General features: G+C 63.3%; 53 protein-coding genes, 2 tRNA genes and 1 riboswitch (2 of these 56 only partly in view). Of the genes, 26 read left to right on the forward strand and 29 right to left on the reverse strand.

The features are described from left to right. On the forward strand, positions 1-191 hold the end of the coding sequence (locus BC363_RS12170; RefSeq protein ID WP_065781351.1) for a quinone-dependent dihydroorotate dehydrogenase. It extends 898 nt beyond the left edge of the window; only the last 191 of its 1,089 coding nucleotides appear in the window; its start codon lies beyond the left edge, outside the window; the stop codon is at positions 189-191. Here the strand turns inward: BC363_RS12170 and BC363_RS12175 are convergent. From BC363_RS12175 to BC363_RS12185, 3 genes are all read right to left on the reverse strand, one after another. Further along, positions 167-1,525 carry an MATE family efflux transporter gene (locus BC363_RS12175; RefSeq protein WP_065781352.1) on the reverse strand — a complete coding sequence of 453 codons (1,359 nt, stop codon included), beginning with the start codon at positions 1,523-1,525 and terminating at the stop codon, positions 167-169. The genes BC363_RS12170 and BC363_RS12175 overlap by 25 nt on opposite strands. A gap of 327 nt (positions 1,526-1,852) precedes the next feature. After that, positions 1,853-2,356 carry a CAP domain-containing protein gene (locus tag BC363_RS12180; RefSeq protein WP_065781353.1) on the reverse strand — a complete coding sequence of 168 codons (504 nt, stop codon included), beginning with the start codon at positions 2,354-2,356 and terminating at the stop codon, positions 1,853-1,855. Positions 2,357-2,358: 2 nt separating this feature from the next. After that, entirely contained in the window at positions 2,359-2,625 is a 267-nt protein-coding gene (locus BC363_RS12185) for a DUF6460 domain-containing protein (protein WP_065781354.1), read from the reverse strand. Between the two features lie 153 nt (positions 2,626-2,778). Here BC363_RS12185 and BC363_RS12190 point away from each other — a divergent pair, with 153 nt between their 5' ends. Continuing rightward, positions 2,779-3,717: a methyltransferase gene (locus BC363_RS12190; protein ID WP_065781355.1), complete on the forward strand. Its 939-nt coding sequence runs from the start codon at positions 2,779-2,781 to the stop codon at positions 3,715-3,717. 107 nt (positions 3,718-3,824) lie between these two features. Then, entirely contained in the window at positions 3,825-4,460 is a 636-nt protein-coding gene (locus BC363_RS12195; protein WP_065781356.1) for a YitT family protein, read from the forward strand. A gap of 66 nt (positions 4,461-4,526) precedes the next feature. Here the strand turns inward: BC363_RS12195 and BC363_RS12200 are convergent, their stop codons facing one another. Further along, positions 4,527-4,991 carry a carboxymuconolactone decarboxylase family protein gene (locus BC363_RS12200; protein WP_065781357.1) on the reverse strand — a complete coding sequence of 155 codons (465 nt, stop codon included), beginning with the start codon at positions 4,989-4,991 and terminating at the stop codon, positions 4,527-4,529. 31 nt (positions 4,992-5,022) lie between these two features. Beyond that, entirely contained in the window at positions 5,023-5,526 is a 504-nt protein-coding gene (locus tag BC363_RS12205) for an Rrf2 family transcriptional regulator (RefSeq protein WP_065781358.1), read from the reverse strand. 110 nt (positions 5,527-5,636) lie between these two features. Here BC363_RS12205 and BC363_RS12210 point away from each other — a divergent pair, with 110 nt between their 5' ends. Together BC363_RS12210 and pdeM are read left to right on the forward strand one after the other, a co-directional pair. Beyond that, the gene (locus BC363_RS12210; protein ID WP_065781428.1) at positions 5,637-8,180 is read left to right on the forward strand and encodes a ligase-associated DNA damage response DEXH box helicase; all 2,544 of its coding nucleotides are present in this window, start codon (positions 5,637-5,639) and stop codon (positions 8,178-8,180) included. 154 nt (positions 8,181-8,334) lie between these two features. After that, positions 8,335-9,060 (forward strand): ligase-associated DNA damage response endonuclease PdeM, encoded by a 726-nt coding sequence (pdeM, locus tag BC363_RS12215; protein WP_065781359.1) that lies wholly within the window; start codon positions 8,335-8,337, stop codon positions 9,058-9,060. Between the two features lie 7 nt (positions 9,061-9,067). Here the strand turns inward: pdeM and BC363_RS12220 are convergent, their stop codons facing one another. From BC363_RS12220 to BC363_RS12235, 4 genes are all read right to left on the reverse strand, one after another. Continuing rightward, a complete protein-coding gene (locus tag BC363_RS12220) occupies positions 9,068-9,304 on the reverse strand; it encodes an Lrp/AsnC ligand binding domain-containing protein (protein ID WP_065781360.1) in 237 nt (78 codons plus the stop codon). A 184-nt stretch (positions 9,305-9,488) separates the two neighbouring features. Next, positions 9,489-10,292, reverse strand: coding sequence for a TIGR02186 family protein (locus BC363_RS12225; RefSeq protein WP_065781361.1), 804 nt, complete (start codon positions 10,290-10,292; stop codon positions 9,489-9,491). Continuing rightward, the gene (locus BC363_RS12230) at positions 10,292-11,218 is read right to left on the reverse strand and encodes a sulfite exporter TauE/SafE family protein (protein ID WP_065781362.1); all 927 of its coding nucleotides are present in this window, start codon (positions 11,216-11,218) and stop codon (positions 10,292-10,294) included. The genes BC363_RS12225 and BC363_RS12230 overlap by 1 nt, the downstream gene beginning before the upstream one ends. Positions 11,219-11,465: 247 nt before the next feature. Then, positions 11,466-15,275 carry a peptidoglycan-binding protein gene (locus tag BC363_RS12235; protein ID WP_065781363.1) on the reverse strand — a complete coding sequence of 1,270 codons (3,810 nt, stop codon included), beginning with the start codon at positions 15,273-15,275 and terminating at the stop codon, positions 11,466-11,468. Between the two features lie 433 nt (positions 15,276-15,708). Between BC363_RS12235 and BC363_RS12240 the strand changes: the two genes are divergently transcribed. The 4 genes from BC363_RS12240 to BC363_RS12255 all read left to right on the forward strand — a co-directional run bounded on the left by BC363_RS12240 (position 15,709) and on the right by BC363_RS12255 (position 21,512). Further along, positions 15,709-17,505 (forward strand): acyl-CoA dehydrogenase C-terminal domain-containing protein, encoded by a 1,797-nt coding sequence (locus BC363_RS12240; RefSeq protein WP_065781429.1) that lies wholly within the window; start codon positions 15,709-15,711, stop codon positions 17,503-17,505. A gap of 157 nt (positions 17,506-17,662) precedes the next feature. After that, complete coding sequence (locus BC363_RS12245) at positions 17,663-18,871, forward strand: acetyl-CoA C-acetyltransferase (protein WP_065781364.1); 1,209 nt, start codon at positions 17,663-17,665, stop codon at positions 18,869-18,871. 2 nt (positions 18,872-18,873) lie between these two features. Then, positions 18,874-19,284 carry a YbaY family lipoprotein gene (locus BC363_RS12250; protein WP_065781365.1) on the forward strand — a complete coding sequence of 137 codons (411 nt, stop codon included), beginning with the start codon at positions 18,874-18,876 and terminating at the stop codon, positions 19,282-19,284. A gap of 11 nt (positions 19,285-19,295) precedes the next feature. Next, entirely contained in the window at positions 19,296-21,512 is a 2,217-nt protein-coding gene (locus BC363_RS12255) for an FAD-dependent oxidoreductase (protein ID WP_065781366.1), read from the forward strand. Between the two features lie 250 nt (positions 21,513-21,762). Here the strand turns inward: BC363_RS12255 and BC363_RS12260 are convergent, their stop codons facing one another. After that, the gene (locus BC363_RS12260) at positions 21,763-22,461 is read right to left on the reverse strand and encodes a hydrolase (protein ID WP_065781367.1); all 699 of its coding nucleotides are present in this window, start codon (positions 22,459-22,461) and stop codon (positions 21,763-21,765) included. Between the two features lie 99 nt (positions 22,462-22,560). Between BC363_RS12260 and BC363_RS12265 the strand changes: the two genes are divergently transcribed. Together BC363_RS12265 and BC363_RS12270 are read left to right on the forward strand one after the other, a co-directional pair. Then, a complete protein-coding gene (locus tag BC363_RS12265; RefSeq protein WP_065781368.1) occupies positions 22,561-23,193 on the forward strand; it encodes a TetR/AcrR family transcriptional regulator in 633 nt (210 codons plus the stop codon). A gap of 204 nt (positions 23,194-23,397) precedes the next feature. Further along, entirely contained in the window at positions 23,398-24,234 is an 837-nt protein-coding gene (locus tag BC363_RS12270) for a methyltransferase domain-containing protein (RefSeq protein ID WP_065781369.1), read from the forward strand. Between the two features lie 72 nt (positions 24,235-24,306). On the opposite strand, the gene BC363_RS12275 is transcribed toward BC363_RS12270, so the two are convergent. After that, positions 24,307-25,215 carry a DMT family transporter gene (locus BC363_RS12275; protein WP_065781370.1) on the reverse strand — a complete coding sequence of 303 codons (909 nt, stop codon included), beginning with the start codon at positions 25,213-25,215 and terminating at the stop codon, positions 24,307-24,309. 303 nt (positions 25,216-25,518) lie between these two features. On the opposite strand from BC363_RS12275, the gene BC363_RS12280 reads away from it, so the two are divergent. After that, a complete protein-coding gene (locus BC363_RS12280; RefSeq protein ID WP_244519864.1) occupies positions 25,519-26,103 on the forward strand; it encodes a threonine transporter RhtB in 585 nt (194 codons plus the stop codon). 35 nt (positions 26,104-26,138) lie between these two features. Here the strand turns inward: BC363_RS12280 and BC363_RS12285 are convergent, their stop codons facing one another. Beyond that, entirely contained in the window at positions 26,139-26,612 is a 474-nt protein-coding gene (locus tag BC363_RS12285; protein ID WP_065781371.1) for an SRPBCC family protein, read from the reverse strand. 155 nt (positions 26,613-26,767) lie between these two features. Here BC363_RS12285 and BC363_RS12290 point away from each other — a divergent pair, with 155 nt between their 5' ends. Next, positions 26,768-27,277 (forward strand): helix-turn-helix domain-containing protein, encoded by a 510-nt coding sequence (locus BC363_RS12290; RefSeq protein ID WP_065781372.1) that lies wholly within the window; start codon positions 26,768-26,770, stop codon positions 27,275-27,277. A 171-nt stretch (positions 27,278-27,448) separates the two neighbouring features. Here BC363_RS12290 and BC363_RS12295 read toward each other — a convergent pair whose 3' ends face one another. Beyond that, positions 27,449-28,537, reverse strand: a complete 1,089-nt coding sequence (locus tag BC363_RS12295) for a calcium:proton antiporter (RefSeq protein ID WP_065781373.1) — start codon at positions 28,535-28,537, stop codon at positions 27,449-27,451. A gap of 182 nt (positions 28,538-28,719) precedes the next feature. On the opposite strand from BC363_RS12295, the gene BC363_RS12300 reads away from it, so the two are divergent. From BC363_RS12300 to BC363_RS12315, 4 genes are all read left to right on the forward strand, one after another. Next, positions 28,720-29,364 (forward strand): helix-turn-helix transcriptional regulator, encoded by a 645-nt coding sequence (locus BC363_RS12300; protein ID WP_065781374.1) that lies wholly within the window; start codon positions 28,720-28,722, stop codon positions 29,362-29,364. Positions 29,365-29,377: 13 nt separating this feature from the next. Continuing rightward, entirely contained in the window at positions 29,378-30,211 is an 834-nt protein-coding gene (locus BC363_RS12305; RefSeq protein ID WP_065781375.1) for a thermonuclease family protein, read from the forward strand. A gap of 50 nt (positions 30,212-30,261) precedes the next feature. Next, the gene (locus BC363_RS12310; RefSeq protein ID WP_065781376.1) at positions 30,262-30,672 is read left to right on the forward strand and encodes a tellurite resistance TerB family protein; all 411 of its coding nucleotides are present in this window, start codon (positions 30,262-30,264) and stop codon (positions 30,670-30,672) included. Positions 30,673-30,768: 96 nt separating this feature from the next. After that, the gene (locus BC363_RS12315) at positions 30,769-31,581 is read left to right on the forward strand and encodes a sterol desaturase family protein (RefSeq protein ID WP_065781377.1); all 813 of its coding nucleotides are present in this window, start codon (positions 30,769-30,771) and stop codon (positions 31,579-31,581) included. Between the two features lie 158 nt (positions 31,582-31,739). Here BC363_RS12315 and BC363_RS12320 read toward each other — a convergent pair whose 3' ends face one another. From BC363_RS12320 to BC363_RS12330, 3 genes are all read right to left on the reverse strand, one after another. Beyond that, on the reverse strand, positions 31,740-32,573 hold the full coding sequence (locus BC363_RS12320; protein ID WP_065781378.1) for a transporter substrate-binding domain-containing protein: 834 nt from the start codon (positions 32,571-32,573) through the stop codon (positions 31,740-31,742). A 186-nt stretch (positions 32,574-32,759) separates the two neighbouring features. Continuing rightward, positions 32,760-32,834, reverse strand: a tRNA-Gly gene (locus tag BC363_RS12325). A gap of 80 nt (positions 32,835-32,914) precedes the next feature. Then, positions 32,915-34,012 carry a 2'-deoxycytidine 5'-triphosphate deaminase gene (locus BC363_RS12330; RefSeq protein ID WP_065781379.1) on the reverse strand — a complete coding sequence of 366 codons (1,098 nt, stop codon included), beginning with the start codon at positions 34,010-34,012 and terminating at the stop codon, positions 32,915-32,917. A 74-nt stretch (positions 34,013-34,086) separates the two neighbouring features. Next, positions 34,087-34,165, forward strand: a riboswitch (SAM riboswitch). A 45-nt stretch (positions 34,166-34,210) separates the two neighbouring features. Between BC363_RS12330 and BC363_RS12335 the strand changes: the two genes are divergently transcribed. Next, positions 34,211-35,395, forward strand: coding sequence for an O-succinylhomoserine sulfhydrylase (locus tag BC363_RS12335; protein WP_065781380.1), 1,185 nt, complete (start codon positions 34,211-34,213; stop codon positions 35,393-35,395). Positions 35,396-35,435: 40 nt separating this feature from the next. Here BC363_RS12335 and BC363_RS12340 read toward each other — a convergent pair whose 3' ends face one another. After that, a complete protein-coding gene (locus BC363_RS12340; protein ID WP_065781381.1) occupies positions 35,436-36,050 on the reverse strand; it encodes a CDP-alcohol phosphatidyltransferase family protein in 615 nt (204 codons plus the stop codon). A gap of 111 nt (positions 36,051-36,161) precedes the next feature. Here BC363_RS12340 and apaG point away from each other — a divergent pair, with 111 nt between their 5' ends. Next, entirely contained in the window at positions 36,162-36,554 is a 393-nt protein-coding gene (gene apaG, locus BC363_RS12345) for a Co2+/Mg2+ efflux protein ApaG (protein ID WP_053248785.1), read from the forward strand. A 277-nt stretch (positions 36,555-36,831) separates the two neighbouring features. Here the strand turns inward: apaG and BC363_RS12350 are convergent, their stop codons facing one another. The 3 genes from BC363_RS12350 to BC363_RS12360 form a co-directional block, all read right to left on the reverse strand. Continuing rightward, positions 36,832-37,827: an Hsp33 family molecular chaperone gene (locus BC363_RS12350; protein ID WP_065781382.1), complete on the reverse strand. Its 996-nt coding sequence runs from the start codon at positions 37,825-37,827 to the stop codon at positions 36,832-36,834. Positions 37,828-38,068: 241 nt separating this feature from the next. Beyond that, positions 38,069-38,986, reverse strand: a complete 918-nt coding sequence (gene argF, locus BC363_RS12355) for an ornithine carbamoyltransferase (protein WP_065781383.1) — start codon at positions 38,984-38,986, stop codon at positions 38,069-38,071. Positions 38,987-39,117: 131 nt separating this feature from the next. Beyond that, the gene (locus BC363_RS12360) at positions 39,118-40,317 is read right to left on the reverse strand and encodes an aspartate aminotransferase family protein (protein ID WP_065781384.1); all 1,200 of its coding nucleotides are present in this window, start codon (positions 40,315-40,317) and stop codon (positions 39,118-39,120) included. On the opposite strand from BC363_RS12360, the gene BC363_RS34355 reads away from it, so the two are divergent. Both BC363_RS34355 and BC363_RS12365 read left to right on the forward strand, forming a co-directional pair. Then, complete coding sequence (locus tag BC363_RS34355; protein ID WP_141690288.1) at positions 40,316-40,549, forward strand: hypothetical protein; 234 nt, start codon at positions 40,316-40,318, stop codon at positions 40,547-40,549. The two genes, BC363_RS12360 and BC363_RS34355, sit on opposite strands and share 2 nt — an antisense overlap. Positions 40,550-40,738: 189 nt before the next feature. Next, entirely contained in the window at positions 40,739-41,260 is a 522-nt protein-coding gene (locus BC363_RS12365) for a GcrA family cell cycle regulator (RefSeq protein WP_065781385.1), read from the forward strand. Between the two features lie 64 nt (positions 41,261-41,324). On the opposite strand, the gene phoB is transcribed toward BC363_RS12365, so the two are convergent. The 7 genes from phoB to phoR all read right to left on the reverse strand — a co-directional run bounded on the left by phoB (position 41,325) and on the right by phoR (position 49,203). Next, positions 41,325-42,008 carry a phosphate regulon transcriptional regulator PhoB gene (gene phoB / locus BC363_RS12370; protein WP_025425800.1) on the reverse strand — a complete coding sequence of 228 codons (684 nt, stop codon included), beginning with the start codon at positions 42,006-42,008 and terminating at the stop codon, positions 41,325-41,327. A gap of 199 nt (positions 42,009-42,207) precedes the next feature. Continuing rightward, positions 42,208-42,918, reverse strand: a complete 711-nt coding sequence (gene phoU / locus BC363_RS12375; protein ID WP_065781386.1) for a phosphate signaling complex protein PhoU — start codon at positions 42,916-42,918, stop codon at positions 42,208-42,210. 56 nt (positions 42,919-42,974) lie between these two features. Next, positions 42,975-43,790 (reverse strand): phosphate ABC transporter ATP-binding protein PstB, encoded by an 816-nt coding sequence (pstB, locus tag BC363_RS12380; protein ID WP_065781387.1) that lies wholly within the window; start codon positions 43,788-43,790, stop codon positions 42,975-42,977. Positions 43,791-43,803: 13 nt separating this feature from the next. Further along, a complete protein-coding gene (gene pstA / locus BC363_RS12385; RefSeq protein ID WP_065781388.1) occupies positions 43,804-45,126 on the reverse strand; it encodes a phosphate ABC transporter permease PstA in 1,323 nt (440 codons plus the stop codon). Beyond that, the gene (gene pstC, locus BC363_RS12390) at positions 45,123-46,607 is read right to left on the reverse strand and encodes a phosphate ABC transporter permease subunit PstC (RefSeq protein WP_065781389.1); all 1,485 of its coding nucleotides are present in this window, start codon (positions 46,605-46,607) and stop codon (positions 45,123-45,125) included. The genes pstA and pstC overlap by 4 nt, the downstream gene beginning before the upstream one ends. 95 nt (positions 46,608-46,702) lie before the next feature. Further along, positions 46,703-47,737, reverse strand: a complete 1,035-nt coding sequence (locus BC363_RS12395) for a substrate-binding domain-containing protein (RefSeq protein WP_065781390.1) — start codon at positions 47,735-47,737, stop codon at positions 46,703-46,705. Positions 47,738-47,931: 194 nt separating this feature from the next. Continuing rightward, positions 47,932-49,203, reverse strand: a complete 1,272-nt coding sequence (gene phoR / locus BC363_RS12400) for a phosphate regulon sensor histidine kinase PhoR (RefSeq protein ID WP_065781391.1) — start codon at positions 49,201-49,203, stop codon at positions 47,932-47,934. A gap of 131 nt (positions 49,204-49,334) precedes the next feature. Here phoR and ppk2 point away from each other — a divergent pair, with 131 nt between their 5' ends. Further along, complete coding sequence (gene ppk2 / locus BC363_RS12405; RefSeq protein ID WP_065781392.1) at positions 49,335-50,231, forward strand: polyphosphate kinase 2; 897 nt, start codon at positions 49,335-49,337, stop codon at positions 50,229-50,231. Between the two features lie 52 nt (positions 50,232-50,283). Here ppk2 and BC363_RS12410 read toward each other — a convergent pair whose 3' ends face one another. Continuing rightward, complete coding sequence (locus BC363_RS12410; protein WP_065781393.1) at positions 50,284-51,453, reverse strand: biotin transporter BioY; 1,170 nt, start codon at positions 51,451-51,453, stop codon at positions 50,284-50,286. Positions 51,454-51,875: 422 nt separating this feature from the next. Between BC363_RS12410 and BC363_RS12415 the strand changes: the two genes are divergently transcribed. From BC363_RS12415 to BC363_RS12425, 3 genes are all read left to right on the forward strand, one after another. Beyond that, complete coding sequence (locus tag BC363_RS12415; RefSeq protein ID WP_065781394.1) at positions 51,876-52,886, forward strand: nitronate monooxygenase family protein; 1,011 nt, start codon at positions 51,876-51,878, stop codon at positions 52,884-52,886. A gap of 78 nt (positions 52,887-52,964) precedes the next feature. After that, positions 52,965-53,040 (forward strand) — tRNA-Thr (locus BC363_RS12420). A gap of 117 nt (positions 53,041-53,157) precedes the next feature. Next, positions 53,158-53,508 carry a hypothetical protein gene (locus BC363_RS12425; protein ID WP_065781395.1) on the forward strand — a complete coding sequence of 117 codons (351 nt, stop codon included), beginning with the start codon at positions 53,158-53,160 and terminating at the stop codon, positions 53,506-53,508. A gap of 32 nt (positions 53,509-53,540) precedes the next feature. Here BC363_RS12425 and BC363_RS12430 read toward each other — a convergent pair whose 3' ends face one another. Then, a complete protein-coding gene (locus BC363_RS12430) occupies positions 53,541-54,713 on the reverse strand; it encodes an MFS transporter (RefSeq protein WP_065781396.1) in 1,173 nt (390 codons plus the stop codon). Between the two features lie 362 nt (positions 54,714-55,075). Between BC363_RS12430 and BC363_RS12435 the strand changes: the two genes are divergently transcribed. After that, on the forward strand, positions 55,076-55,756 hold the 5' portion of the coding sequence (locus BC363_RS12435; protein ID WP_065781431.1) for an alpha/beta hydrolase. It continues 540 nt past the right edge of the window; 681 of the gene's 1,221 nt are visible here — the first part of the coding sequence; its start codon is at positions 55,076-55,078; its stop codon lies beyond the right edge, outside the window.

Below are 55,756 nucleotides of genomic sequence, written 5' to 3' on the forward strand. Positions count from 1 at the left end.
AAACGGCTGCAGAAAAGATCCGTGCCGGCGCCGATCTGGTGCAGCTCTATTCCTGCATGGTCTATGAGGGCCCTGCCCTGCCCGGCCGGATCGTGCGCGGACTTTCCGATCTCTGCGATCGCGAAGGGCTGACGTCGATCCGCGACCTTCGTGACAGCCGCCTCGACTACTGGGCCGAGCGAAAGGCCTGACCCGCCTTCGCCGGAATTCTGGCGAGCAGGAACAGGCCGCGCATCAAAAGAAACAGGTTGAGCCCCGCCCATAGGCCGTGATTGCCGAAGGCGGGGACAAGGATCGCCAGCGCGGCGACATATCCGCCAAAGGCCGCCAGCATCATGTTGCGCATCTCGCGCGACCAGGTGGCGCCGATGAAAACGCCATCCATCAGGAAGGCGAGCGCGCCGGTCATCGCCGTCAGCGCCGCCCAAGGCAGATACTCGTAGGCCACCGTGCGGACATCCGGCGACGTCGTCAGCAGGTCGACAAGCCCGCTGCCGAAGAGCAGGAACGCCACGGTCGTCAGGGCGGCAAGGCCGAACGACCAGGCGGCCGTCAGCTTCAGAGCCCGATCGAAGGCCGGACGGTAATGCGCGCCGATCGAGCGACCGATCAGCTGCTCGGCCGCATTGGCAAGACCATCGAGATAGTAGCCGGCCACCAGAAAGATGGTCATCAGCACCGCGTTTGCTGCCAATGTCACCGGGCCGAAGGCCGTGCCGATGCGCGTCATCAGCGTGAAGGCGGCAAGCAGCACAAAGGAGCGGATCATGATATCGCGGTTGAGCCCGAACAGCGGTCTCAGCCGTTGGCGATCGAAGATCATCGCCCAGCTTGGCGCGTCTTTCCGGTCGAAACGACCGTAGACGATGGCAAAACCGGCCAAGGCGCCAATCACCTCGCCGGTGACAGTTGCAATCGCAACGCCGGCGACACCCCAGCCGAAGACCAACCCGAGCAGGATCGACAGTACGATGTTGATGCCGTTGATCAGCGTCTGCAGCATCAGACCGATCGTGCCTTCGCCACGCCCGAGCACGAAGCCGAGGATGGCGTAATTGGCAAGGGCCGCCGGACCGGACAGGATACGCCAGAGAAAATAGGTGCGGGTCACGGCCTCCACTTCCGCTGGCGGGCCCATCAACCAGAGACCACCGGCAAGAAGAAGCGGCGACAGGGCGACGAGCGCGACACCGGCCACCAGCGCGATCACCAGCGAGCGCCAGAAGACGGCCTGCTGTTCGCACCGGTCGCCCCTTCCATAGGCCTGCGCGACAAGGCCGGTCGTGGCGGCGCGCAAGAAATTGAAGGTGGTGAAGATCAGGTCGAACATCACGGCGCCGACCGCAAGCCCGGCCAGCAGCGTCGCCTTGCCCATGCGACCGACAACCGCCGTACCGACGAGGCCGAGCAACGGCGTGGTGAGAAAGCCCAGCGTCATCGGCAGCGCGATCGCCAGGATCAGACGATGTGTGACGTGGAAGGGGCCGGCGGGATCGCTCGGCGAAGCGGGAGAAGCGGCGGTCATCGAACGGTCCCGGCGTGATGGGTGAGTGACGACCGTTTTAGGGAAGAAGGATAGGTGGACGCAAGGTGCTGCGGGCGGTCACAGCAATCGATGCCTCGGCGCCGCAAGGGCCCCCTCACCGCTAACGCTCTCCCCGCCTGCGGGGAGAGGGGACGTGCATCAGCCGCAGAAACATCATTTCGCATCCGCTGTCGCCAAACAACACGACGTCGAGAACGGTAATTGTAGGTTCGAGCGAGTGCGGCGGATTTCCTTCTCCCCGCGTGCGGGGAGTAAGGTGGCCGGCAGGCCGGATGAGGGGCTCATTGAGACGTAGGTGGCGCGCCTTTAGCCCGCCAGCACCATGGCCCAATAGGGCCGGTTCCCCGAAGCCGCGTTCTGCGCCACGGCCACGCCGAGACCGCGATAGGTGCCGAGCATGTTTTCCAGATGCTTCGGTGATTTGTACCAGGCGTCATAGGCGCGTTCGGCGTCGTCCTGGCCCATGGCGATGTTTTCGGCGGCCGGCAGCGTCACGCCCTGGCTTTTCATCCTGTCGTAGAAACTGTCGCTCCAGCCGATCAGGTGCTGCATCTTGCCGACCTTGGCCATTCTGGCCGCCTGGCTCATGGCGGCGACGGAGGCCGCCTTGTCCGCCACCAGCGGCGACAGGCCCTTGTTCTTGCGCAGGGCGTTGACATGGCCGAGGCTCGCCTCGGTCTGGTCGCTGCCGGTGCCGCTTCCGGGCGTCAGCACATTGGATGTCGTGCAGCCGGCGAGCACGCCTAGCGAAAGGACGGCGCCGGCGCGCAGAAAGCCGCGCCGCTCGATGAAGAAAAGCTGATCCTTCATGCTCAACGCCGGTAGCTCATGACACGCAGGATGAGGAAGGCGGGAATGACGATCGCAGCACCGAGCAGCAGGTAGTCGCCGACCCGGCCGAGAGCGGAAAAGCCCGTGTGCCAGAGGTCGAGCAGGAAGTTGCGGATGCCGAAATAGATGTCGGCGGGATACCAGCCGAAAACGGTCATGACGAACCCGACGAGGATCGACACCACGACGAGCTTGACGAGGACGCGCAGCGGCGAATCCCCCAAAAATCTGTTCACTCCGTCCGACATCGGCGAAATACTCCTGTTTCCCTTCACATAAGCTGCCATTCGCACCCTCGCAAGTCACCGCAAAAGGCGGGCTGGTGCCCGGCTTGCAGATTCCGCTTGTGTTTTGCCCGGTCCGGCGTCAGAAGCGCTGATCGCAACCAACATCTCACATTGATGACGCTCAACCAGCTCTCCTCCGGCGACCTGATCGCCGATCGCCGCGCCGACTACGCAAAAATGCTTGCCGAAGCCGGCGAGCCCGAGAGCGCGGCCGATCTCATGGCCCAGGCGCTCGAGCGTGTTCCTGAATGGGCTGCCGGCTGGTTCCGGCTGGCGGACTATGAGGAAAAATCGGGCCGGAAAGAGGCGGCAATCGACGCGCTGCGCAAAACCTTGCGCCTCAACCCGAAGGACATTTTCGGCGCCGGCCTGAAGCTGGCGCTGCTGGGCGCCACCGAGGTGCCGGAACAGCCGCCGAGCCTCTATGTCGAGCGGCTTTTCGACGACTACGCCGACCGCTTCGACCACGCGCTGGTGGAGAAGCTCGATTACAGCGTCCCGGAAAAGCTCGCTGCGCTGATCGAGAAGTCAACGGCGGGCGCGCATTTCGAGCATGTCGTCGATCTCGGTTGCGGCACCGGCCTGTTCGGCGAGCGCATCCGCGAGCGCGCGGCGTTTCTCGAAGGCTTCGATATTTCCGCCAACATGCTGGTGAAGGCGGAGACGAAGGCCATCTATGACCGGCTGGCGCGAGCCGACCTGTCGTTGCCTCCTGAACAATCGGGTGTGTTCGGCAACTTTGCCGCGGCTCGCGCCGATCTCGTCAGCGCCGCCGACGTGCTGATGTATCTCGGCAGCCTTGATGGCGTCGCCGAGATCGTCGGCGCGCTGCTTTCCAGCCAGGGCCTGTTTGCCTTCTCGGTGGAGGACGCAGGCGCAGACGACGGTTTCGTCCTGCGCCCGTCGCTGCGCTACGCTCATAGCGAGGCCTATATCCGCGACCTTCTCGCATCCCACGGCCTGGACATGGTGGCCGTCGAGCGCACCGTCATCCGCATGGATGCCGGGAAGCCGGTCTCGGGCATCCTGTTTCTCGCCCGCAAGCCTGCTTAAAAACGCAGGGCTGGTACGCAGAATTATGTCAGCATTGCTGACATATTTTTCTTGATTGTTTTTGTGCGTTGCAGCATTGCTTGGCGCATCGCAATCGAGGTTTTGCCATGGCTCAGAGCAGCAGCGTTTTCGGTCTTTGGAACACCAGCCCGACCCGGCACACGCCGATCGAGGACCTGCAGGGCATCTTCTCCGGCAGCCTGATCGCCGCGCTCGGCCTTTATTTCCTGGCAAGCGCCGGCCTGCTCACCGGCAGCACCGCCGGCGTCGCCTTCCTGCTGCATTACGCGACCGGCGTGAACTTCGGCCTCGCCTTCTTCCTGCTCAACCTGCCGTTCTTCTATCTCTCGCTGAAGCGGCTTGGGCCGGCCTTCACCGTCAAAACCTTCATCGCAATCGGCGTGACCTCGTTCCTCACCGACATCCAGTCGCGCCTGTTCCACATCGGCGATATCCACCCGGCCTGGGCGGCGCTCATCGGCGGCCTGCTTCTCGGCTACGGTCTCCTGGCGCTCTACCGCCACCGCGCGAGCCTCGGCGGCGTCGGCATTCTCGGCATCTACCTGCAGGAGCGTTTCGGCGTTCGCGCCGGGCTGGTGCAGCTTGCCATCGACATGGTCGTGCTGGTCGCTGCCTTCGGCGTCACGACCCCTACGGTCGTCGCCTGGTCGGTGCTCGGCGCGGTCGTCCTCAACCTGTTCGTGGCCATCAACCACCGCGCCGATCGTTACATCGCACTCTGAGACGCCGGAACGCAAAGCCCCGGCATTCATGTCCGGGGCTTTGTCGTCGTTCGATCCCTGGCGATATCAGGCGGCCTTTGCCGGTGCGTCGACCGGATGCTGCGACCGCAGGCCGACGGCGACCCGGTTCCAGACATTGATGACGCCGATCGCCATGGTGATCTTGGTGATCTCCGCCTCGTTGAAATGCTCCCTCAAGGGCTCGAAGTCGGCGTCGGGCGCACCGGTCTGGGCAAGGTTGGTGAGCGCTTCGGTCCAGGCCAATACCGCACGTTCGCGGGCGTCGTAGATCGGCGATTCGCGCCAGGCGCAGATCAGGTGGATCCATTGCTCGCTGAGGCCCGTATGACGCGCCTCCTTCACATGCATGTCGATGCAATAGGCACAGCCGTTGATCTGCGAGGCGCGCAGCTTGATCAGGTGGATCAGGCGCGGGTCCAGCCCCGATTCCTTGACGATGTAGCTTTCGAAGGCTGCCGCAGCCTTGTATGCATCGGGGGCGGCTTTGACGGGGTTCAAACGCGGATGCATGGTCTTCTCCTTCAGGTGGGGGCTTAGAGTTTCAGGCGCCGGCGGCCGACTTGCGTTCGTTGACCGCCAGAAAAGTATTGGTTCGCGCCGCGACGCTGCCGTCGTCCTTGGCGCTGAGGTCGTCCATGATGTCGGCAATGGTCACGCGCTGCAGCTCGGCGCGGTAGGCCTGCTCGGCTTTCAGCATCGCGACGTTGATCGTGCACGGTGCCTTCGGCTTGCAGGCATAGGGATTGGGGCCGCGCAGCCGGATCTCGTTGCAGCGGAACGCCGGCTCCGGCCCTTCAACCGCAAGCACGATATCGAGCAGGCTGATCTTTTCCGGCGTTCGGGCAAGACGGTAGCCGCCCTTCGGGCCGGGCACGGCTTCGAGCAGCCCTGCCCCGGACATCGCCTGCAGGTGCTTCAACAGATAGCTCACGGAAACCCCGTGAAATTCGGCAAGCGCCGCCGCCGACAGCGTGCTGCCGGGCTGAAGACAGCTCAGCATCGTCACACTGTGGATCGCCTGCTCGACACCGTCCCCGAGTTTCATTCGCCTTCTCCCTAATCGTGGATATCTTTTATCCATGATTTGACGACGAGTCAATCGCCGTGCGGATCGCCGATCAGGCGGGCTTCTCTTTTGCCGGATTTGATCTACGTTTGTTCTCCGTGAACAGGATCGATTCCCCGCTCAAGCAAGGCGATGCACTGACCTTGCCCGCCCCCTTCCTTCGCTGGTTCGGCGAGAAAGGCTGGCAGCCCCGCGCCCACCAGCTGGAATTGCTGGCGCGGGCGGAGGCCGGCGAAAGCACGCTGCTGATCGCGCCGACCGGCGCCGGCAAGACGCTTGCCGGCTTTCTGCCCTCCCTTGTCGACCTCACCCGACGCGGAAAAATTCCGCCGGGCTTCGCCTTTACAGGCATTCACACGCTCTACCTCTCGCCGCTGAAGGCGCTTGCCGTCGACATCGAGCGCAATCTGATGAAGCCGGTCGCCGAAATGGGCCTGCCGGTGCGCGTCGAGAACCGCACCGGCGACACGCCGCAGGGCAAACGCCAGCGCCAGAAGCTCAACCCGCCAGACATCCTGCTGACGACGCCGGAGCAATTGGCCCTGCTGCTCGCCAACGGCGAGGCCGAACGCTTCTTCAGGGATTTGCGTTACGTCGTCTTCGACGAGTTGCATTCGCTGGTCACCTCGAAGCGCGGACACCTGCTATCGCTCGGCCTTGCCCGGCTGCGCAGGCTGGCGCCCGAGCTGCAGACGATCGGGTTGTCGGCGACGGTCGCCGACCCGATGGACCTGCAGCGCTGGCTTTCGCCGCAGTCGCCGGAGAGGAACGACCATGCCGGTCTCGTGACCGTTAAGGGTGGTGCCAAGCCTGAGATCACCATCCTGCGTACCGACGAACACGTGCCTTGGGCTGGACATTCGGCGCGCTATGCGATCGCCGACGTCTACGCCGCCATCAAGGAGCACGGCACCACCCTGCTCTTCGTCAATACCCGCAGCCAGGCGGAGCTTGTCTTCCAGGAACTCTGGACCATCAACGACGACAACCTGCCGATCGCGCTACATCACGGCTCGCTCGATGTCGCCCAAAGGCGCAAGGTCGAGGCGGCGATGTCGGAGAACCGGCTGCGCGCCGTCGTCGCCACCTCGACGCTCGATCTCGGCATCGACTGGGGCGATGTCGACCTCGTTGTGCATGTCGGGGCGCCGAAGGGGGCAAGCCGGCTTGCCCAGCGCATCGGCCGCGCCAACCACCGCATGGACGAACCTTCGAAGGCGATCCTGGTCCCGGCCAACCGCTTCGAGGTGATGGAGTGCCAGGCGGCGCTCGACGCCAACTACATCGGTGCGCAGGATACGCCGCCGGTCGGCAAGGGTGCGCTCGACGTGCTTGCCCAGCATGTGCTCGGCATGGCCTGCGCCGCGCCCTTCGACCCGCTGTCGCTTTACGAGGAGATCACCAGCGCCTCGCCCTATGCGTCGCTCACCTGGGAAACCTTCGAACGCGTCGTCGATTTCGTCGCGACAGGCGGCTATGCGCTGAAGACCTACGAGCGCTACGCCCGTATCCGCAAGACCAAGGAGGGGCTCTTTCGCGTTTCCAATCCGCTGGTCGCGCAGCAATATCGTCTCAATGTCGGCACCATCGTCGAATCGCCGATGCTGAACGTGCGCATGGTCAAGCGCAACCAGCGCGGCTCGCTCGGCCGCGGCGGCATGTCGCTCGGCAAGGTCGAGGAATATTTCCTCGAGATGCTCTCCCAAGGCGACACGTTCCTGTTTTCCGGCAAGGTGCTGCGTTTCGAAGGCATCCGCGAAAACGAATGTCTCGTCAGTCAGGCCTTCTCCTTCGACCCGAAGGTGCCGAGCTATGCCGGCGGCAAATTTCCGCTGTCGACCTACCTCGCCGAACAGGTGCGCAAGATGCTGGCCGATCCGGCGCGGCGCGCAGCACTTCCCGAACAGGTGCGCGACTGGTTGTCGCTGCAGAGGGACGTGTCGATGCTGCCGCGCGAAGACGAGCTGCTGATCGAGACCTTTCCGCGCGGCAGCCGGCATTACATGGTGATCTACGCCTTCGAGGGACGGCTGGCGCACCAGACGCTCGGCATGCTGCTGACCCGTCGGCTCGACCGCGCCGGTCTGAAGCCGCTCGGCTTCGTCGCCACCGACTACTCGCTCGCCGTCTGGGCACTGGACGATCTCGGCGCGACGTTCCAGCTGCGCCGGAAGGCGCTCGCCGACCTCTTCGACGAAGACATGCTCGGCGACGATCTGGAAGCCTGGCTGAACGAATCGTTTCTGCTGAAGCGCACCTTCCGCAACTGCGCGGTCATCGCCGGGCTGATCGACCAGCGGCACCCCGGCAAGGAAAAGACCGGCCGCCAGGTGACCGTTTCGGCCGACCTCATTTACGACGTATTGCGCGCGCACGAGCCGGACCACCTGCTGCTGGAGGCAACACGCAACGATGCGGCGACGGGGCTTTTGGACATCGGCCGTCTCGGGGATATGCTGAAGCGAATCAAGGGCCACATTACCCATCGCCGGCTCGACCGGATTTCGCCGCTTGCCGTGCCCGTGATGCTGGAGATCGGCAAGGAGGCAGTTCAGGGCGAGGCGCAGGACTTCCTGCTTTCCGAAGCCGCCGACGACCTGATCAACGAAGCGCTGGGCGGCGAGCCGTTATAGAATAGCCCCGTGTTCGCGCGAACACGCTGCTGCATAATTCCTTAAATCGGATCCGATTTAAGGACGAAATTATGCAGAAAATTTAAAGTGTTACCGCGTCCCTTGCACGTCCTGTTTGACGCGCGGCGCTGTAAGGACAATGAAGAGACGACGCATGCACAGGCTTGCTCACGCACTATCGGCTCCAGCAGACAGCTCGGCGGTCTCCGCGCGCGCCATCGTCCACGGCGTCGAAGCCGTCTGCGATCCTCTCGGCAGCCTCTATTTGCCGGAGACGCGAACGCTCGTCGTTTCCGATCTGCACCTGGAAAAGGGATCGGCCTTCGCGCGGCGCGGCATGATGCTGCCACCTTACGACACGCTCGCCACCCTGCGCGTGCTCGAAGCGGCGATCACCCGCCATGACCCCAGACTGGTCATCAGCCTCGGCGACAATTTCCACGACCGGGTGGGTTCGGCGGCAATGCCCGATACCTTCCGCCACATGATCGCGGCGATGGCGATGGGGCGGGACTGGGTGTGGATCAATGGCAACCATGACCCCGATGGCACCTGCGGCCTGCCCGGCATATCGCTCGACGAATTCCGCCACGCGGGCCTCACCTTTCGCCATGAACCGTCGAGGGGCGAGGCGTCAGGGGAAGTTGCCGGCCACCTGCACCCGGCAGCGACCGTTGTTCGGCGGGAGAAATCGGTGCGACGGGCCTGCTTTGCTACCGATGGGACGCGGCTGCTGATGCCGGCCTTCGGCGTCACCACCGGTGGCCTCGACCTGCGCCACCGGGCAATGAGCGGCCTGTTCGATCGCGCCAAGCTGGTCGCCCACATGCTCGGTCGCGACCGGATCTATTCGGTCCGCTTCACGAACCTGATCGCTTGAGCATCCGTCAGAACGCGTTGAAGGTCAGCGTCGTCAGCGATCGGGAAATGCCGGGAACCGTGGCGATGTTGTCGTTGATGAACTTGCCGATGTCCTGGCCTTCTTCAATGTAGATCTTGAGCAAGAGGTCGTAGTCGCCGCTCGTCGAGTACATTTCCGAAACGATCTCCTTGCGGTAGATCTCGTCGGCAACGTCGTAGGTCTTGCCGGGAGCGCACTGCAACTGGACGAAAATCGGTTTCATGGAGTTTCCTCTGTTTCTGCCTTACAGCGCCGCGCGTCTATTTAGACGCGCAAAGGTCGCTGCAACACTTTGAGTTGCTGCGCAATTTTGCCCTTAAATCGATTCCGATTTAAGGAATTATGCAGTAGGCCTTCTTTAGCCGCCCCGCGTACAAAAGGGAACGTCGGCTGGATGCCGTCAAAGACTATTCCTTGCGGAAGAGCAGGCTCGCGCCCCAGCCGGTGATGACAGCGAGCAGCACCGCAAACAGGCCGTAGAAGAGCGGCTGCTGATGCGCCGTCTGTGTGATCACCTGCTCCACGCCCGTCTTGACCACGCGCAGCGGCAGCGCCTTGGCGGCGACGAAGGTGCCGTCGCGGAAGAGATAGGCGCGCACCACATGCACCCCGTTCGGCACATTGGCCGGCAGGCGCACCGACGCCTTGAACAGGCTGGAGCTGATGAACTGCACGCCGCCCGGATCGCGCTCATAGACGCCGCTGGTCTCGCGGATGCGGCGGAAGGCATTGCGGAACTCGCCGAGATTGCTGCCGTCACCGACGAAGCCGAGCGGCACGAGCCGCATGTGATCGACACCGATGCCCATATTGCCCATTTCGCCCGGCGGGGCGATCGTCTCGATGTCACGCGTGCTCGACAGCGAATAGGATTCCGGCACCAGCTCGAAGGTCATGGAGCTGGTGTTCACCCATATGCCGAAAACGCGCTCCTTCTTGCGCACCGTCGCATTGTCCTTCGGACCCTCGAGCGAAACGATGATGTTGTACTTGCCCTGCACCAGGAGATTGGCGTCGAAGCCGTCGACCGCACCGAAGATCGTCAGGTCGGCGCCACGGAAATCCGAGGTGATGGCGATCTCGTCGGTCGAGATGCCGATCTCCAGCTTTTCGGTGAAGTCGTTGGCATTCTCGTCCTGCAGTTGGGCGGCGGCGGGAGCCGCGAAAGCCAAGGTCAGGGCTGCAAGGGCGATGCGGGCGAGACGGATCATCAGAAACCGAACCCCGCTGACACGACGGAATAGATGTCCTTCGGTGGAATGACGAGTTCGACCGCCAGACGGATGCCGACGGCAAGCACGAGCAGTGCCAACAGCGCGCGCAACTGCTCGCCGCGCAGCTTCTGTCCGACCCGCACGCCATACTGGGCACCGATGACGCCGGCGATCATCAGCACGAAGGCGAGCACGATATCGACGGTATAGTTGGTCGAGGCCTGGACGATGACCGTGTAGGCGGAAACGAAGATGATCTGGAACAGCGAGGTGCCGACGACGACATTGGTCGGGATGCGCAGGAGATAGATCATCGCCGGGACCATGATGAAGCCGCCGCCGACACCCATGACCGATGTCAGGATGCCGATGCAGAAACCAAGGGCCGCGACGGGAATGACGCTCAGATAGATCTTCGATTTCTTGAACCGCATCTTCAGCGGCAGCCCGTGCACCCAGTTGTGCTGGCCCGGGCGGCGCAGCGGCGTCGCCTGGTTCTTGGCCGCCTTGCGCATCGCGCGCACGCTTTCCCACAGCATCAGACTGCCGACGGAGCCCAGCAGCACCACATAGAGCAGCGAGATGACGAGATCGAGCTGACCGGCCCGACGCAAGAATGAAAAGAGCCAGACACCGAGCGTCGCGCCGGCAAGACCGCCGCACAGAAGCACCGTGCCGAGCTTGATGTCGATCGTGCCGCGCCGGAAATGGATGATGGCGCCTGATATCGACGATGCCACGACCTGGTTGGCGCCGGTCGCGACAGCGACCACGGGCGGAATGTTGTAGAAGATCAGGAGAGGCGTGATCAGGAACCCGCCGCCGACGCCGAACATGCCTGAGAGAAAGCCGACGGCCGCACCCATGCCGAGGATGATGAGTATGTTCACCGACAACTCTGCGATGGGCAGATAAATCGTCACGCCGGACCTCAATATGCCAACGGCCCGCGGTGCGGGCGAAAAACGTCACAGTGGCAAGCAATTCACCACGGAGGGGGGATTATCTCTGAAAGCCGACACCTCTCCCGAAGGCGAGATGGCATAGGCTTCCGTCATGCGCTCCTACGCCGGAGCTGTCAACCTTTTCAGCCACATGGCAGACAGCTTCGGTTCCACGAACCGTGTCACCCGGCTCTGCGGCTTTATTGCGGCGGCAAACCCTGCCGGATCAGGAATTGCGCTTGAGCAATTCCTTCACCAGCTGGTCGGTGATTTCACCGGTCGGCTCCTGGCCAACAGATGTCTGGAAGGCCTTGATCGCCGCAACTGTCTTCTTGCCCAGCTGGCCGTCCGGCTTGCCGGCGTCGAAGCCGTTGTTGTTGAGGATGGCCTGGATGTTGCGAATGGCCTTGCCCATGTCGATCGAGGCGGTTTTGTTGGCCGGGCCTACCCAGGCATCCGGCACGTCGACCGCGTTCGCCTTGGCGTCGACCGGCTGCGGCTTCCAGGCATCGGCGTTGGCCTTTGCACGCGAAAGCTGCTCCGGCTTCATCGCCTTGGCCACTTCGTCGCGCTTGGCGGCGGCATCCATGTCGCCCTCCCGGGCGGCAGCGGCAAACCATTTGTAGGATGCTTCCAGATCCTGCGGCACGCCGTTGCCGCGGGCATAGAGCACCGCCAGGTTGAACTGGCTGTCGCGGATGCCAAGCTCGGCTGCCTTGGCGAACCAGTTCGTCGCCGCGGCGAAATCCGGCGAGCCGTCGCGACCGCTGGCCAGCATCACGGCAAGATTGTGCATGGCGCTGACATTGCCCTGCCCGGCGGCCTTCAGATAGAGAACCTTGGCCTTGGCCGCATCGCGCGTCAGACCCGAGCCCTTTTCGTACATGCTGGCAAGCCGGTATTCGGCCGGCACGACGCCGCCGTCTGCAGCGCGCTGATACCATTTGGCGGCTTCCGCCAGGTCTTCCTTGACGCCACGACCTTCGGTGAAGCGCGCGCCGATCTCGTAGAAGGCCAGCGGATCGCCACCCTTGGCAGCCGTCACCAGCGCAACCGGACCGAAACCTTCCGGCAGGACGACCTCGGCGGTCGTGGTCACAGGCGCAAAGGTCCCGGCCTGAGCGGCATCGACTGGGGCGGCCTGGAACGTCGAAGCGGCTACCGGCTCCTTGGCTTCCGGCACCGGCTGAAGCAGCGGTGCCTGTGTTTCGTTCGTCGCCACCGTCGATTTGGACGTATCGGCCGGCGGCGTCGAGATGGCTGGTCCCTGCACGGCGCTTGACTGCTTCTCGACAGAATCGAGCGGTGCTTCGGGAATGGGCTGCAGCGCTTCGACAGGTGTTTCGGTCGCAACGGCGGCGGCGGACGAAGGTGCCCGGTCGCCTGCGATGTCTCGCTCATTGGCAATCGGCGGCTGCTCGGCGACGGGAGCCACTTTCTGCTCGATGATCGCCACCGGTTCGGCAATGGGCGCGTCGCGGCCCTTCAGCATGGTGCCGACGAGAGGATAGGACATGATCGCCAGAAGCACGGCGCCGACAGCCATGAGGATCGGCCGGCGATGGCGGGCAAAGGCACCGCCGACGCCGCTGGCAACACCACCGTCCTTGGCCTTGTTGAGCGTATCGGCTTCCTCGACGGCCAGCTGCGCTGCCCGGCGGGCGGCGGCAATGAAGTCTGCCTTGTCGCCGTCAGCGGCCGGTTTGCCGCCGCGGTTCATCTGGCCGGCGCGGACACGCTCGAGGATCTTCTTGACGTCGGGAACGCCCGAACCGGGCTCGAGCAGCTGATTGGCCTCTTCCGGCGCAAGCATCTCGGACGGGTCGATGGAGGGGGCGGGCTCGACGAGCTGTCGTACCTGCTCCGGTGCAGGGTCGACACGCTTTCCGGAGAAGCGCCGGGTGAGGCCGGCAAGCAGGCCCGTGCGGGCAGCGGCCGGTTGTTCGCGCGCACCATCGGGCTCTATGGTCGAAACCTGACCTTCGCCACCGACAAACGCGGTGTCACCGGCGAGGGCGGTTGCAGGCGCGGATGCAGTGGCAGCAGCGATGACACCGTCATCTTCCGCCTGCAGGGCGCGGACATTGCGCTGCAGATCCTGATAGCGGTCATCGAGATCGGCGCCGCTGAAGGGGTCGTTGAATTCCGGCTGCATTGCCTTGGGCATCGCAGGAATTTCGCGCGCCACCGGCGCCTCGTAATGTGCCGCGGCCATGGCGGGCTCGCGTCCCTCGATGCGCTCGAGCTTGTCGGCGATATGGACGAGGGTTTCATGCAGCGCTTCGAAGGTGCGTGCCGTGCGCTCCTCGCTGGAGCGGCTAAGATCTTCGAGCATGCGCAGGTCTTCCGCCAGCGCCGAGATCGCCGCGAGATCGCCGCCACCTGCCGACTGCGGCATGCCCTTTTTCGAATAGGCCTCCATCACCGCCTCGGCCGCCTGCCGGGCAGCCTCGACGATGTACTCGTCGCTGGTGGCGAAATAGTCTTCGAGCGCAGTCATGCGGCTCTCGAATTCCACCGGCATGGCGGGGCCCGCCTCGCTGCGGGGCTGGCTGACCAGGGTCGACAGATTGGCAATCTGCGCTTCGAGATTGTGCAAGGCGGCGCGGTCGTCGAACGGCGCCGCATAGGTTTCTTCCAGCCGCTGGGCGATACCGGCGAGACGGTCTTCGAGCCGGTCGAAACGCGGATCGGCGACGGGATGCGCGCTCAGCGTATCGAGATCGTCAATCCGGCGGGCAAGATAGTCGAGCCGCTCGGCGAGCGCATCGTTGACGCTGCCTTGATCAAGGGCCTCGATCTTGCGCGAAATGTCGTTGAGGTGGCCCGTCAGGTCCGGCTGGGCGTTCCGGTGGCTGCGCTCCATCAGCAGGGAGAGCTGATCCAGGCGCTCTTCCAGCCCCGCGGCAGCCTTTTCGCTCGCGAGATCCTCGACCCGCGCAGCCAGCGCCTCCAGGCGCGAGCCGAGACCGGAATCGTTCGGGCGGGACAATCCGTCGATCTGCCGCGAGAGGTCGCCGAGCCTGGTTTCCAGGCGATTGGCGAAACCACCGTCAAGGCTGGTCGCACTGCGGCTGCTGGCTGCGATCGCCCGGCTGATTTCGTCAAGCCGCGCATCGAGATCGGCGAACTGCGACACCAGGCGCCGATCGTCCGGCTGTATCTGGCGGCCGAGCATTTCGATCGCCTGGGCAACGGCAATCATCTTGTCTTCAAGGACGTCGACGGCAGAGCTGTTGCCGAGCGCGCCGATCTGCGACTTGATCTCGTCAAGCCGGTAGGCCAGCGCCACCAGTTCGTCGTCGCGGTTCTGGTCGAAGGCGATCAGCCGATCCTCGACGCCGCTCCAGCGGCTTTCCATACGGCGAACACTGTCTTCGCGCGCCAGCCCGTCGATCATCGCGCGCAGGTCGTCAAAATCGCTGCGCAGCGCGTCGGCCTGGGCGGGCGATGCCTGGCGGCCGAGCTGCTGGATGCTGTCGGCAAGGCGCTGCATGTCGCCGCGAACGTCCTCGGCGAAGCTGTGATCCTGGGCCTGCGCCTTGATGCCGCGAATTTCGGCGCGCAGGGAATTCATCTCGCGGGTGAGGCCATCGGTGATGTCGCGCTTGAGGTCCTGGCGCAATCCGACGAGCGCCTCGGCGATATCGTTGACGGCAGCGGCCGGCCGGGCGACGGGCGCACGCACCGGCTGCGCCCGCATGTCGTCGACATAGCGCTCGGGCTCGCGCTGAGCCAGGCGCTCCGGCTCGCGTTGCGGCAGACGGTCTCTCAAAGGCGGCCGCTCGGGCGACGTGCTCAGCGCCCGCTGGCGCTGCATGATTTCGGAAACGGCATCACGGGGCGATGGAATATCGCGGGGGGTGAGACGCTCGCGCTCGACCGGACGGGGTGGCTGCTCGCGTCCCGCACCGTTCATCAAGCCTTCGATCCGGGCTTCGAGGCCTTCGATCGTGCGGTTCAGGGCGTCGAGCGACGGCCGCTCGCCATAGCTCTGGCTGCCAGCGCGCTGAGGATTTGATCGCGATCCATTCATTGTGCTCTTCGCCCTTGTCCGTCGGCCATCTCGAAAGTCGCCACGGAAGGAAACGGCTTCCTTCACCCCTGCGGCACTTCCGACGTGGCCAAAGCTACAACAATGCGAGGACCGGACCGGTTGCAGCTTTGACCATCTCAACACGCACCTTTCATTAAACGTAGTAAACAAGCCGTTAACCCGCGCCGATTTTTTAACGATTTGGCAGTGCCGGGTAATGGAGACTGCGGCGCGGCGATGATTTCACCGCGTCATCCATCGACAGACGAAACTTCGATCGGGCGCTATTTTTGACGTTTACGCAAACGTCAAAATTTTGTAGCATCCTGCCAACGATGCGGAACCGCCCTCGGATGGCGGCGCATGCGGCATGTTGCAACCGGACGTCGGCCGCTTGGAGGCGACGATCCGAAAGCGAAAAGGCGAGGAAAGAATGCCCACCTACAAGGCACCGGTCGACGATACTCTCTTCATTCTGAACGACGTGCTCGGCATCGAGCGGTACAACAACCTTCCCGGCTTTGCCGATGCGACGCCCGATACGATCGAAGCGATCGTCGGCGAAGCCGCCAAGCTTGCCGAAGAAGTGCTGTTCCCGGTCAACCTTTCCGGCGACCAGGAAGGCTGCAAGCGGCGCGACGACGGTTCGGTCAGCGTGCCCAAGGGCTTCAAGCAGGCCTTCGATCTCTACCGCGAAGGCGGCTGGCTCGGGCTCTCCGTGCCGGAGGAATTCGGCGGCCAGGGCCTGCCCTACACGCTGCACACCGCCGTCGGCGAATACATGTCCTCGGCCAACATGGCGCTGACGATGTATCCCGGCCTGACCCAGGGCGCGATCGCCGCGATCCTGGTGCACGGCTCCGACGAGCAGAAAAAGGCATACCTGCCGAAGATGGTGGAAGGCACCTGGACCGGCACGATGAACCTGACGGAGCCGCATTGCGGCACCGACCTCGGGCTGCTGCGCAGCAAGGCCGTGCCGGATGGTAACGGCGCCTACAGGATTTCCGGCCAGAAGATCTTCATCTCCGCCGGCGAACACGACATGTCGCAGAACATCATCCATCTGGTGCTGGCCCGCATCGAGGGTGCGCCGGAAGGCGTGAAGGGCATCTCGCTGTTCATCGTGCCGAAGTTCAAGCTGGACGGCGACGGTGAGCCGGGCGAGCGCAATGGCGTTTCCTGCGGCGCCATCGAGCACAAGATGGGCATCCACGGCAACTCGACCTGCGTCATGAACTATGACGAGGCTGAAGGCTACCTCATCGGCACGGAGAACAAGGGCCTCAACGCCATGTTCGTGATGATGAACGAAGCCCGCCTCGGCGTCGGCCTGCAGGGCCTGTCGATCGCCGAAATCGCCTACCAGAACGCCGCCAACTATGCCCGCGACCGCATCCAGGGCCGTTCGCTTTCCGGCCCGAAGGCGCCGGACAAGAAAGCCGACCCGATCATCGTGCATCCGGATGTGCGCCGCACGCTGATGACGATCCGCGCCTTCAACGAGGCCGGCCGCGCGTTTACGCTCTGGACCGCGCTGAAATCCGATATCGCCCACCGCTCCGACAATGATGCCGACCGCCAGACGGCCGACGACATTCTCGGGCTGATGACGCCGATCCTGAAGGGCGTCTTGACCGACAAGGGTTTCGACCACGCCGTCATGGCGCAGCAGATGTTCGGCGGCCATGGCTACATCGAAGAGCACGGCATGAGCCAGTATGTCCGCGATGCCCGCATCGCGATGATCTATGAAGGTGCCAACGGCATCCAGGCGCTCGATCTCGTCGGCCGCAAGCTCGGCCTCAACGGCGGCCGCGCCGTCATGGCGCTGTTCAAGGAAATCGGCGATTTCTGCGAGGAGAACCGCAGCAACGAAAAGCTGGCCACCTATACCAAGGCGCTGAAGAAGGGCCTCAACGACCTGCAGGCTTCCACCATGTGGTTCATGCAGAACGCCATGGCCAAGCCCGACAATGCCGGCGCCGGCTCGACCGACTACATGCACCTCTTCGGTCTGGTCGTGCTCGGTTACATGTGGGCGAAGATCGCCAAGACGGCCGAGGAAAAACTGGCCTCTGGCGAAACGGCGCGCGCGGACTATCTGAAGAACAAGCTGATCACCGCGACCTTCTTCATGGAAAGGATCCTGCCGGAAACGGCGCTGCGCAAGGCCCGCATCGAGACGGGCGCCGACACGCTGATGGCGCTCGACGCGGCCGCGTTCTGATTTCCAGAGCAATGCCGGGAAAAGTGGAAACCGGTTTTCCCTCCGGCATTGCGTAACAACAAATCGATAGAGCGTTTCCGCGAGCCGGAGAAACGCAGGGATGCTCTAAATGTTTGACGGGCGGCACCGGACGGTGCTGCCGAAAGGGAGATGAGACATGACGAAAGTCTTCGTTTACGACCACGTGCGCACGCCGCGCGGCCGTGGCAAGAAGGACGGATCGCTGCACGAAGTGCCATCCGTTCGCCTTGCGGCCAAAATGCTGGAGGCCGTGCGTGACCGCAACGGGCTCGATACGTCGACCGTCGACGACATCATCATGGGCTGCGTCGATCCGGTGATGGATGCCGGCTCGGTGATCCCGAAGGCAGCCGCGTTCGAGGCAGGTTATTCCACCCGCGCGCCCGGCATGCAGATCTCGCGCTTCTGCGCCTCCGGTCTCGATGCCGTCAACTTCGGCGCGGCGAAGATCGCCCAGGGCGCCGACGACATCGTGATCGCCGGCGGCGTCGAATCGATGTCGCGCGTCGGCCTCGGCATGTCCGGCGGCTCCTGGTTCATGGACCCGTCCGTCAACCTGCCGGCCTATTTCATGCCGCAGGGCGTCTCGGCCGACCTGATCGCCACCAAATACGGTTTCAGCCGCGACGACGTCGATGCCTATGCCGTCGAAAGCCAGAAGCGCGCCGCCCATTCCTGGGAACAGGGCTACTTCCAGAAGTCGGTCGTTCCGGTAAAGGACCAGAACGGGCTCACCATTCTCGACCGCGACGAGCATATGCGTCCCGGCACCGACATGCAGGCGCTCGCCTCGCTCAACCCGTCGTTCCAGATGCCGGGCGAGATGGGCGGCTTCGAAGCCGTCGGCATTCAGGCGCATCCGGAAATCGAGAAGATCAACTACGTGCACCATGCCGGCAACTCCTCGGGCATCGTCGACGGCGCTGCAGCCGTGCTGCTCGGCTCCAAGGCCGGCGGTGAGAGCATGGGCCTCAAGCCGCGCGCCCGAATCCGCGCCTTCGCCAATATCGGTTCCGATCCGGCGCTGATGCTGACCGGCCCGGTCGATGTGACCGAGAAGCTGCTTAAGCGCGCCGACATGAAGCTCTCCGACATCGATCTCTTCGAGCTCAACGAGGCTTTTGCCGCCGTCGTCCTGCGCTACATGCAGGCCTTCGACATCGCGCACGACAAGATCAACGTCAACGGCGGCGCGATCGCCATGGGCCATCCGCTCGGCGCCACCGGCGCGATGATCCTCGGCACGGTGCTTGATGAGCTGGAACGGCGCGATCTCAACACCGCGCTGGTGACGTTGTGCATCGGCGCCGGCATGGGCACCGCCACGATCATCGAAAGGGTCTGACGATGGAAGCGACCCGCCGCACGCTTCTCGGACTGATGGGCTTGGGACTGCTTGCAGTTTCCGGCTGCGTCTCCGACGAGGAAGGTGGCGACAGCTTCACGCTGACCGGTGCGATCACCAATGTCGCCAGCGGCCCGGTTCCGGCCGGCACCGTCACCGTCCGGCTCGAGGAGCAGGGCGTGATGGATGTGGCCGCCAAGCTGATCGCCGAGACTTCGGTCGCAAGCGACGGCAAGGCAAATCGTGTGCCCTTCGTGCTGCAGGTGCCGAAGCCCGAACTCGACAAGGCCGTCGATGCGGGCTTCACCATCCGCGTCGAGCGCGACGGCAGGCTGATCGCCACCAACACCACCAAACAACGTTACAGCGGCGGATCGAATATCTCGCTGCGCATCGAACCCATTCTCTACTGAGGGGGAGAACCATGACGAAGTATACCAATTTCAAGATCGAGACCGATGCCGACGGCATTGCCCTTGTCACCTGGGACATGCCCGAGAAGTCGATGAACGTCTTCACCCAGGAGGTGATGGAAGAGCTGAACGCCATCGTCGACGAAACGACGGCCGATGCCGCCGTCAAGGGCGTCGTCTTCACGTCGGGCAAGTCGTCGTTCTCCGGCGGCGCCGATCTGTCGATGATCAAGTCGATGTTCACTTTCCAGCAGGAAGAAAAGAAGAAGGACCCGGCCAATGCCGCCCAGAAGCTTTTCGACCTCGTCGGCCGCATGACCGGCCTGTTCCGCAAGCTCGAGACCTCGGGCAAGCCGTGGGTGTCGGCGATCAACGGCACCTGCATGGGCGGCGCCTTCGAGCTTTCGCTTGCCTGCCACGGCCGTGTCGCCTCGAACTCGAAGTCGGTCAAGATCGCGCTGCCGGAAGTCAAGGTTGGCATTTTCCCGGGCGCTGGCGGCACCCAGCGCGTGCCGCGCCTGACCAATGCGCAGGACGCGTTGCAGATGATGACCACCGGCTCGTCGCTGACGGCGGCGCGCGCCAAGGCGCTCGGCCTCGTGCATGAAGTCGTCGACGCCGACAAGCTGGTCGATGCTGCCAAGGCAATGATCAAGAACGGCCTGAAGCCGGTCCAGCCGTGGGACGAAAAGGGCTATAAGGTGCCCGGCGGCGGCATCTGGACCCCGGCCTCGGCCCAGCTCTGGCCGGCTGCCTCCGGCATCCTGCGCCGCGAGACGCAAGGCAACTATCCCGGCGCCATCGCGATCCTCAAATGCGTCTATGAGGGCCTGCAGGTTCCCTTCGACACGGCCCTGAAGATCGAACAGCGTTACTTCACAGAGATCCTGCAGACGACCGAAGCCTTCTCGATGATCCGCTCGCTGTTCGTCTCGACGCAGGAACTCGGCAAGGGTGCCCGCCGCCCGGCCGGCGTGCCGAAGTCCGAGTTCAGGCATGTCGGCGTCGTCGGTGCCGGTTTCATGGGCGCCTCAATCGCCTATGTGACGGCCGCCGCCGGCATCGCCGTCACGCTGATCGACCGCGACATGGAAGCGGCTGAAAAGGGCAAGGCCCATTCGGAAGGCATGGTCAAGGATTCGGTCGGCAAGGGTCGCCTGACGAAGGAAGAAGGCGAAGCGCTGCTCGCCCGCATCACGCCGTCGGCCGACTACAACGACCTTAGGGATGTCGGCCTCGTCGTCGAAGCCGTCTTCGAAGACCGCCAGGTCAAGAAGGATGTGATCGAGCAGGTGGAAGCGGTGATCGGCGAAGACACGATCTTTGCCTCCAACACCTCGACGCTGCCGATCACCGGTCTGGCGAAGAACTCCAAGCGTGCCGGCCAGTTCATCGGCATCCACTTCTTCTCGCCGGTCGAGAAGATGATGCTGACGGAAGTGATCCTCGGCAAGGAAACCGGCGACAAGGCGCTCGCCGTCGCGCTCGACTATGTCGCCGCGATCAAGAAGACGCCGATCGTCGTCAACGACACGCGCGGCTTCTACGTCAACCGCTGCGTCTTCCGCTACATCCATGAAGCCTATGACATGCTGATCGAAGGCGTGCCGCCGGCGATGATCGAAAATGCCGCCAAGATGGCCGGCATGCCGGTTGGACCGCTGTCGCTCAACGACGAAGTGGCGATCGACCTCAGCCAGAAGATCCTGAAAGCCACCGTCGCCGATCTCGGCGAAAAGGCCGTCGATCCCAAGCACATGGCGCTGATCAACAAGATGGTCGACGACCTTGACCGTCGCGGCCGCAAGAACGGCAAGGGCTTCTACGAATACCCGGCAAAGCCGGCGAAGAAGTATCTGTGGCCAGAGCTGAAGACGCTCTATCCGCAGAAGAACGCCGACAAGATCGACGTCGAGGTGCTGAAGCAGCGCTTCCTGGCAACGATCGCTCTCGAAGCGGCCCGCACCATGGAAGAAGGCATCGTCACCGATCCGCGCGAAGCCGACGTCGGCTCGATCCTCGGCTTCGGCTTCGCCCCCTACACCGGCGGCACGCTCTCCTACATCGACGGCATGAGCGCCAAGGCCTTCGTCGCGCTGTGCGAGAAGCTCGCCAAGGACTATGGCAGCCACTTCAAGCCGACGGCGCTGCTCAAGGAAATGGCCGACCGCGGCGAGACCTTCTACGGCCGCTTCGACCCCTATGGCGAGAAGAAGCAGGCGGCTTAAGCAGCCTCCGACCGAACATGCAGACAGGCTCCTCGCGGAGCCTGTTTTCGTTTCAGGACACGAATGCGCCAAGATGATCCGGCGCAGCGCGCTCCCACCCTCCATCCTCGGGCCTGATGTACGGAACTGGCCCGAGGATCCAAATCGCTCGCGCGCTGTCGGATGGGTCCTCGGGTCAAGCCCGGGGACGACGGCGGGATGAAGTCCGTCATGGCGGCAATAGCCGTTGCGCCCAGGTTACCTCCCGCCGCTACCACAAAACCGGCACATCAGCGCGATTTGCCGGGTCGGCCCAGTAGAGCGACGGCAGGACTTTGGCGAGATAACCGAACTCGGTGTAGCAATGCTGCAAGAGGCCGAGCCCGATAGCATCGGGCACCGGATGGCTGGCGCCGGCGTCCAGGCCGAGGATGAAGCGGCTGCGCAGCACCGCGCCCTTATCGGTATCGCGCACCACATGAACCATCTGGCCGTCGAGCGGATCGCCGTTTTCATCGAGCCGCGCCGCCTCGCCAAAGCCGATGCGGGCGTAGACGGCGGCTGACGCGCGGCTGGCGGCCAGGGCCTGCTCGAACGCCACTTGGCCAAAGACCTCGCCGGGCTCGTGAAACTTGATCACGGCCGGCACTGGCGGAATGTCGCCGAGACTTTCGACCGCACGGATGGTCGCGCCGACATAGCGCTCGCCCCTGATGCGATGCGCGTCCCAACCGTTATGGGCGACGTGATCGAGCGGGTGCCACCAGGACAGGTGTTCCGTGGTGTCGAAATGCTTGAACCACCAATCGAGCATGCGTCCCTTGCAGCCGGGAAGCTCGGTCCTGACCGCAACCACCAGGGCACCGGTGTCGAGCCGGCTGATGCCGGTCTCAAGCCGCATCGGTGCGGGGTCGAGCAGGTCGTTGATATAGCCGATGCCGGCGCGGGCGTGGTCGGTGATGACAGACATGTTTCATCCTCTTTGACGACAACGATATTTAGGAAACGTTGAACGTTTCCTAAATATCGTTTATGCCTGTCGGCGCGATATGTCAAATGGAGCGATGCCTTGCCGACGCCCGAGCCGGAGACGCAAAAACAACGGGGCCGGCCGGCAAAGCCGGAAGAAACGCTCGCTGCGACCGTGGTCTCCGCCGCAACGCGGCTGATGCTCGAGCGCGGCTATGCGGCGATGACGATGGAGGCGGTCGCCAAGCAGGCTGGCGTCGCGAAGAAGACGGTCTATCGTTTCGCCCCCGACCGGGAGGCGCTGTTCGGCCTGATCGTGAAGAACTGGACGGATACGTTCCTGCCCGCCTTCACTACCGAGGCGAAAAGCACCGACGAGGTGCCGGCGCTCCTGGAGGCGACCCTGTCGACCATCGCCGAACGGGTGCTTTGCGAGGACGCGGTCGGCCTCTTCCGGCTTCTCGTCGGTGACATCCCGGCGCGGGAGGACATCCTCTCGATCTATGATCGCAACGGGGTCGAGCGCTCCCGCGCGCTGCTCGCCGACTGGCTCGCCCGTCACAAGGCCGCCGGCCTCATCGATGTTGCCGATCCCACGATGGCGAGCGACCTGATCCTGTCGATGGTGATCGCCGAACCCCTGCGACGTATGGCACTCGGCCTGACGCCACCGGTCCCGGCAACGGATATCCGTCCCCGGATCAAGGCAGCGTTGGCGCTCCTGCGTCTCTAGGACCAAACGAGCAAACCACGGCGCCCGGCTTGCTTGCCACCAATCCGGCTTTGGCTTGCGAACGGCGCAAGGCGTTACGGACCCAGAGACAGGCTCCAGCGGTGCGCCACAGCCGCCCCGCCCACCGGAATTCGCCGACACCGCGATCGTTGACCGGCCACTTGCACAGGCGCATCCTCCTGTTCGCCAGAGGGGGAACACGCCATGAGCGAGCCTGATCTCTATCTGCTTGGGCGCGCCGGGCCTGAGCAAGAACGGTTAAAACGGCAAATTGCCAATCTCGCCCCCGACTCCGATCAGCAGTTGGAGCGGATCGGCATCCGGCCGGGCGAGCGCGTCCTTGATCTCGGCTGCGGCCCTGGCGGCGTGCTGCATCTGCTTGGCAAGCGTGTCGGCCCGACCGGCTCGGTCCTCGGCATCGAGCGCGACGCCCACTTCGTCGATCTCGCGCGCCGGTTCGTTGCGAGCCACGCCTTGGCACAGGTGGAAGTGCATGAGGGCGACGCCTATGACAGCGGCCTGGCGCGCGGCTCCTTCGACGGCGCCCATATGCGCCTCGTGCTCGTCAACGTGCCTGAGCCGGAGCGCATCGTGCGCGAGATGGTATCCCTGGTAAAACCAGGTGGCTGGATCGCCAGCTTCGAGGCCGATTTCCTCGCCCATATCTGCGACCCGCCGCTTGCCGCCTGGGATCGTCTACTGGCCGCCTATATCGCCTATTCGGCGGCGCGGGGCATCGATCTGCACATAGGGCGCCGCGCGCATCGGCTGTTCCGCGAGGCCGGCGTCGAGGCGCTCAGCACGGATGCCGTCGTCCACGTCTATCCACCCGGCCACGAGCGACGGCCGATCCTGCGCGATTTCATTGCCAATGTCCGCGACGGGCTGGTCGGCGAAGGCTTCATCGGCCGCGCCGAACTCGACGCCGATCTGAAGGCGCTGGATCGCCACCTGGAGGATCCTTCGGTCCTCGTCACCTCGCATCTGTTCTTCCGGGTGACCGGCCGCATTCCCGACGCGCGACCCGCGTCGGCAACCTGACAGGCTTGCCGATGGAGCCGGGATCCGCGGCTGTTTCCGGTTTTGATGCTGTCAACTGCGGGCGCTGAGCGGCTACGCGTCCGCGCCTGCACCGTGGGAGGCAGCGGCAACGGTCCGCCGATGCGCAAGACGCTCGCCGACGATGATCGTCAGGCCGGCGACAAAGATCAGGCCGGCGCCGGCAAAGACATTGGTGGCGGGAATATCGCCCCAGATCAGGAAGCCAAGCCCGAAGGCCCAAACGAGGGAGGTGTATTCGAATGGCGCGATCACCGAGATCGGCGCCCGGCGCATGCCCTCGAACAGCGCATACTGGGCGATGCCGGCGATGACGCCGGTACCCGCCATCAGGGCGACGTCGAACAGCGCCGGCGGCGTCCAGTAGAAACCAACGGCAAGGCCGGTCATGGCGATGAAGAAGACGTTGGAGATCGTCATCTGCGTCAGCGTCGCCTCTTCCAGCGCAGTCTTGCGCAGCATGACCGTGCCGATCGCCCAGAAGACGGCCGCCATCAGCGCCAGGAAAACCGGTAGCGAGAGTTTCATGCCCGTTCCGAGCGGATCGCAGGCAATCAGAACCCCGACGAAACCGAGCAGCACTGCGAACCAGCGGATCGGCGGCACGTCTTCCTTCAGGATCGGGACGGCCAGCAGCGTCGCCACGATCGGCGCGGCGTAATAGAGCGTCGTCATTTCGGCAAGGCCGAGATCGCGGGCTGCGTTGAAATAGGAAAGCCAGGCGGCCAGCAGCAACAGGTTGCGCACGAACAGCGGCTTGACGACGGGCGAGGAGATCGCGCGGCGCACGAGCTTGCCCCTTCCGATCACCAGGCACAAGAGGAGGATGGTGATGCTGCGGGTAAAGAGGATCTGCCAAACGGAATAGCCGACCACCAGCCATTTGACCGACGCATCCTGCAACGAGAACAGGAAATAGGAAAACGTCGTCATCACGATGCCGGAAAGCACGGTCTTGTTCATGGAAGCCCCGATGGCAGCCGGGAAGGAGGGCGGCAGCGCCCGTCTGATAGCGCGCCGCCGTTGCGCGTGGAAGAGGTGCCGGCACCCTGCGCTGTGGCGAAATCTTGGAGTGCCGCCACGGCGAAGCTTGATGGAGATCAAGACTGCCCACTTGCGCCTGCGCTAGAACGTTTCCGTCTTAAACGGAGTCATGGAAACGCTCTATCTCTCTGTCTGTCGCATTTCCGGACGGAAAACCGCTTCGCACTTTTCCTGGAAAGGCTCTAGAAGACAGCAATATCCGTCGCCGAAACCGGAAACCTGATGATGCAGCCGCTCGCCTTCACCCTTGCCGCCCTCGTGCTGCTGGCAACACCCGGCCCGACCAACACGTTGCTGTGGCTTTCGGGAGCATCCGCCGGCTTCCGGCGCTCGACGCCGCTGCTTTTGGGCGAGCTCGGCGGCTATCTCTCGGTGATCATTCCAGCCGTGGCGCTGCTGGCGCCGTTTCTCGCGGTGCATCCGCAGATCGGGCTTGCGCTCCGGATCGTCGCGGCCTGCTGGGTCCTCTTCCTCGCCTACGCACTCTGGACCACCGGCGACGACAGCCGGACTTCGAGCGAGATCACCATCCGGCATGTCTTCGTCACGACGGTTCTCAATCCCAAGGCACTCATCGTGGCGCTGGTGCTCTTGCCGCAGACCGGCCTTGCCGCGACGATGCCCTGGATTGCCGGATTTTCGCTGCTCGTCGTTATCGCCGGTTCGCTCTGGATCGGCGCAGGAGCCATGCTCGTACAACTCTCGCGCGGCGCATGGACTTCGCTGCTGCCGCGCCGCATTGCCGCCGTCTGCCTCGCCGTCTTCTCCTTCGGCATTGCAGGCAGCGCGCTTGCGGCGATGGTGTAGAGGCCGGTGCGTTTCCAGGCCCGCCGCAATTCGCATCAGGCGGCCGCAGCCGTCTCGTTGAGTTCGGCGCCGAGGGCCGCGATCAACTCTTCCCAACCCTGGCGCCGATAGGCAACCTGATCGAGACCGTCGAGGAAGGCTGCCTGCTCGGTGAAGACGATGCGCGCGCCGGTGCCGTGCGGCTGGATATCGACAGTTGCCACCGAAGCGGAGATCCGCCGCTCGTTCTCCGCCATGGTATAGGCCGAGATGATGCGCCGGTTTTCAACGATGTCGAGGTAGATGGTGTCGTTGTAGTAGAAGGTCTTGCCGTCCTTGCTGAAGCGGCCGCTCTCGCGCCCGCCGACGCGGAAGTCGTGGCTGTATTCGGCGACCGGCCAGCCGTCGGCCTTGACGAACCAACGATCATGCGCTGCCGGATCGGCGAAAGCCCGAAAGACCTGTTCGGGCGCCGCCTTGAAAAGCCGCTCGATGGTGAAGCTCGCATGTTCCACGGAATTGGCACTCATGATCTTCTCCTCTTCGATACGCTGCTAAGGGTCTGGCACCGACGTTCCACCGCCCATGTTCGAACCAAACCCACCCGGAAACTGCTTTCATTTTAAAAGCAGTTGCAAGATAACGCCACTGATGCGACAATGCAAGCAGTTTTAAAGAGGTCTCAATGAAAGACGACTATCGCTCAGGCTGCCCGATCAATCTCTCGCTGGAGGTCTTCGGCGACAAATGGAGCCTGCTGATCATCCGCGACATGATCTTCGGGGCGAAAAGGCACTTCCGCGAACTGCTGCGATCGCAGGAAGGCATCTCCTCGAATATTCTCGCGGACCGGCTGAAGATGCTGGTCGAGCAGGGAATGCTGACCAAGGCGGATGATCCGACGCATAAGCAGAAAGCCATCTACAGTCTCACCGAAATGACCATCGCGCTGGTGCCGATCATGGCGCATCTGGGCGCCTGGGGGCGGCGCTATCTGCCCGTCAGCGAAGAACTCAGCATCAGGGCCGAGTTGATGGAGACCGGCGGGCCGGATCTCTGGAACCGCTTCATGGACGAGCTTCGCTACGAGCATCTCGGCCTGCCCCTTGACGGTCCGCCGCGCGTGCGCGCCACCCTGCAGGCAGCGTTTGAGGAGGTCGTCGCAAGGAAGACCGGGGAAACCGCCGTCGCCTGATGCATGTCGCGCAAAGGTGTGCAGCGGCTCTTGAGACAACGACATGCACAAAAAACAAGAGCTTGAAGCGCGGCAAGCGGCTCTGAAAGAGCGCGGCGCTGTAGCACTTTGAACTTGCTGCATAATTCTATCCTTAAATCGATTCCGATTTAAGGAATCATGCAGTAAAAGCTACAACCCGATCGCCGAGAGCATGACGAAGGTGGCGAACAGCACGAAATGCGTCATGCCCTCGATGGCATTGGTCTGGCCGTCATTGAGATTGATCGCCGCAGCGATCAGCGTGATCGTCACCATCACCGTCTGCGCCGGTGACATCGCCATGATGAAGGGCTGGCCGGTGTAGAGCGCGATCGCCTCCATCACCGGTACGGTCAGGATCACGGTCGAAAGCGAGGCCCCGAGCGCGATGTTGACAACGGCCTGCATGCGATTGGCAAGTGCCGCCCGCATCGCCGTCATGATCTCGGGCGACGCCGAAATCGCGGCAACGACGATGGCAGCGACCGCCGGTGGCGCGCCGCTCCCCTTCAGGCCTGACGTCAGCAACCCCGACATGATTTCGGCGAGCGCGCCGATCAACACCACGCCGATTAGCAGGATAACGACCGACGGCACGACCGGCTCGTCGTGTTTGTCCGCAACATCGGTCCCGCCGCTCTTCGCCCGGGGATAGCTGTAGCTGAAGAAATAGCTGTGCGCGCCCACCTGCATGCGCAGGAACAGCGTGTAGAGCACGATCATCGCGCCGACGGTGAACGCGGAATAGAAATGCCATTTCTGAGCCGGCACGAATTCGGGCACGACCATCGAGATCCCCATCGCCGTCAGGATCATGACGCTGTAGGTGCGCGCGGAATTGTCGTTATAGGGCTGTTCGCCGTGTTTCAGCCCGCCAAGCAGCGCGGCAAGGCCGAGAATGCCGTTGATATCGAGCATCACGGCGGAATAGATCGTATCGCGCACCAGCGTCGGTGAACTCTCGCCCGTCATCATGATCGCCAGGATGATCACTTCCACCAGAACGGCGGAAAGCGTCAGGATCATCGTGCCGTAGGGATCGCCGACCTTGGCCGCCAGGACTTCGGCGTGATGGGCGACCCGCATCGACGCCAGCACGATCGCAGCCACCAAAGCCGCCGCTCCGACAAGCGAAGCCCCTTGCCCCATCTCGAGCAGGTGGTGCTCCAGCATAAAACCGGCGACCGCCGCAACGAAGGCAGCGAACAGCAGGCGTTCGGATTTCAGTACCGCCAACAAATGAGCCCCTCGCCGGCCAAACTCAAGAAACCACAGGGACTATAGAAGCAGCCCGCTGTATTTCAATCAGACCAACCAAGGACTATTTTCCTCCCTGTTCTTTACCATCCTGGCTGGCTTGGTTAATCTATTGGCGAATAAAGGCATAGCGGCCGTCGCCCCCTGCCCCGGAACAGACATTCATGCTGTCGCACGACACCATCTGGCACGCCATCGATGCGCTGGCCGAGCGCCACCAGCTCTCGCCCTCCGGGCTTGCGCGCCGCGCCGGGCTCGACCCGACATCCTTCAACAAATCCAAGCGCCAGTCCGCCGACGGCCGGGAGCGCTGGCCATCGACGGAATCGATCGCCAAGGTGCTGGATGCGACCGGCGCCACCATCGACCAGTTCATGGCGCTGATGCGCCCGGATACGACCCGAAGCGACCCCTACACGGGCGCCATACCGCTGATCGGTTTTGCCCAGGCCGGTGCCGGTGGCTTCTTCGACGACGGCGGGTTTCCGGCCGGCCAGGGCTGGGACGTCGTCGATTTCCCCGCGGGGGCCGAGCGGCGGGCGGGCATCTATGCGCTTGAGATCCAGGGCGACAGCATGCTGCCGCTCTATCGCGATGGCGACGTGCTGATCGTCGACCCCGGCGCGCAGGTCCGGCGCGGCGACCGCGTCGTGGTCAAGACCCGCGAAGGCGAGGTAATGGCGAAAATCCTGATGCGGCATACTCCGCGCAACATCGAACTGCTATCGCTCAATCCGGAACATCCCAACCGGAGTTTCGAGATGAGCGAAATCGAATGGATCGCCCGGATCATCTGGGCCAGCCAATAGGACATCTTTCCTGATGCGGCAGCAACTGGTCACCCTTGCAGGCGGGATTGCCGCCATGGCGCTCTATACCGGCATCCTCTATGCCGGGGCGGTAACGATCCGTGACCGCGAAAGCGCTGCCACGCCGGACTTCGTGCTGGAAACACCCGACATGGGGGAAACGGAACCTGCGGTCGGAGCCGAAGACGTGCCGTTCGACATGACCGCCCCCGACCCGGGCGACACGACGCCTGATGCAGGCGGCCAGAGCGAAAGCGGCCCGAAGTCGACCGAGACCACCGCCCGCGCCATCGAACCGCAGCAGTTCGGCCTGCCCGACGAGGTGACGACCAAGCCGCTTGAACGCATAGAGCCACGCACGCCGCTGTCTGATACCAACAAGGACAAGCCGAAGACGCCGACGATCCTCCAGCAGCCGGTAGCGCTTGCCGCCGGCCTCATCCGCTTCGACAAGATGACGCTGCAGCTGGGCGGCATCGAACCGGAAGCAACCGAGCGAACCTGCGAAAGCGGCGGCAAGAGCTGGCCCTGCGGCATGGTGGCCCGGACGGCTTTCCGCAATTTCCTGCGCGCCCGCGCGGTCAGCTGTGACATCGCCAAGGGCGAAACGGACGAAACCGTCACCGCACAATGCACCGTCGGCGGACAGGATCCGGCCGCCTGGCTCGTTGCCAATGGCTGGGCGACGCCATTGCCCGGCTCCGCGCTCGAAGTGCAAGGGGAGGCCGCGCACAAGGCAAGGCTCGGCTTTTACGGCGACGACCCACGCGATTTTCGCCAAACGCCGATGCCATTCGACGATCCGAGCGCCGCTGCCACCATGGACGAAGCAGCACCGGACTTGTAAGTGGCGGCGGAACACACCAGTTCTTCGCAAACACGTTCCGGAAAGCACCGATGCCCCCAAGCCTCAGCCAGCACGAAGCCCTTGTCTATGTCATGGTGATGATGTCGGCCGTCGACCGGGAGATGAGCGACGACGAGTTCGCGCGCATCGGCAGGCTCGTGCAGTTTCTTCCCGCCTTCGAGGGTTTCGATGAGGATCAACTCGTGCTTGTCGGCCACGAATGCGCAGCCCAGCTTGCCGCCCCCGAGGGCCTCGACATCGTGCTTGAGATCGTGCGCGAGGCACTGCCCGAGCGGCTTCACGAAACGGCCTACGCGCTCGCAGTCGAGATTGCGGCTGCCGATCAGCGCATCCGCAACGAGGAAATCCGCTTACTTCAGTTGCTGCGCGACCGGCTCGGTCTCGACAAGCTTACCTGCGCGGCGATCGAACGGGGTGCCCTCGCCCGCTTCCGCAGGTAGCGGCAGGCCGCCCAGTCGGCTCACGTGAACGTGTCTTGGCGTGGCGCTGCCAACGCGTGATATCGCTTCACGGAAAACCGGCAGGAGGCGTAACGGATGCAGCTCTTCGGCGTGACCGAGCCCCTATGGCGCCTTGCGGCCTTTCTCTCGGTCTTTACCGCCATGGCGGTACTCGAGCTTCTGCACCCGAGGCTGGAGCGGCCGGAACTGCAAAGGGCGCTGAAGGCGCGCCGCTGGTTTACCAACCTGTCGATCCTCGTGTTGTCCTCGCTTCTGTTGCGGCTGATCTTCCCGGCTGCTGCCACGGGCGCAGCACTTTGGGCGCAGGCGCAGGGATACGGCTTGCTGCCGGCATTGGGCGTTCCTTCGCTCTTCGCCGGCGTGATCGCCTTCGTCGCGCTCGACTTCGCCATCTGGCTGGAACACATCGCCTTCCACAAGTTCCCCATCCTATGGCGGGTGCACCGGGTTCATCACGCAGATCCGGGCGTCGACCTGACCACCGCGCTGCGGTTTCATCCGCTGGAGATCATGATATCGATGGCCTGGAAGGTTGCGGTCATCGCCGCACTCGGAGCGCCGGCCGCCGCCGTGCTGCTGTTCGAGATCGTGCTCAACGCCGCCGCCATGTTCAACCATGCCAATCTGCGGCTGCCACTCCGCCTCGACCGGGCGCTGCGGCCGCTGATCGTCACGCCCGACATGCACCGCATCCACCACTCGACCGAGCGCTTAGAGACGGATTCGAACTACGGCTTCAACCTGGCGATCTGGGACCGGCTGTTTTCGACCTATACGGATCGGCCGCGACGGGGCGACGATGGGATCGAAACGGGGCTCACCGCCTATGGCCGAAGCGAGCCGACCAAGCTTCTGTGGTCGTTGCTTCTGCCGTTCCGGCGCAGCTGACTACCGCATAATTCCTTAAATCGGAATCGATTTAGGGATAAATTATGCAGCAAGTTTAAAGTGTTACAGCGTCCTTAGCGCGTCATGTTTGACGCGCGGCGCTGTAAAGCATGCCGCACAAAAGTGCGGAGCGGTTTTGCGACAACGGCATGCATGCTTTAGTAAATACCGTTCGGGAAATAGCGCAGGTAGATCTCGTCCAGCCTACCGCTGCGCGAAAGTGCCAGCAAGGCATGGTCGATCGCCTGCGTCAGCGCCGGCTCAGCCTTGCGGTTCATGATCGTCAGGCCCTCGCCAAGAAAACGCTGTGAGAAATAAGCGCCGTCGATGAGCGAGCAGCAGCCGGCAGCCGCGCTGCCGGACACCCAGAAGGAAAGCTGCATGCCGTCGGAAAAGACCGCCGGCACCTCGCCCTTTTGCAGGGCGGCGAGCATCGCATCGCGATCTGGAAAGACCTTGGCTTCCAGCTTGGGGAAGAAGGCCCTGAACATCACCTCATGCGTGGTGCCGGAAACAACGCCGACCGGCTTGCCCTTTAGGCCCGTGGGATCGGGGACGGCACCGGCCGCCTTGGTGTTGACGGCGAAGCGCGCCGGAAGCCGCATGAAGGGCCGCGAGAAGCCGAAGCGCTGACGCAGCTCCGGGCTGACGGCGATGCCGGCGGCGACCGCCTCCCCCTGCCCCTCTTCCAGTGCCGGCAGCAGCTCGGCATAGGTCACCGCCTGGATCTGGCATTTGGCTTCGATATCGAGTTCGCGGCAGATCTCGCGCACCAGGTCGACATGGAAGCCCGAAAGCTTGCCCGATTGGTCGATGAAGTTGAACGGCGGGAAATCCACCGTGGTCAGGAACCGCAGGCGGGCAAGGCCGGTCAGATCCGGCTTGGCAATGCGCTCGCGCGCGTCGAACAGATTGGGCAGATCCTTGGGCTGGGCGGCGAGCGAGCCCGCCATCAGATACACGCACAGAGCCAGCAGTCGGTGGATTTTCATGGGCAATGGCCAGCACGTCTCTTGGGTGTTGCGGCACGGCCTGTGCGGCCGCAGATGATTCATGGTCGATTGGAAGATTAGCCGGATGGAACCGGGCTGGCTACTGGCTTCGGCGCCCTGCGGTTCGAACCGTCGCCCTCAGGAGCGCCGGCTCAAAACCCGGTGGGCTGACCTCGAAGAAAAAAGTGGAGCGGGTGATCGGGATCGAACCGACGACATCAAGCTTGGGAAGCTGGCGTTCTACCACTGAACTACACCCGCAGCGCTTCGGAAACTTCCTCAACCGCGTGCATCTGTCAAGGACCGTTGCGCCGCGTCGCCGCGCAACGGTCCTTTTTCTGTTACTCCGCGTGGAAATGCTTGGAGAGCTTGAGGCCCTGCGCCTGATAATTGGAACCAAGGCCGAGCCCGTAAAGCCCCTCCGGACGCTCCAGCATGTGCTCATAGACCAACCGGCCGACAATCTGGCCATGCTCCAGGATGAAGGGAACCTCGTGGCTGCGCACTTCGAGCACGGCCCGGCTGCCGCTGCCGCCGGCGGAGGCATGGCCGAAGCCCGGGTCGAAGAAGCCGGCATAATGCACGCGGAATTCGCCGACCAACGGATCGAACGGCGTCATCTCGGCGGCGTAGAGCGGCGGAACATGCACGGCTTCGCGCGAAACGAGAATGTAGAACTCGTCGGGATCGAGGATCAGCTCGTCGCGGCCGCGGCTGTAGAGCGGCTCCCAGAAGTCGAACACGGCGTGCTGCGCCTTCTTGTCGACATCGACGACTGCGGTGTGGTGCTTGCCGCGGTAGCCGATCAGCCCGTCCGGGCCGGTGCCCTTGAGATCGATCGACAGGGCGATCCCGCCGCCGCTGACATTCGGCTTGTCGCTCGCAACCAGCACATCGCTTTCATGCAGCGCCAGCAGTTCCTGTTCGGAGAGAAGCGACTGGCCGGTGCGGAAACGGATCTGCGACAGCCGCGAGCCGCGCCGCACGACGATCGGGAAGGTGCGCGGACTGATTTCGAGATAGAGCGGCCCGCGATATCCCGCCGGGATCTTGTCGAACTCCTGGGCGCGATCGGTGATGACGCGGGTGAAGATGTCGAGGCGGCCGGTGGAGCTTTTCGGGTTCGCCGAAGCCGACATGGTCTCCGGCAGGTCGAGGCTTTCCATCAGCGGCACGATATAGACGCAGCCGGTCTCCAGCACGGCGCCGTCGGAGAGATCGACGACATGCAGCTTCAGCCGGTCGAGCTTGTCGGCAACGAGGTGAGCCGGGCCTGGCATGAAGCTCGCGCGCACGCGAAATGCCTTGGCGCCAAGGCGCAGGTCGAGGCTTGCCGGCTGGATCTGATCTTGATCCAGCGCCTTTTCGCTTTTCAAGCGTCCGGTCGCAAACAGCGCGGCGATCGCGCGGTCGGCCAAAATCCCAGTCTCGCGGCCCATTTCGATCCTCTTTTCAGTTGCGAGACAAAACCAAACTCCAGGAATTGACGCAAGCGCACCCAAGCAGTATTGGAGCTTTATCCCGTGGTGATTTGGCCGGTCGGCTTGCAGCCACGTTAAACAAGTAGCTAAAAAGGCCGGGTATCAAACCGGCCCTTCACGCGGCCGGTTTTTTTTGTTTTTGAAGGTGACCGTCACATGAGCAAAAACTGGCGCCCGGCAACCCAACTCGTCCACGGCGGAACGACCCGCTCCCAGCACGGCGAGACCTCCGAGGCGATCTTCCTCACCCAGGGCTTCGTCTACGAGACGTCCGAGGCCGCGGAAGCGCGCTTCAAGGGCGAGACCGAAGGCTTCATCTATGCCCGTTACGGCAGCCCCACCAACGACATGTTCGAAAAGCGCATGTGCATGCTCGAAGGCGCCGAAGATGCGCGCGCCACGGCATCGGGCATGGCCGCCGTCGCTGCCGCCATTTTATGCCAGCTGAAGGCCGGCGACCACATCGTTGCCGCCCGCGCCCTCTTCGGCTCCTGCCGCTGGGTGGTCGAGACGCTGGCGCCGAAATACGGCATCGAATGCACCCTGGTCGACGGCCGCGATCTCGCCAACTGGGAAAAGGCAATCCAGAAGAACACCAAGGTCTTCTTCCTGGAAAGCCCGACCAACCCGACGCTCGAAGTGATCGACATTGCCGGCGTGTCCAAGCTCGCCAACCAGATTGGCGCCAAGGTGGTGGTCGACAACGTCTTCGCCACGCCGCTCTTCCAGAAGCCGCTGGAGCTCGGCGCACATATCGTCGTCTACTCCGCCACCAAGCATATCGACGGCCAGGGCCGTTGCCTCGGCGGCGTGGTTCTGTCCGACAAGGACTGGATCAACGAGCACCTGCACGACTACTTCCGCCACACCGGCCCGGCGATGTCGCCGTTCAACGCCTGGACGTTGCTGAAGGGCATCGAGACGCTGCCGCTGCGCGTCAAGCAGCAGACCGAGAACGCCCGCCGCGTCGCCGACTTCCTTGCCGAGCAGCCGCAGGTCGCTAAGGTGATCTATCCCGGCCGCAAGGACCACCCGCAGGCCGACATCATCGCCAAGCAGATGACCGGCGGCTCGACCCTCGTCGCCTTCGAACTCAAGGGTGGCAAGGACGCGGCCTTCGCGCTGCAGAACGCGCTTCAGATCGCCCGCATCTCCAACAATCTCGGCGATTCCAAGAGCCTGATCACGCATCCGGCGACGACGACGCACAAGAACCTGACGGACGAAGCCCGCGACGAGCTCGGCATTTCCGCCGGCACCGTGCGCTTCTCCGCCGGCATCGAGGACAGCGACGACATCGTCGAGGACTTCGCCCGCGCGCTGAAGGCCGTCAAGGCCTGACACCAAACAAGTACGGCCGCCCCGTGATCGGTGGCGGCCGCTACGGCGTGTCGCGAAATTGCATCCGCGCAAGAACGATGCGCGACAGCGCCGTATAAAGGCAAACGAGCGCAAACAGCGCCGCCAGCACCGGAAACCACGTCGGGAACAGGCAGAAGGCCAGGAAGACGACAATCGTCTCCGTCGCCTCCGCGAGCCCCGTGGTGAAGTAGAGCGATTTTGATCCCCGCACATCCGTCGTCATCGATCGCTTCTCGGCCATGACGGCATAGGCGAGGAAACTCGATCCATTGACGTAGAACGAGAAGAGCAGCAGCCCGCCGGCAAGGCCATTGCCTTGAGGATCGGCGACGATGAAGCCGAGCGGGATGGCGCCGTAGAAGACGAAATCGAGCACGATGTCGAGGAAACCGCCGAAATCGGTCTTGCGTGTCGCTCGCGCCACCGCGCCGTCAAGACCATCGCAAAGCCGACTGGCAACGATGACGGCGGCCGCTGCAAGATAATATTGCCCGGCAATCAGGAGGGCGGCAACGAGGCCGAGCGCGAGGCCGGTCATCGTGACTGCATTGGCGCTGACACCTCTTCGGGCGAGCGCCGCACCCAGCCGATCCAGCCTCGGACCCAGGCGTTTTCTCACCGCGCCATCAAGCATAGGCCTCGCCTTCCCGCAGCTTGGTCGCGGACGCCTGCAATCCTGCCGTTATTCTTGACGAAACCATATTGCTGTAGAATACCCTGAAAGACTTGAAACAAGGTGTTGCCCATGTATCGCGCGCTCACTCGCGACATAGAAGTTACGGTGGAGCCGTACTATCTGGAAGAGCAATCTGATCCGGATGACAGCCGCTACGTCTGGGGCTACCGCATCGTCATCTCCAACCACTCGGCCGAGACGGTTCGGCTGATGACGCGCTACTGGCACATCACCGACGAGAACGGCCAGGTGGACGAGGTCAGCGGCCCCGGCGTCATCGGCGAGCAGCCGTTGCTGAACCCGGGCGACACCTACGAATACTCCTCCGGATGCCCGCTGGATACGCCCTCGGGCGTGATGTTCGGCCACTACAGCATGGAATCGGAAGGCGGGGAAACCTTCAAAGTGGCCATCCCCGCCTTCTCGCTCGATTCGCCAGGGCTCGTTCGAACCCTGAATTGAGGTGCCTTATACCAACCTGCGCTGATATTGACCTCTTGCGTGGGACCGTGTGCGGTCATCCGGCAAGGCGCATACCGCAGAGCGATGCCTTGGCATCGGTCGAGGATTGCGACGCTGCCGGTGGCCGACACACGGCCCACCCGAAGGGCCGGGCGCTTTTGGCCTCCGGACGGCGTCGATAATCCTCACCGGACCGCTTGGGTCCGGTTGCGGTTTTCTCCTTGCCCGAAACCAAAATCGCTCCGGCGCAAGAGGTCAATATCAGCGCAGGTTGGTATCACTGCTGGCGGACTTCGCCTGCCTCGAAGCGATAGGTGGTCGAGCAGAACTCGCACGTCACCTTGATCAGGCCGTCTTCGATCGTGCTCTCGATATCGTCGGCATGCAGCCCGGTCAGCACCGAACGGATCTTTTCGCGCGAGCAGCTGCAGCGATCATATACCGCCTGCGGCTGGTAAACGCGAACGCCGCGCTCATGGAACAGCCGATAGAGCAGACGTTCCGTACCGACCATGGGGTCGGTCAGCTCGTCGGCATCAATCGTCTCGACCATGACCTTGGCTTCCGCCCAGAGATCATCCTCGTCGAAGAGGTGCTCGTTGTCGTCGCTGTCGCTGTCGCCACCTGAGAGATCCGGCTGCCGCATGCGCTCCGGCGCATCCGGCAGGAACTGCGCGACCATGCCGCCGGCACGCCAGCGATGGCGGGGCTTGCCGTTCTCGTCGCGGTCGAGCAGTTCGGCGACGCCAAGGCGTACCTTGGTCGGGATCTGTTCCGACTGGCGGAAGTAGACGCCGGCGATTTCCTCGAGCGTGGCGCCATCGAGCGCAACGATGCCCTGATAGCGCTGGGTATGGGCGCCCTGATCGATGGTGAACGCGAGAACGCCCTTGCCGAGCAGCTCGTGCGATTGCGTGCGTCCGTCCTTCAGAGCTTCAGCCAACGCTTCCTCATTGAAGCGGGCATAGGCGCGCACCCGATCGGGCGTGGCAAAATCGGCAACCACGAGATCGACCGGACCGTCGCCCTTCGTCTGAACGATAAGCTTGCCTTCGAACTTCAGCGACGTGCCGAGCAACACGGTCAGCACGACGGTCTCGGCAACGAGCCGAGCGACCGGAAGCGGATAGTTGTGGCGCTCAAGGATTGCATCGAGCATCGGGCCGAGCTGAACGGCACGGCCACGCACATCGAGGCCTTCCACCTGGAAGGGCACGACATGGTCGTCACCGGCAAAATCGAATTCGCCAAGTCCTGGTGCCATCTCAGTCATCTGCTGCTCCTTACGTCACCGGAGAAGGCCGCGCAGAGGACATAAACATCCCCCGGCGCGGCCTGCCCGTTACCCTATTTGATCCCGCCAGAAACGGATTTGTCCAGCAGGCATGTGCCGTCTTGCCGGCCACCATGCGCTGCCTGTCGTCAGGTTGCGTCCGTTGTTTCCACCACGGAACGTCCCGCATGCGGCCTAAATCGGGTCGCATGCAGGTAATTTCAATAGGCAGACGCGCCGATCAGACGAGCCCCATGCACCAGGCGATGATCGACTTCTGCGCATGCAGCCTGTTTTCGGCCTCGTCGAACACCACCGACTGCGGGCCGTCGATGACCTCGTCGGTCACCTCCTCACCGCGGTGTGCCGGCAGGCAGTGCATGAACAGCGCGTCCGGCGACGCGTGCTTCATCAACGCTTCGTTGACCTGGAACGGCTGGAAGACATTGTGGCCGCGGGCGCGATGCTCCTGGTTCATGGAGATCCAAGTGTCGGTGACGACGCAATGGGCACCGGCAACGGCCTGTTCGGCCTCGTGGCAAAGCAGGATCTCGCCGCCATTGTTGCGCGCCCAGTTGAGGATCTTGTCATGCGGCTCGGAGCCGAGCGGCACCGCCATGTTCATGCGGTAGCCGAAACGGGCCGAGCCCTCGATCAGCGAGTGAAGCACGTTGTTGCCGTCACCGGTCCAGGCGATGGTCTTGCCCTTCACCGGTCCGCGGTGTTCCTCGAAGGTCATGATGTCGGCCATGATCTGGCAGGGATGGGTGTCGTCGGTCAGGCCGTTGATGACCGGCACCGTTGCGTGTTCGGCCAACTCGAGAAGGCGGCGATGGTCGGTCGTGCGGATCATGATCGCGTCCACATAGCGCGACAGCACCTTGGCGGTGTCGCCGATGGTCTCGGCGCGACCGAGCTGCATCTCGGTGCCCGAGAGAAACAGGGTTTCGCCGCCGAGCTGGCGCATGCCGACATCGAAGGAGACGCGGGTACGGGTGGAGGGCTTTTCGAAGATCATCGCCAGCATCTTGCCGGCGAGCGGCTTCGCGGCGGTTCCAGCCTTGGTCGCCGTCTTTCGCACGCGTGCGTCGTCAATAATCGTGCGCAGATCCGCCGCCGTCATGGCCGAAAGATCGATGAAGTGTCTTGTGCCTGCCATCGTACTGAATTCCTGTCCTCAGAATGGCCCCTGAAGCACGACCGGTGTCGAAGAGCACGATAGACGCTTCGACACCTCGGATTCGCGCATGGACCCTTGGGAAAATCGCTACCGATCTCCCGGTTCAAAAACTAGGCTGCGGCGGTGCCGCTGCTGCTTCTCACGGCTTCGGCCGCGCGCTCGATCCGCGCCAGGCCTTCGCGCGCTTCCTCGGCGGTCACCGTCAGCGGCGGCAGCAGGCGCAGCACGTTCTCACCGGCGGGAACGGCCAACAGCTTCTCCGCCCGGATCGCCTTCAGGAGATCGGCCGAAGGGCCTTTCGCCTTGATGCCGAGCATCAGCCCGTCGCCGCGGATGTCCTCGATCACATCGGGGAACCGGTCCTTCAGCGAGGCGAGACCCTGGCGGAAGACCAGCGCGACGTCGCGAACCTGCTCCAGGAAGCCGTCGGCCAGGATGACGTCGAGCACGGCGTTGCCGACCGCCATGGCGAGCGGGTTGCCGCCGTAGGTGGAGCCGTGCGTACCGGCAACCATGCCGGCCGCCGCCTCTTCGGTCGCAAGGCAGGCGCCGAGCGGGAAGCCGCCGCCGATCCCCTTGGCGACAGCCATGATATCGGGACGGATGCCGGCCCATTCATAGGCGAACAGCTTGCCGGTGCGGCCGACACCGGACTGGACCTCGTCGAGGATCAACAGCAGGCCGAACTCGTCGCAAAGCGCGCGCAGTTCCTGCATGAACTCCTTGGTGGCCGGGCGGATGCCGCCCTCGCCCTGGATCGGCTCGATCAGGATCGCCGCCGTCTCGTCGGTGATCGCATCCTTGACCGCCGCGATGTCGCCGAACGGAACCTGGTAGAAACCCGGAGCCTTCGGGCCGAAGCCTTCGATGTACTTCTGCTGACCGCCGGCGGCGATGGTCGCGATCGTGCGTCCGTGGAAGGCGCCCTCGAAGGTGATGACGTGGAACTTCTCCGGATTGCCCTTGGCAAAATGGTAGCGGCGGGCGGTCTTGATCGCGCATTCGAGTGCTTCGGCGCCCGAGTTGGTGAAGAACACACGGTCGGCGAAAGTGACGGCCGTCAGCCGGCGCGCCAGGCTCTCCTGGCCCGGAACCTCATAGAGGTTGGACAGGTGCCAGACCTTCTCGGCCTGCGCCTTCAAAGCCTCGACCAGATGCGGATGGGCATGGCCAAGCGAGTTGACGGCGACGCCGGCGGCGAAGTCGAGATAGCGCGAGCCGTCTTCGGCGATCAGCCAGACGCCCTCTCCTCGCTCGAAACGCAACGGCGCACGCATGTAGGTGTCGTAAAGCGGCGTGGTTGCAGTCATGGCGAGCCTCTCCTTCATTGCTATCGGCATCGATCCGAGCCCGTGTCGAGCGCGGCAAAAAATTAAAAATGCCGCCTTGCGGCGGCGCAGGCACTATTCCTATTTCGCAGCGCAATGTCAACAAAACCAAGCCTTGCAGTGCGGTCGGACGGGTCTGATCCATGCGACGAAAAAAACGCGCGGCGGGGCTTGCAAAAATGCAACGCCCACCGAGCAAGTTGGGGAAAACTAGGAAATCGATTCGGCGCGATTCCCGGGACTCTTGCCACGGAGTCCGCCCGTCAGTAGGTTAACGTTCAATTACTAGACGCATGCGGCGGACCTAGTCACCAAAAGTGTTATCGCGTTGCAGCTCCGGAGCTTTTCCGGAGCGTGGTGAGAGATTCTGCCATCGCCAACGCTGAGAACGGAGAGTGCAGAAATGAACTGGACTGACGAGCGGGTGGAAAAACTGAAGAAGCTTTGGTCCGAGGGCCTGAGCGCGAGCCAGATCGCAGCGCAGCTCGGCGGCGTCAGCCGCAATGCGGTCATCGGCAAGGTTCACCGACTGAGCCTACCGGGCAGGGCCAAGGCTGGCGGAACCACCGCCGCGACCCGGCCGAAGCAGCGCCCGACCTCGGCGCCGCGCGCTCCGAACTACGCGTCGCGCGTCACCACCCGCACGGTTACCCGTTCGGCCGGCGCAACCGTCCTCAAGGAAGAGGTCGAAGTCGATCTCGTTGCCGAACAGGACTTCCATATCCAGACGAATGTGGTCGTGCCGATGTCGCGCCGCCTGGAGCTGACGCAATTGACCGAGCGCACCTGCAAGTGGCCGATCGGCGACCCGCTGAAGGAAGAGTTCCACTTCTGCGGCAACGACTCCCCGGAAGCTTCGCCCTATTGCAGCTTCCATGCACGGCTTGCCTACCAGCCTTCCGCCGAGCGCCGCCGCGCTCGCTAAAGCGACCGAGAACAACGCATGAAAAAGGGGCCAACCGGCCCCTTTTTAGTGACTGATTGGATGCTCAGCTTTCGAGCGAGTACCCGGCACCGCGAACCGTGCGAATGACATCCGGCATGCTCGAGAAGTTCAGCGCCTTGCGAAGGCGTCCGACATGCACATCCACCGTGCGTTCGTCGACATAGATATCGTGGCCCCAGACGCCATCCAGAAGCTGCGACCGCGAGAAGACCCGGCCCGGGGAAGACATCAGGAATTCGAGCAGGCGGAATTCCGTCGGGCCGAGACGGACCTCACGGGTGCGGCGATGGACGCGGTGCGTCTCGCGGTCGAGTTCGATATCGCCGCAACGAAGCAGCGTCGAGAGGACCTCGGGCTTGGCGCGTCGCAGCATCGCCTTGACGCGGGCCATCAGCTCCGGCGTCGAGAACGGCTTGACGACATAGTCGTCGGCGCCGGTGGCAAGGCCGCGAACCCGCTCGCTCTCCTCGCCGCGCGCCGTCAGCATGATGATCGGCAGGCGCTCGGTTTCCGGGCGCTGACGCAGCCGGCGGCAAAGTTCGATACCGGATACCCCCGGCAGCATCCAGTCGAGGATCAAGAGATCCGGCAGGCGCTCCTGCAGGCGGATCTCGGCCTCGTCGCCGCGCAGGATCGTATCGACATCGAACCCTTCGGCTTCGAGATTATACCGCAGCAGGACACTCAGCGCCTCTTCGTCTTCGACAACGGCGATTTTCGGCAACATCAGGTAACGTCTCCTTACCCAGAGCGTCTCGCGTTCGGTCGAACGGGCAGAGATGCTCGAACATACAGCATCTGGAGCACTCCGCGCGCTTTCAAAGGCACGCGCGAAAACGAATAGCTTCAGACGCGACAAAGCAGGGCCGCAACCAAGGCTGCGACCGGAGCAGGTTCATAGCCAGTCACTCGAACGAGTTTGGGTCTCAGTCCTTTACGGCACCCAGCGTCGACGTATTGTCATCCTTCGGACGCTCGCCTTCCGGCTGCGCGCCCGTCGCCATGTAATAAATCGTCTCGGCGATGTTGGTGGCGTGGTCACCGATACGCTCGATGTTCTTGGCGCAGAACAAAAGATGCGTGCAGGGCGTGATGTTGCGCGGATCTTCCATCATGTAGGTCAGCAGCTCGCGGAACAGCGAGGTGTAGATCGCATCGATCTCCTCGTCGCGCTCGCGAATGCTGTTGGCCTTCTCCGGCGAGCGGGAGGCGTAGACGTCGAGGACTTCCTTGAGCTGCACGAGCGCGAGCTCGGCCAGGTGCTCGAGACCGCGCGCAAGCTTGCGCGGGATGCCGGAGCCGGCAACGGCAATGACGCGCTTGGCGTTGTTCTTGCCGAGGTCGCCGACACGCTCGAGATCGGACGCGATGCGGATCGACCCCATGATCTCGCGCAGGTCGGCGGCAACCGGCTGGCGCTTGGCGATGGTGATGATCGCCTTTTCGCCGATCTGGCGTTCGGCCTCATCGAGGATGGCGTCGTCGGAGATCACCTTCTGCGCCAATGCGAGGTCGGAATTGACCAGCGCGCGAACGGATTCGCCCACCATCTGCTCGGCAAGGCCGCCCATCTCGGAGATGCGGCGCGTGAGATATTTCAGTTCTTCGTCGTAGGCGGACATTATGTGCATGGACATAGTCTTCGATCCTTGCGGGCGCGTTCAGGAAACGGGTTGAAGGGGTGCTTCGGCCATCAACCGAACCGGCCCATGATGTAGTCCTGGGTACGCTGGTCATCCGGATTGGTGAACATCTTGTCGGTGTCGTTCTCCTCGACGAGATTGCCGAGGTGGAACATCGCGGTGCGCTGCGATACACGCGCCGCCTGCTGCATCGAGTGGGTGACGATCACGATCGTGAAGTTCGTGCGCAGTTCGTGGATCAGTTCCTCGACCTTGGCGGTCGCGATCGGATCGAGCGCCGAACAGGGCTCATCCATCAGGATCACTTCAGGGCTGACGGCAACGGCGCGCGCAATGCACAGGCGCTGCTGCTGGCCACCCGAAAGCCCGGTGCCCGGCTCGTGCAGTCGGTCCTTCACCTCGTTGAAGAGGCCGGCCTTCTGCAGGCTGGTCTCGACGACTTCGTCGAAATCGGCCTTTGTGCGGGCAAGCCCGTGAATACGCGGGCCGTAGGCGACGTTGTCGTAGATCGACTTCGGAAAAGGGTTCGGCTTCTGGAACACCATGCCGACGCGGGCACGCAGTTCCACGACGTCGATCGCCGGGTCGTAGATATCGTCCTCATCGAGCGTGATCTTGCCGGTGACGCGGCAGTTCTCGATGGTGTCGTTCATGCGGTTCAGCGTGCGCAGGAAGGTCGACTTGCCGCAGCCCGAAGGGCCGATCAGAGCCGTAACCGTGTTCTCGCGGATGTTGAGGTTGACGTCGAAAAGCGCGCGCTTGTCGCCGTAGTAAACCGACACATCCTTGCCGATCATCTTGTAGGGCACAGTGTTCATTTTCTGATCCAAGGCCTTCTCGACTGCTGCTTCTGACATGATGTTCATAGTAATTACCTCACTACCAACGGCGCTCAAAGCGACGTCGCAACAGAATGGCGCCAAGGTTCATGACGACGAGGAAGATGAGAAGAATGATGATCGCGCCGGAGGTGCGCTCGACGAAGGCGCGTTCCGCCTCGTTGGCCCACATGTAGATCTGCACCGGCAGTGCGGTCGACGGTTCCATCGGCGAGCCGGGGTAGTCGACGACGAAGGCGACCATGCCGATCAACAGGAGCGGCGCGGTTTCGCCAAGCGCATGGGCGAGGCCGATGATCGTGCCGGTCAGAATGCCCGGCATCGCCAGCGGCAGCACGTGGTGGAAGATGGTCTGCATCTTCGACGCACCGAGGCCGAGCGCTGCCGAGCGGATGGACGGCGGGACCGCCTTCAACGCCGCGCGGGTGGCGATGATGATCGTCGGCAGGGTCATCAGTGTCAGCACCAGGCCGCCGACGACGGCAGCCGAGCGCGGCATGCCGGCAAAGTTGATGAACACGGCCAGACCCAAGAGACCGTAGACGATCGACGGGACGGCGGCGAGGTTGTTGATGTTGACTTCGATCAGGTCGGTCAGCCTGTTCTTCGGCGCGAACTCTTCGAGATAGATCGAAGCGGCAACACCGATCGGCAGGGACAGGACAAGCACGATCAGCATCATGAACAGCGAGCCGAGGGCGGCAACGCCAACGCCTGCCGCTTCTGGGCGGCTCGAGGCGCCGAAGGTGAAGATGCCGGTGTTGAAGCTCTTCTTCAAGACGCCGGCACTTGCCAGCTCGTTCATCCAGGTGACCTGCTGGTCCTTGACCTTGCGCTTGCTCTCCTCGACGCTCAGGTCGATCTGACCCTTGAACGCGGAGTCGACATTGGCTTCGGCGAGCAATGTCACCGGTATGGTTTTGCCGATAACCGACGGGTCGGCGACGACGATGTCGCGCAACAGCGTGCGGGAGCTTGCCGACATCATGTCGGTGGCCTGCTTGACCAGCGGACGCTTGCTCGCATCGATGCCGAGCTGCTTGATCAGCGCCTCACGCACCAGCAGCGGATAGTTGGCGGTCATCAGCACCTTGCCGTCGGTGGCGCGCTCACCCTTGGGGTCGATGACTTTCTCGCTGAATTCGATCGGCAGCGTGATCGTTGTCTGCTGGAACGCAGTGTAGCCGTTGGAGACCACCGTCCACAGCAACAGAGCGAGGAAGAACAGGCCCAGGCTGATGGCGCCGATGCCATAGGCACGGAACCGGCGCTCGGCTGCGTAGCGGCGTTTGATGCCGATATCGCGCGTTGCGGATGCGGGACGGGCGGAGATCCGGACGGTCGGGGAAGCGATGTCGGTCATTCGTACTGCTCCCGATATTTGCGCACGATGTAGAGCGCATAAATGTTGAGGCCGAGCGTGATGACGAAGAGCGTGATGCCGAGTGCGAAGGCAACCAGCGTCTGCGGCGAGGTGAACTCAAGGTCACCCGTCAACTGGTTGACGATCTTCACCGTCACCGTGGTCATCGGCTCGAAGGGATCGATTTGCATGCGGGCCGCGACACCGGCGGCAAGCACCACGATCATCGTTTCGCCGACGGCGCGCGAGGCGGTCAGAAGCAGGGCGCCAACGATGCCCGGCAGCGCGGCGGGAAGGATGACCTTCTTGACCGTTTCAGAGCGGGTGGCCCCGAGACCGAGCGAGCCATCGCGCAGGGCCCGCGGCACCTGGGTGATGATGTCGTCGGACAGCGAGGACACGAACGGGATCAGCATGATGCCCATGACGATGCCGGCGGTCACGACGCTCTGCGCCTGGATGAAGTTCTGATAGTTGCCGGTGACGAGACCGTTCAACTGGGCAGAGATGTCGCGCAGGAACGGGCCGACGGTCACCAGTGCGAAGAAACCGTAGACGATGGTCGGGATGCCGGCGAGCACCTCGAGCAAGGGCTTTGCCGTCGAACGCAGGCGTGGGCTCGCATACTCCGCCATGTAGATGGCTGCGAACAGACCGATCGGCACCGCAAAGAGCATGGCGACGAAAGCGATATAGAGCGTGCCGGCGAGAAGCGGGATCAGGCCGAACTGGCCGGACGCACCGCCGCTGCCGGCGGCAGAAAACCGTGGATCCCAGACCGTGCCGAAGAAGAACTCGAAGGGCGAAACCATCGTGAAGAAACGGCCGGCTTCCGACAGCATCGAAGCGACGATGCCGACCGTCGTCAGGATGGCGATCGAGGAAGCGACGATCAGCGAGCCGAGGATGACGCGCTCAACCTGATTGCGGGCACGGAAGCGGGTGGCGATGTTGCGGATGGCGTAAACGCCGCCGGCAATGGCGATCAGCAGCACGACCGCACTCATCAGCCAGCGGTTGGTGACGCTCATCGCATTGAAATGCTGGGCAGCGGTGATCATGTAGGGTTCGCCTTCGCCGGCAAGGGCAACGCCCTTGGCCGCAAGCGTGGAGCGAAGATTGGCCGAGCCGTTTTCAAGCGACGAAAGCTCTTCCGCCGTCAGCCGCTTCAGGCCGCCGGCGACCGACTTGACCTGGCCAAGCGCCAGCTCGACGGTCGCGCCGCCCTGCGTCTGCACCGTTTCGGGCAAAATCGCCCGGGTGCTGGAGTCAATGTACATCGGGGCGGCGACGAGCCAGGCCCCAAGCACGAGTGCGGCCGGAAGGATCGCCCAGATGGCAACATAGCTGCCGTGATAACCAGGCAAGGAATGCAGGTTGGAGAGCTTGCCGTTGGCCTGCGCGAGCGAACGCGCGCGGCCTGCAAAGTAAGAAATAAAACCAATTAAAACAATGAGCAAAAGAAGGAGCGAAGTACTCATCGGCACGTCTCCGCGGCGGAGCGCTCAATGCGCTGCCGGCAGTTCGGATGGAGGCATGCCCCGGCGCGAAAATGTCGCGCCGGGGCTTGTCAGTATCAGAGCATGTTGCCGGCCGTGAAAGCCTTGCGAACTTCTTCGCGCTCGGCGTCCGGAGCGGCGACGAGGCCGTATTCGGCAAGCGGGCTTTCCGGGCCGATCATCTGATCGTCGAGGAAGAACTCAACATATTCCTTGAGGCCCGGGATAACGCCGAGGTGTGCCTTCTTGACGTAGAAGTACAGCGGGCGCGAAACCGGGTATTCGCCGGAAGCGATCGTTTCGGTCGACGGAACGATGCCGTTGACGGTGGCGACCTTCAGCTTGTCGGCGTTGTTTTCGTAGAAGGACAGGCCGAATACGCCGATGCCGTTCTTGTTGGCAGCGATACGGGCCAGCGTTTCGGTGTAGTCGCCGTCGATGTCGACAGCCAAGCCGTCCTTGCGGACCGCGACGCACTTGCTGTGCTGCTGCTTTTCATCGGCAACGGCAGCCTTGATGACGTCAACGGCGCCAGCTTCCTTGCAGCCTGCAGCCAGGATCTTCTCTTCGAAGACTTCGCGCGTGCCGTGCTTTTCACCCGGGATGAAGGCGGCGATGTCGGCGTCCGGCAGAGCGGAGTTGACTTCAGACCACTTCTTGTAGGGGTTGGCGACGAGCTTGCCGTCGACGACGATTTCAGCAGCCAGACCCTTGTAGAGGTCTTCGGGCTTCAGCGCGAGGTCGGCGTTGCCGGCGTCGGTCGCGAAGACGATGCCATCATAACCGATCTTGATTTCCTGGATCTCGGTAACGCCAGCGGCCTTGCAGGCTTCGATTTCCTTGTCCTTGATCTTGCGCGAGGAGTTGGCGATGTCGATGGTATCCGGGCCGACGCCCTTGCAGAATTCCTTCAGACCGGCGGAGGAGCCGCCGGATTCGACGACCGGCGTCTTGAAGTCCGGGAAGGTCTCACCGAACGTCTCGGCGACGATCTTGGCGTAGGGAAGAACGGTCGAGGAGCCGGCGACCTGAACCTGATCGCGCGCGGCAGCCACGCCAGCGAATGCGGCGGATGCGACGAGCGCCGCAACAGTGAGTTTAAGAGCTTTCATTGAAGTTCTCCCGGAATGGGCTTGTGTTGAGTGCGCCAAGCGTTGCAGCGCTCTTCGCCGTCTGATCGGCTGCCCCTAACTAGCCGCCGATAGCCACACCTTTTATGTCAGTTTCGCGAAACATTTATGACAGTTCATGTCATTGAAAATAATAATGAAAAATGAACGAAGAGGACTTATCCCGCGCCAATATGTCAAAAACGCACGGTAAACACCGTGCCCTTGCCCAGCTCGGAGTGGATCAACAGTCGCGCGCGGTGGCGGGTCAGGATGTGCTTGACGATCGCAAGGCCGAGACCCGTGCCCTTTTTCGAGCGGCTCGCCTCGACATTGACGCGGTAGAACCGCTCGGTGATGCGGGGCACATGCTCGGCCGGAATGCCGGGGCCGTAGTCTCTGACCACGACCTCCGCCTGCCCGCCCTGCCCGCCGGAAAGCTCGACATCGACCTTCTTGCCTTCCTGGCCGTATTTGCAGGCATTCTCGATCAGGTTCTCGAAGACCTCGATCAGCTCGTCGCGGTCCCCCTGCACGACGACAGGTTCGTCCGGCATCGTCAGCGCGATCGTCACGTCGAGATCGTTGGCGAGCGGCGCAAGGCTGTCGCGGACATGGCCGAGCAGCGGGCGCAGATCGATCGTATCGTCAGGCGCAATGTGTGATTTCAGCTCGAGCCGCGACAGCGACAGGAGGTCATCGACGAGGCGGCTCATGCGGGTCGCCTGCTCATGCATGATGCCGAAGAACTTCTCCTGCGCCTTCGCATCGTTGCGCGCCGGACCTTGCATGGTCTCGATGAAGCCGCGCAAAGAGGCCAGCGGCGTGCGCAGTTCGTGGCTGGCATTGGCGACGAAGTCCGAGCGCATGCGATCGATGCGGCGGGCCTGCGAAATATCGCGGTAGGTCAACAGGAAGATCCGGCGCCACGGGCCATCGCCACCCACTTCGGCCGGCGCCACCCTGACCACGTAGACGGCATCGGACGGCAGGCGCTCGGTGTGCTCGATCTGGTTGATCTTGCCGGTCGCGATCGTTTCGCGGACCATATCGAGAATGCCGGGCGAGCGGACGCGGGCCGCGAGATAGCTGTTGGGCGGGATGGTGCCGAATGCCTTTTCGGCAGCGATGTTCTGGAAGACGACGGTTTCATCAACAGCCACCACCAGAACCGGCATATCGAGCGCGTTCAGGGCCGGGATCAAGGCATCGCTGGCCACGCCCGCCACCGCCGCTACCTTCGCCGCTTTTGCGGCCTTCGGCAGTGGCGAAGGCGCGCTGCGGTTCAGCAGAGCCGCGGCAAGCACGATCCAGAACGGCAGAACCACGAAGAAATGAATGCCGGTAAACGTGGCGAGGACGGCGAGCAGCGCCGTCAGGCCGAGGAGCCAACGCTCTGCCTTCAGTCGCGGCACAAGCATCCGCCAGAAAGCCTTGGAACCATCCAGCACCATATCCTCATGAATCACTTTGTCTTCCTCCCGACCTCAAATGGTCGAGAGATAGCGACCCTTCATGACATGATTTTCACGACGCGCTTGAATCCGCAATGCAATTGTGGCCTCCTCACAGGAAATCGCGCGGGCTGGAGGAAGACCACATGGCGTCAACGCAGGCGGCAACGAAGACCGAAAGCCGGACGGTAGAACTCGATATCGGCGGCAAGAAGCGGCTCTTCGACATCGACAATCCCGAATTGCCGAAGTGGATCGACGAGGCCTCGTTCTCCTCCGACGACTACCCCTACAAGAAGAAGCTCGACGAGGAAGAATACCTGAAGACGCTGGAAAAGCTGCAGATCGAACTGGTCAAGCTGCAGCTCTGGCAGCAGGCGACCGGCAAGCGCATCATCGCCCTGTTCGAGGGTCGCGACGCGGCGGGCAAGGGCGGCGCGATCCATGCGACCAGCGGCAACCTGAATCCACGCTGGGCGCGCGTCGTTGCGCTGACAAAGCCGACGGAGACCGAACGGGGGCAATGGTACTTCCAGCGCTACATCGCAACGATGCCAACCGCCGGCGAACTCGTTCTCTTCGACCGCTCCTGGTACAACCGCGCCGGCGTCGAGCCGGTGATGGGCTTCTGCACGCCCGAGCAGCACGAACAGTTTCTCAAGCAGGTGCCGCGTTTCGAAAAGATGATCGTTCACGAAGGCATTCAGTTCTTCAAATTCTGGATCAACATCGGTCGCGAGATGCAGCTCAAGCGCTTTCACGACCGCTGCCATGATCCCCTGAAGGTCTGGAAGCTGTCGCCGATGGATATCGCCGCCCTCAACAAATGGGACGACTATACCGCGAAGCGCAACCAGATGTTGAAAGACACCCATACGGACCAGGCGCCATGGACCGTGGTGCGCGGCAACGACAAGCGGCGTGCGCGTCTCAACCTTATTCGCCACATGCTCTCCAAGCTCGATTACGAGGGCAAGGACAACGACGCGATCGGCGAGATCGATGACAAGATCATCGGCTCGGGCCCAGGCTTCCTGAAATAATCTCAGTCAGCAAGCCGGCCAGCCCGTCGGCTCATACCAACCTGCGTTGGTATTATTGCCCCGGCAGAACGCGGATGGCGTAAAGGTTCAAGCCCTTGCCGCCGCCGCTGATGTCGCTGTTGATGACGAGCTGCCCGGCGGCGCTCGGCGCAAGGCTGCGATCGAAGGTGACCTTGAACAGCATGTCGACGCGCTCGTCATGCAGGGTGAAACGGTGACGGCCGCACTCGCCCAGCGAAGAGAAGTTGCACTCTACGGCAAACTCGGTCGCCTTTCCGGGCGTCGCCTGCACGGTCAGTGCCAGCGTCGACGTCTTGCCTGAAAGTTCGGCCAGGATCGCGGCCGGAATCTCGATCGTAACATCGCCATCGGCATCGGCGTCCGCCGATGTCAGCAGCACGCGCTGGCCGCCATCATCTTTGGCCAGCTCGGCGGTCGCCTGCGGGCCGGGTGTGATCGCGCCTGTTTTGCCGGGTGTGTACACCTCGACCCAATCGCCGGTGAAGCCTTCCTGGGCGCCGAGCGTCTGCAGGCCGGCGGCACCATCGAAATCCTGCGATGCCACGGTTGCCGGCGGGTTGGCGACATTGGTGTCGCGCGCGGCCGGAGACTGCAGCAGATTGTTGGTCTCGACCCACCACACGGCGGCAACCAGCGCCGCGGCCAGCGTTGCGACGACCATGGTAAGCGACAGCAGGCGCCCGCGCTTGCGTCGACGCGTGCGGCCGTCCATCGCGCGCACTTCCGGCGCAACCGCGCCTCTGCCGTCACTTGACTGCCTGGCCGCAACCTCACCTGCCGCAGCCGTCGATACGACAGGACCGTCGCGATCGGCGCGAAGGCCTCCCAGCCCACCATCCTTCTGCCCGTCGCGCGGCGCCTGGCCGGCGAAAGCCGGTTCGCGGCGGTCGGGGCCGGATGGCTGCGGCTCGGGCCTGGCTGTCGCCGCCGCACGTGGTGCAACCGCGTCATCGAGGCTGACCGAAGGCGCCGACGCCGGCCGCGCCTTCAGCGCCGCCCGCTCCTCCGTCTCGATCGCATGAATGACCGCTTCCAGCCGATGACGCTGCTGGGCGACGACGTTCTGGTCCTCGATCCCCTGCTTCTGCAGCCCGGTTTCCAGCGCCTGGCGCGCGGATTGATAGATGCGCGCCCGCGTTTCGGCGCTGGTTCTGTCGGAGCGCTCCAGCGCATTTCGGATTGCAGTCTCGAGTCCGCTCACATCAAATCCTTCTGTGCACACCGGCCCTTACAGCGTCCTTTGCGCGTCAAACATGGCGCGCAAAGGACGCTGTAACGCTTTAAATCTGCTGCATGATCCTATCCTTAAATCGGATCCGATTTAAGGATAGGATCATGCAGTGCCTCCCGCCGGCGCTCGTCAATCGATCGACGCTTTTTCATCATCCGCAAGCTCTTATCAGTTAATTCCGGATGCACGCCGTTGGTTTTGTTAACAATTGCGTAACCGCTGCTTTCGAAATCCGCAAGTCCGGCGCGCCACTGGTCCCGGCAACGCCGGGGAAAACTGCCTTCTGCTTAGCGCTTCGGCCGGAAAAACCGCATCTTTGCAAGCGCGCAACTTGCTGCTATCTATTTTGACGTTTACGCAAACGTCAAAAATACCAAGGGATGGAGAACTCGATGTCGCTGCCGCCAATTCTTTCCGAAACGACGAGACTGCCCGTCGTCGGCGCACCCTTGTTCATCGTCTCGCATCCCAAGCTGACGATCGCTCAGTGCAAGGCCGGCGTGATCGGCGCCTTCCCGGCGCTGAACGCCCGCCCGCATTCGCAGCTCGACGAATGGCTCGCCGAAATCACTGAAGCGCTCGCCGACCATGACGCCAAGAACCCCGGCCGACCGGCCGCCCCCTTTGCCGTCAACCAGATCGTCCACAAGTCCAACGCCCGCCTCGAGCAGGATCTGATGCTTTGCATCAAGTACAAGGTGCCGGTGGTCATATCTTCGCTCGGCGCCGTGCCCGAGGTCAACGCCGCCATTCATTCCTATGGCGGCATCGTGCTGCATGACGTCATCAACAACCGCCACGCCAATTCGGCAATCCGCAAGGGCGCTGATGGGCTGATCGCCGTCGCCGCCGGCGCGGGCGGCCATGCGGGCACGCTCTCGCCCTTCGCCCTCGTCCAGGAGATCCGCTCCTGGTTCGATGGCCCCCTGCTGCTTTCCGGTGCGATCGCCACCGGCGGCGCTATCCTCGCCGCCCAGGCCATGGGCGCCGACATGGCCTATATCGGCTCGCCCTTCATCGCCACCGAAGAGGCACGCGCCAGCGACGCCTACAAGCAGATGATCGTCGACAGCAATGCCGCCGACATCGTCTATTCCAACTACTTCACCGGCATCCACGGCAACTACCTGAAGCCGTCGATCGTGGCGGCCGGCATGGACCCGGAAAGCCTGCCGGAAGCCGACCCGTCGAAGATGGATTTCGCCCAGGCCACCGAAGGCACCAAGGCCTGGAAGGACATCTGGGGCTGCGGCCAGGGCATCGGTGCGGTGCGCGAGGTCACCTCGGTCGGGCATATGGTCGATCGCTGGGAGCGCGAGTACGACGCGGCGCGCGCCCGCCTCGGGCTGCATACGACCCCCACGATTGCTACCAACAAGGAATTTTCAAGTTCTCGAAACTGATGGCTTGAAATCTTGGCGCTTTGCGTTTATCAGCGCCTCACACTTCGTTCCGCGGTCTTTTCGCGGAACCGCCTCAGGGCCGCTTTAGCTCAGTCGGTAGAGCACATCATTCGTAATGATGGGGTCACGTGTTCGAGTCACGTAAGCGGCACCATTTTCCTTCAAAGAAATGAGCACTGTAGCGGGATGATAGTCTGAAGCTGGCCCAGGGTCAGCTCGTCTTGCTACGCACGAGCGGCGGGCAAGCGGTCCATTTCGAGGAAGCCGATCGATGTCGCTTAGAGTTAGCCGTTTTCATGTTCATGAGGATGCCGTTCAGGCCAATGTCTCCGGCCGTACCTGTTCCTTGTCGGCGCTCGAAATCGGCGGCGAGGTCCTTGTCGTCCTGACGTGGCTCGGAAACAAGGATGCGGGCCTGCGCCGGCCGGAATACGTTCTGCCGCTGGCGTCGATCCCGCATCAATCGCGCGAACCGGATGCCGGCTCGCCTTACCGCTGGATCCTGACCGGGACCTTGCCGATGTCGCTGTTCGACGGCAGCGCATCGCGGCAGGTCCGCCGGCAGCACGGCGTCAGCCCCGGCCCGGCGCTCAACCTGCCGCTGCCCGGCACCACATCCTGATCTGCAAACACGCGACAGCATAATGCGTTCGCTCACGGCGCTGCGTGGCGATTGGCCTCGTTCGGGACCGACGCACGCCAGGTCGCGGCGAATGCAGCGATAACGGCAAGGCCGGCCAGGAGTGCGGCGGCTGCCGGAAGCACTGATGGCGAGGCCGCCTCGACAAGCACGCCGCCGACGCCGGTGCCCAGCCCGACGCCGACATGCATGGCCGACAGGTTGAGGCCGACGCCGGCTTCCGCCGTCTCAGGGCTCTGCCTGATCAGGAAGCTCTGCACCACCGGCGAGATCATCCAGCTGATGCAGCCCCACAGCATCATGACCGCAATGAACAACGGCCGCGTATCAGACACGAAGGGTATCGCGACCAGCGCGATGACATAGCCGAACGGCGTCAACCGGATCGCCAGTCGCGGCGCCACGGCATCGCTCAACCGACCGCCGAGATAGCCGCCGCAGACACCCGCTATGCCGAAGGCGAAGAAGGCCGTGACGACCTCATCGCCGTGCATCCCGACGATCTCGGCCAGATAGGGCGCGAGGTAGGCGAACACGCTGAAATGGCCGCCGATCATCAGCACCGACACCAGCTGCGCACAGACGCACGAGAACGAGCGCAGATGGCCAGCATAGGAGCGGCCGCGCGGCGGCTTCGACCGACCGGCCCCCGGCACGAACCACTGACATGCGAACAGGACGCAAACCGCAAACAGCGCCAGGCCGGTGAAGACACTGCGCCAGCCGAACGTGCCGCTCAGGAGCATGCCCGCCGGTACGCCGAGAACGAGCGAGGCGCTGATGCCCATGAAGATCAGGCCGATCGCCCGGCCCCGCCTCTCCGCCGGCACGATCTCCGTTGCCAGCATGGTCGCAACCAGGCAGGCCGTGGCGCTCGCGGCCGCCATGCCGATGCGGGCGGCGACCAGGACGCCGTAATTCGGGCTGGCAGCCGCCAGCACATTGCTGGCGATGAAGAGCACCAGCGCCAGCAACAGCAGGGTCTTGCGCTCCAGGCGTGCCGTCAGCAGGAGGGCTGCCGGTGCCGTCAGCGCAAATGTCACGGAGAACACCGAGGTCAACTGCCCGGCAAGACCGATGGAGACGCCGAGCCCTGATGCCACATCCGGCAGGATGCCGATGACGATGTTTTCCGCCGTGCCGGTGGCGAAGGTCGCCAGTGCGAGGAGAAGAAGGGGGATATTCATCTTGCCTTTCCCGATCAGTGGACGCCACGGTCGGAAAGGTCTTCCCGATGTGGCGACTGGTTGCACACCGGGTTTCGAGGCAGAGCTTCGGTTATCCCTCTGACCGCGCTCCTAGCACGGATCGACGTGTGCGAGAAGCGCCAAGGTCCTCCGGGTTGGTTACCGCAGAGGCAGCCTCGATCGAACCAGTGCCACCACAACGCGAGAAACCGAGAAATACCCGCTTGCATCTGCCGGCCCGGAATGCTGTCATCGCGCCGTCGCGAAAGTACAGTCTGATGCGGCTCGTTTTGTTTCTGCGTGGGGCGCCGATGATTGAGAATGCGCGTGTTATTGTCTCGGCGGTGCTGACGCCGAGAGTGATGACCATCGTCCTTCCTGCTGTTCTTTCCCTGGGGCTTGCAGGCTGCGGCGGCCACGCCAAGGGCGTCATGACGCCGGTTGCGCTGACGGCGCAGACGCCGAAAACCTCGCAGGTGGACATGCTGGTCGCAACGACCCGGCAGCCTTCGGGCGATCCTGCGACGCTGTTTTCCGGCGAAAGAGACGCCAACACCTTCATGACCGATGTTTCGGTATCGATCCCTCCGGACACGGCGCGCAAGCCCGGCACCGTGCAATGGCCGCGCAAGCTGCCGCCTGATCCGAGCACCGACTTTGCGGTGACGCGGGTGCGGGAACTTGACACGCTTGCCGACGGCAAGGCCTGGTTCAAGCAGCACGGCGTCGGCGGCCACGCCTTCGTCTTCGTTCACGGCTTCAACAACCGCTACGAGGATTCCGTCTTCCGGCTGGCGCAGATCATCCATGATTCGGGCGCCCAGACGACGCCGATCCTGTTCACCTGGCCGTCGCGCGCCAACGTGTTCGAATACAACTACGACAAGGAAAGCACGAACTACTCGCGCACCGCGCTCGAGGACACGTTGCGCATCCTTTCAGAGGCGCCCAACGTCAAGGACATCACCATCCTGGCGCACTCCATGGGCACCTGGCTGACGATGGAGTCGCTCAGGCAGATGGGCATTCGCGATGGCAACGTG

Source organism: Ensifer sp. LC384 (genome assembly GCF_001695865.1).
Lineage (GTDB): Bacteria > Pseudomonadota > Alphaproteobacteria > Rhizobiales > Rhizobiaceae > Ensifer.

What these genes read in the sequence shown, in the direction of transcription:
- BC363_RS12235 (WP_065781363.1), bottom strand. Translation starts at nt 15,275, where the DNA reads ATGAATGGATCGCGATCAAATCCTCAGCGCGCTGGCAGCCAGAGCTAT.
- BC363_RS12220 (WP_065781360.1), bottom strand. Translation starts at nt 9,304, where the DNA reads ATGAAACCGATTTTCGTCCAGTTGCAGTGCGCTCCCGGCAAGACCTAC.
- BC363_RS12350 (WP_065781382.1), bottom strand. Translation starts at nt 37,827, where the DNA reads ATGACTGAGATGGCACCAGGACTTGGCGAATTCGATTTTGCCGGTGAC.
- BC363_RS12340 (WP_065781381.1), bottom strand. Translation starts at nt 36,050, where the DNA reads ATGCTTGATGGCGCGGTGAGAAAACGCCTGGGTCCGAGGCTGGATCGG.
- BC363_RS12185 (WP_065781354.1), bottom strand. Translation starts at nt 2,625, where the DNA reads ATGTCGGACGGAGTGAACAGATTTTTGGGGGATTCGCCGCTGCGCGTC.
- BC363_RS12330 (WP_065781379.1), bottom strand. Translation starts at nt 34,012, where the DNA reads ATGGGCCGCGAGACTGGGATTTTGGCCGACCGCGCGATCGCCGCGCTG.
- phoB (WP_025425800.1), bottom strand. Translation starts at nt 42,008, where the DNA reads ATGTTGCCGAAAATCGCCGTTGTCGAAGACGAAGAGGCGCTGAGTGTC.
- BC363_RS12310 (WP_065781376.1), top strand. Translation starts at nt 30,262, where the DNA reads ATGCCCCCAAGCCTCAGCCAGCACGAAGCCCTTGTCTATGTCATGGTG.
- BC363_RS12190 (WP_065781355.1), top strand. Translation starts at nt 2,779, where the DNA reads ATGACGCTCAACCAGCTCTCCTCCGGCGACCTGATCGCCGATCGCCGC.
- BC363_RS12395 (WP_065781390.1), bottom strand. Translation starts at nt 47,737, where the DNA reads ATGAAAGCTCTTAAACTCACTGTTGCGGCGCTCGTCGCATCCGCCGCA.
- BC363_RS12180 (WP_065781353.1), bottom strand. Translation starts at nt 2,356, where the DNA reads ATGAAGGATCAGCTTTTCTTCATCGAGCGGCGCGGCTTTCTGCGCGCC.
- BC363_RS12415 (WP_065781394.1), top strand. Translation starts at nt 51,876, where the DNA reads ATGTCGCTGCCGCCAATTCTTTCCGAAACGACGAGACTGCCCGTCGTC.
- BC363_RS12240 (WP_065781429.1), top strand. Translation starts at nt 15,709, where the DNA reads ATGCCCACCTACAAGGCACCGGTCGACGATACTCTCTTCATTCTGAAC.
- BC363_RS12425 (WP_065781395.1), top strand. Translation starts at nt 53,158, where the DNA reads ATGTCGCTTAGAGTTAGCCGTTTTCATGTTCATGAGGATGCCGTTCAG.
- phoU (WP_065781386.1), bottom strand. Translation starts at nt 42,918, where the DNA reads ATGTCCATGCACATAATGTCCGCCTACGACGAAGAACTGAAATATCTC.
- BC363_RS12430 (WP_065781396.1), bottom strand. Translation starts at nt 54,713, where the DNA reads ATGAATATCCCCCTTCTTCTCCTCGCACTGGCGACCTTCGCCACCGGC.
- BC363_RS12225 (WP_065781361.1), bottom strand. Translation starts at nt 10,292, where the DNA reads ATGATCCGTCTCGCCCGCATCGCCCTTGCAGCCCTGACCTTGGCTTTC.
- BC363_RS12260 (WP_065781367.1), bottom strand. Translation starts at nt 22,461, where the DNA reads ATGTCTGTCATCACCGACCACGCCCGCGCCGGCATCGGCTATATCAAC.
- BC363_RS12245 (WP_065781364.1), top strand. Translation starts at nt 17,663, where the DNA reads ATGACGAAAGTCTTCGTTTACGACCACGTGCGCACGCCGCGCGGCCGT.
- BC363_RS12360 (WP_065781384.1), bottom strand. Translation starts at nt 40,317, where the DNA reads ATGACTGCAACCACGCCGCTTTACGACACCTACATGCGTGCGCCGTTG.
- BC363_RS12250 (WP_065781365.1), top strand. Translation starts at nt 18,874, where the DNA reads ATGGAAGCGACCCGCCGCACGCTTCTCGGACTGATGGGCTTGGGACTG.
- ppk2 (WP_065781392.1), top strand. Translation starts at nt 49,335, where the DNA reads ATGGCGTCAACGCAGGCGGCAACGAAGACCGAAAGCCGGACGGTAGAA.
- BC363_RS12205 (WP_065781358.1), bottom strand. Translation starts at nt 5,526, where the DNA reads ATGAAACTCGGGGACGGTGTCGAGCAGGCGATCCACAGTGTGACGATG.
- BC363_RS12305 (WP_065781375.1), top strand. Translation starts at nt 29,378, where the DNA reads ATGCGGCAGCAACTGGTCACCCTTGCAGGCGGGATTGCCGCCATGGCG.
- BC363_RS12365 (WP_065781385.1), top strand. Translation starts at nt 40,739, where the DNA reads ATGAACTGGACTGACGAGCGGGTGGAAAAACTGAAGAAGCTTTGGTCC.
- BC363_RS12275 (WP_065781370.1), bottom strand. Translation starts at nt 25,215, where the DNA reads ATGAACAAGACCGTGCTTTCCGGCATCGTGATGACGACGTTTTCCTAT.
- BC363_RS12285 (WP_065781371.1), bottom strand. Translation starts at nt 26,612, where the DNA reads ATGAGTGCCAATTCCGTGGAACATGCGAGCTTCACCATCGAGCGGCTT.
- pstB (WP_065781387.1), bottom strand. Translation starts at nt 43,790, where the DNA reads ATGAACATCATGTCAGAAGCAGCAGTCGAGAAGGCCTTGGATCAGAAA.
- BC363_RS12320 (WP_065781378.1), bottom strand. Translation starts at nt 32,573, where the DNA reads ATGAAAATCCACCGACTGCTGGCTCTGTGCGTGTATCTGATGGCGGGC.
- BC363_RS12255 (WP_065781366.1), top strand. Translation starts at nt 19,296, where the DNA reads ATGACGAAGTATACCAATTTCAAGATCGAGACCGATGCCGACGGCATT.
- BC363_RS12300 (WP_065781374.1), top strand. Translation starts at nt 28,720, where the DNA reads ATGCTGTCGCACGACACCATCTGGCACGCCATCGATGCGCTGGCCGAG.
- BC363_RS12270 (WP_065781369.1), top strand. Translation starts at nt 23,398, where the DNA reads ATGAGCGAGCCTGATCTCTATCTGCTTGGGCGCGCCGGGCCTGAGCAA.
- BC363_RS12280 (WP_244519864.1), top strand. Translation starts at nt 25,519, where the DNA reads ATGATGCAGCCGCTCGCCTTCACCCTTGCCGCCCTCGTGCTGCTGGCA.
- BC363_RS12195 (WP_065781356.1), top strand. Translation starts at nt 3,825, where the DNA reads ATGGCTCAGAGCAGCAGCGTTTTCGGTCTTTGGAACACCAGCCCGACC.
- BC363_RS12335 (WP_065781380.1), top strand. Translation starts at nt 34,211, where the DNA reads ATGAGCAAAAACTGGCGCCCGGCAACCCAACTCGTCCACGGCGGAACG.
- pdeM (WP_065781359.1), top strand. Translation starts at nt 8,335, where the DNA reads ATGCACAGGCTTGCTCACGCACTATCGGCTCCAGCAGACAGCTCGGCG.
- BC363_RS12315 (WP_065781377.1), top strand. Translation starts at nt 30,769, where the DNA reads ATGCAGCTCTTCGGCGTGACCGAGCCCCTATGGCGCCTTGCGGCCTTT.
- apaG (WP_053248785.1), top strand. Translation starts at nt 36,162, where the DNA reads ATGTATCGCGCGCTCACTCGCGACATAGAAGTTACGGTGGAGCCGTAC.
- pstC (WP_065781389.1), bottom strand. Translation starts at nt 46,607, where the DNA reads ATGAGTACTTCGCTCCTTCTTTTGCTCATTGTTTTAATTGGTTTTATT.
- pstA (WP_065781388.1), bottom strand. Translation starts at nt 45,126, where the DNA reads ATGACCGACATCGCTTCCCCGACCGTCCGGATCTCCGCCCGTCCCGCA.
- BC363_RS34355 (WP_141690288.1), top strand. Translation starts at nt 40,316, where the DNA reads ATGGCGAGCCTCTCCTTCATTGCTATCGGCATCGATCCGAGCCCGTGT.
- BC363_RS12175 (WP_065781352.1), bottom strand. Translation starts at nt 1,525, where the DNA reads ATGACCGCCGCTTCTCCCGCTTCGCCGAGCGATCCCGCCGGCCCCTTC.
- BC363_RS12200 (WP_065781357.1), bottom strand. Translation starts at nt 4,991, where the DNA reads ATGCATCCGCGTTTGAACCCCGTCAAAGCCGCCCCCGATGCATACAAG.
- BC363_RS12290 (WP_065781372.1), top strand. Translation starts at nt 26,768, where the DNA reads ATGAAAGACGACTATCGCTCAGGCTGCCCGATCAATCTCTCGCTGGAG.
- argF (WP_065781383.1), bottom strand. Translation starts at nt 38,986, where the DNA reads ATGGCAGGCACAAGACACTTCATCGATCTTTCGGCCATGACGGCGGCG.